Here is a 57,671-nt window from a genome sequence, read left to right on the forward strand (position 1 = left end):
CTCGCCCGATTGGAACTGGCCGGCATCAACGTGGGAGAGCGCTGGCAGGCGCTGGCACCCTACCTGCAACGTCGGGTCTGCGATACGGTACAGCCGTTCCTGAGCGTGCAGTACCTGTATGGCCTGGCCCGGGCGGGCAAGCCGGAGGCGGATAGGTTGCTGGCGGCGCTGCGCCAGTACAGCTTCGACGCACGGCCGGTATGGGGCGAAGTGACCCTGCCGTTGGCGAAGGGCTTATTGGCCCATGCACGCGGGGACTGGCAACAGTCGCTGGCGCAACTGACGATCGCCCTTCCCCGGCTGAATGAGATTGGTGGCAGCCACGCACAGCGCGATCTGTTTGCCCTGGTGGAGCTGGATGCACGCGTGAAGGCCGGGGATTGGTTGGGTGCGCAGCAGACACTGGAATTGCGGCGCCGGTATGACGGGTGGGATGTGCCGACGAATCGGAGTTTGATACGGGTGTATGAGGCGTTGAAGTTGCCGGAGCTGGCGGCAAAGGCACAGACGCGCCTATCACGTTTCACCTAAGCAGCAGGAGCCGGCTTGTCGGCGTTAGCGGTCTGTCAGTTGACACAGGTGCAAGCTGAGCCGCCGCCATCGCCGGCGAACCGGTTCCTACAGTGGAGAGTGGTTAGCCCCTGGCACTGAACACCCCTCTGGCGATCGCCCGCGCCACGCAATCCGCAGCCGCCGAGCCAATACAACCAATCTCTACCTGCCGCCGTGGGCCATCGCTCAACTCAACCGCCGCCGACGCCAAGGCAAATACAGTGTCCCCATCAAACGGCAAATGCGCCGGACGCACCGCACGGGCAATCCCGTCCTGAGCCATGATCGCCACGCGCTTGCACTCAGCCACAGTGAGCCGAGCGGTACTGGCGACCACCACCAGCGTCGTGTTGGCCCCGGCTTGCAGGCGGCCCATCGAATCCAGGCGTGACAACTCCGGCATCGGGTCGCTGCAGTCCATCTCGGCTTCAGGACGCTGTCCACCGAACTCCCCCGCCACTTCCCAGGGCCACGCCCAGAAGGTCTGGCCGTCGGGCATGTACACCGAGCCTATTGGGTTGGCGACCACCAATGCAGCGACGATCAAGCCATTTCCCAGATTCAGGGAAGCGGTACCCAGCCCACCTTTCAGCACCCCGGCCATGGCGCCACGACCGGCACCCACCGAGCCCAACTCAAAGTCCTCACCTGCATTGGCTAGCGCCTCGAAGCCCAAGCGTTGGTAAGGCGGTTCCAACCCCCAGTCTTTGTCGCCGCCGTTGGCCAGGTCATGCAACACCGCTGCGGGCACGATGGGAATAGCTGGAGCGCCGGGTTTGAGGTGCAGGCCCACTTGGTCGTGGGACAGTTTCGCCGCCACAGCATCCGCCGCACCCAGGCCGAAGACCGAGCCGCCGGCAAATACCAGGGCATGGAGCTGGCCGACCATGTTTTCCGGCTCAAGCGCAGCAGTTTCACGCCCGCCAGGGCCACCGCCGCGAATGTCGATGCTGGCAGTCCAGAACCCATTGGGGCGAATCACTGTGACGCCGGTGTCGACGTGCAGGTCCGTGGCGTGGCCGACCGTGAGGCCTGGGATATCGGTGAGGGCATTGCGCGGGCCGGGTCTAGGCATACAGAAATAGCTTCCTTGGGTTCAGGGTGTCGCGTGGGGAGAGCAAGTCGTGTGCCAAGCACAACCACCCAAGCCTTACGGCTCACTACCCGGTTGCCGATGAAAGCCCCTGCACAAAAACCAACACCCTGCCCTTCGGCCTGTTAAAAAAACACCAACACCCCCGTTTATCACCTAATAAGTCTATGTTTTTAAACACTTTTAACAGATGGCATAGCCCTTGCTCTCCAGCCTTCCCACCAGAGCTTGAATTCAACAAGCCGTCCTCTATCAAGGCCCAACACCTTAAACCACTGGAGTATTTCCCATCATGAATGCATCACGCGCCACAGGTCGCCGACCCAGTAAGGCCTTCGCCCACACGTTGTTGTTTATTGCCCTGTACGAAGCCGCCAGCTACAGCAGCCTGACTCTTGCCGCCGACGCGCCGGCCAGCGATAACCCCTTGGACACCGTTGTGGTGATCGGCAACCGTGGCCAGGCGCGCACCCTGGCCGAGAGCCCGTCACCCGTGGACGTGATCTCCTCCAAGCAACTGCTGGCCACCGGGCAAGGCGACCTCACCCGCGCTCTGAGCAAGGTACTGCCATCCCTCAATCAGCCAGCATCGTCAGGCTTCGGCTCAACGTCGGTGGTGCGCCCGATCAGTCTGCGTGGCCTCAATGGCGACCAGGTGCTGGTACTGGTCAACGGCAAGCGTCGCCACAACAGCGCGCTGCTCAATAACGGCACCTACCTCAACTCCGGCTCGCAACCGGTGGACTTGGACATGATCCCCACCGCTCTGGTGGATCATGTCGAAGTGCTGCGCGACGGCGCCTCGGCCCAGTATGGTTCGGATGCGATTGGTGGCGTGGTCAACATCGTGCTCAAGCAGACCGACCACGGCGGCAGCCTGTCCACCAGCTACGGCCAGAACTATCAAAACGGCGATGGCGAAACCGCGCGCCAAACCGGCAATGTCGGCCTGGCGCTGCCCAACGACGGCTTTATCAACCTCGCCCTGGACGTGAAAAAACAGAAAATCTCCGACCGCTCCGACAACGCGCCCTATACCGACTCGGCCGGCAACACCAGCCTGCAACACACCTACTACGGCACCGGCCTGCCCGAGGCACGCAACTTCAGTTTCGGCTACAACGCCGAGCTGCCGGTGGACGATGCCCTCACGCTCTACTCATTCTCCACCTACACCCGCCGCAACTCGGAAAAACCGCTGGCTTTCCACCAGCCCGCCAGTTTCGATGGCATTCGCACACCCTTCCCCGAAGGCATCGAAGACACCCTGCGTTTTATCGAAAATGACTTCCAGGTAGCGTTTGGCGGCAAGGGCGAACTCGCCGGCTGGGACTATGACCTGTCCAGCACCTATGGCCAGGACCACGCCGAAGCGACCCTGCGTCACACCTACAACCTGAGCTACGGCCCGGACTCGCCGACCTCGGTGGACACCGGTGTGAAAACTTTCAGCCAGTGGACCAACAACCTCGATCTGACCCGCGCATTTGACCTCGGCCTGCACAAACCCACGCAGATTTCCTGGGGCCTGGAGCAACGCTACGAGAACTACAAGATCGGCAAGGGTGACTTCGCCTCCTACGCCAGCGGCCCTTTCACCACCGGAGCCAGCGGTGGCCTGATCGCACCGGGCACCATCTCCGGTGCCGGTACCACCCCGCAGGATGCTGCGCAAAAAGGCCGCACCAGCCTCGCCGGGTATGGTGAGATCGGCCAGGACTTCACCGATAAATGGCACGTCGACCTGGCCGGTCGCTACGAGCACTACAACGATGGCTCGGGCACCACGACTAACGGCAAGTTCTCCACCCGCTACCAGCTCACCCCGATCCTGGCAGTACGCGGCACCTTCAGCACCGGTTTCCGTGCGCCTTCGCTGGCCCAGCAGATTTACAGCTCCACCTCGCAAACCAGCGTGAACGGCCAGCTGTTCGACTACCGTAACGTTGCGGTCAACTCCGATGTTGCCAAGGCACTCGGTGCCGAGACTCTCAAACCTGAGAAGTCCACCAACTTCAGCCTGGGCCTGACCCTGCAACCGACGGACGCCACCAGCATCACCCTTGATGCCTACCAGATTAAAATCAAGGACCGCATCGCGCAAACCGGCTACCTGGGCGGCACACCGCAAATCAGCGCAATCCTCGCAGCAGCGGGTCTCAACCCGAACCAGGCGGTGACCTATTTCACTAACGCCCTCGATACCACTACCCGTGGCGTCGACCTCGTCGGAGACTACCGCCAGAGCATCGGTGCCTACGGCAACCTGCGTTACACCTTGGGCTTCAACTGGAACACCACGCAGATCGACGACATCCACGCCTCCAGCGTGGCCCAACAAGCCCTCGGCCCAACCGGTGGTTATGACCGTCAGCGCCAGGGCAACCTCAAGTACGGTTTGCCGCAATCCAAATTGCTGCTGGGCACCACTTGGACCGTCGACAAGTTCGAGATCGGCCTCAACCTGACCCGCTACGGCGAGTACACCCAGTACGGCACCGCCGAATCCTTCGACCGCACGTTCTCGCCAGCGTGGATCACCGACCTGAACATCGACTACCACCTGACTCCGGCGATCACTCTGAATGCAGGCGCCAACAACCTGTTCAACAAGTACCCGGAACGCACTGACCTGGCCAGCAGCTCGGGCGGCTTTCCCTATGGCAACTTCTCGCCCTACGGCACTACCGGCGGCTACTGGTACACCGGCGTGACGTACAACTTTTAAGCCAGCCTGCGGAGCCGGTTCACCCGCTCCGCACCTGCCCCCGATGGGAGCCTGTTCATGACCCGCCGCACCGACAAACTCAAACTGGGGGCCTTCCTCGCCAACAGCGGCCACCACGTCGCCGCCTGGCGCCACCCGTTGGCCCAAGCCGATGCCAGCCTGGATTTCGAGCATTTCAAACACATTGCGCAGACCGCCGAGCGCGGCAAATTCGATGCATTGTTTATTGCCGATGTGGTCGCCTTGTGGGGCCACCATCACGATGCGCTGAGCCGTACGGCCCGCGCCGAACACTTCGAACCGCTGACGTTGATGTCGGCCCTGGCGGCCGTCACACACAAGATCGGCCTGATCGCCACCGCGACCACCACCTACAACGAGCCGTACCATATCGCGCGCAAATTCGCGTCCCTGGACCACCTGTCCAAGGGACGCGCCGCCTGGAACCTGGTGACCTCGGTAGTCTCGGATGAAGCGTGGAATTTCGGCCGCGAAAACCACGTCGACCATGGCGACCGCTACCAGCGTGCCGAAGAGTTCCATGACGTGGTCAAGGATCTGTGGGACAGCTGGGACGACGACGCCTTTACTCGCGACAAAGCCAGTGGCGAGTATTTCGACCCGGCTAAATTGCACACCCTCAACCATCGCGGCAAGCACTTTGCCGTACGCGGCCCGCTCAACGTGGCCCGCCCGCCCCAGGGCCACCCGGTACTGGTGCAGGCCGGGGCATCGGAGCCGGGCAAACAACTCGCCGCCCGGGTTGCCGAACTGATCTTCGCCCACTCGCATAACCTGGAAGGCGCCCAGGCGTTCTACCAGGACATCAAGGCACGCGCCGCTGCCCTCGGCCGCGACCCGGATCACGTCAAAATCCTACCCGGCGTCACACCGTTTATTGCCGATACCCGTGAACACGCCAAGGTGCTGTTCGAAGAGTTCCAGGCGCTGATCGACCCGGTGCTGGGCCTGCGCCTGCTGGCCGACACCTTGGGCGATGACATCGACCTCTCCGGCCATGACCTCGACGGCCCATTGCCGGAAACCCCCGTGGGCCAGCGCGGCAGTCGTCGGGATAAGGTGCTGGAATTGGCGCGCACGGAGAACCTGAGCATCCGCCAGCTGTACTTGCGCCTGGCCGGAGGCAACCCGGTGATAGGCACAGCCGAGGACGTTGCCGATCACTTTGAGGCATGGTTCCAGGCGCGGGCATGCGATGGCTTCAATGTGTTCTTCCCGTACTTCCCTGGCGCCATCGACGTGTTCGTCGATCAGGTGATTCCGTTGCTGCAGGCGCGTGGGCTGTTTCGCCAGGAATACGAGGGCGCCACCCTGCGCGAAAACCTCGGCCTGCCGCGCCCGGACAACCGCTTTACGGGAGAGAGGGCATGAAACGCAGCGCCTGGATGCTCGCCTTCGCCAGCTTGATCGCCCCCAAAGCCTTCGCCTTGAACATCTTGCTGAGCAATGACGACGGCTATCAGCATCCGAACATTCGCGCACTCTACACCGTGCTGAAAGCCCAGGGCCATAACGTGAAAATCGCCGCGCCCCAGAGTGATCAGAGCGCGCGAGGCGGTTCGTTCTTCTTCGGTCGCGAAGTGAGTGTTGGACACGATACCGACCCCGCTTACCCCGACAGCTACTACATCAGCACCACCGACAACGGCATATGCCAGAGCACCGAGTGCGCCGGCAAAGCAGTACAGATCGAAATCAGCGGCACGCCGGTGATGGCACTGCTGATGGGCCTGAACAAAGTCCTGCCACATCCCGACCTGGTGATCGTCGGCCCCAACCCTGGCAATAACCTCGGCGCGATCAATATGGCCTCCGGCACCTTCAATACCGCCAGCGTGGCGTTGCAGTCGGGCATTCCGGCATTGGCGGTGAGTACTGATCTGAAGGAGAAAGACCCGCAGCGCGCCGCCCAACTGGTAGCAAAACTGGTGCATGCCCTTGACCAGCATCGCCAACCCGATGGCGCGCTGCTACCGCCGGGCCTGGGCTTGAATATCAATCTGCCCAAGGATGCGCAGATAAAAGGCGTCAAACTGACCCGCGTCGGCAGCTATGTGGGTTTTGAGGCGCTGTACACCGATGATCTCAAGCAGTTCAACTTGCCCGGCAAACCCGGCATCGGCTTCCAATACAGCCCCGCCGCTACCGCTGCGCAACAGAACGATGAAGCGGTGTGGCTGAACAAAGGCTACCTGACCATCAGCCCGTTCAGTGGCCTGCCGGAATCCGTCAGCGCAGGGCCAGCACTGCAAAAGCAGTTGGCCCATGAGGTGAAACCATGAGTGCAGGCTTTTCCCTCGGGTTTCTGAGCCGGGTCTATAGCCCGAGTGCTGATCCCAAGGTCTACCGCGACACCCTGGAACTGTTCAAGGTTGCCGAAGCGCTGGGCTTTGACAGTGGCTGGTTAGCGCAGCACCACTTCGCCAGTGAAAATGGGCGCTTGCCGTCGCCGTTGGTATTGTTGGCGGCCGTCGCCCAGCAGACACGGCATATCAGCCTCGGCACCGGAATTATCGTATTACCCCAGGAGGCGCCGCTGCGCCTGGCGGAAGACGCCGCCGTGCTGGACTTGCTGTGCAACGGCCGACTGGAACTGGGGCTCGGTGCGGGTTTTGATCCTGAGACCTTCCTCGCCTTCGGCCGCGAGCATGAAACACGGCATCGTGACTACGAGCAGCACCTTCAACAGCTGCTCAATGCATTTGGCAACGCGCCGCTGACCGACAGCGGTTCCCGCCTCCTGCCACGCACCAACGGTTTGAGCCAGCGTGTGTGGGAAGCCACCTCGCGGGTGGAACTGGTAGCCGAACGTGGCCACGGCCTGATCATGGCACCCGATCCGCACTTGCCTGCCGAAGCCGGTGTTGAACGGGTAAACCGCTACCGCAACGCCTGGACCGGCGACAACGGCACGCCCGCCCGCGTCGCACGGGTGCAGGCGTTGCTCCCCGCACCGGACGACGCCACACGCCGCGATATCCAGGCCTATGTGCAACGCCAGCAAAACATCGGCGTACTCAACGACACGCTGGACGCTGACTTCGACACCACCCTCAAGCGCCTCGGCGTGTTGCACGGCCCGCTGGAGCAGATCATCGAGCAATTGCAGCAAGGCCCGCCATTGACAGCCCACGACCAACTGATCCTGCAAGTACAAACCACCAGCACGCCGCTGCGCGAGGCTATCCGTGCGCTGGAGGTCATCCGCCAACACATCGCACCAGCACTGGGCTGGCAGCCCACAGGAGCCCCCTCATGACTTTCAAATTGGGTTTCCTCAGCCACGCTTTTGGCGATGACCCGCAGCAGGTCTACCGCGACCTGATCGAACAATTCGAAGTGGCTGAAGCCCTTGGCTTCGACGGTGGCTGGATTGCCCAGCACCACTTGAGCAATGGCTTTGGTCGTCTTCCTTCACCCTTGGTGCTGCTGGCGGCCGTTGCCGAACGCACGCGGCATATCGAACTGGGCACCGGGGTGATTGTGTTGCCATTCGAAGACCCGATCCGCCTGGCCGAAGACGCCAGTGTGCTGGATGCTCTGAGCAGCGGGCGGGTGCAATTGGGCCTGGGCAGTGGTGGCGCCAACCTCGATAACTTCAGCGCTTTTGATCGCGACCCAAGCCGGCGCCAGGCGGATTTTGCCGAGCGCCAGCAACGTTTGCAGCGCCTTCTGGAAGGTAAACCGCTGACCGGCGAATTAACGTTGCAACCGCCTGCAATCGGTTTGGGCGAACGCCTCTGGCATTCCCACGGCAGCACTGACGGCGCGGTCTATACCGCCCGACAAGGCAATGGACTGCTGCTGGGCACCGCCACCCATGATCCGCTCACCGTGCAAAAGCCTTTGGCGGACGCCTACCTGCAAGCCTGGTCCCGCACTGACCGCGCACCGCGTATCGGCGTGGTGCGTGCGATTTTCCCCGCCATCGACCGTGCCAGCGCCCAGGCCGAACTGTCGGTGGATATCGAGCGGCATATCCCGCGCCTGCGACGTGAGGGCCTGATCGACGAAGCCTTGGATTTGCAGGAACACCTGCGCTTGATGAACGTGCACCACGGCCATCCCGATGAAGTGATCGAAAGCTTGCAACAGGACCCGTCGCTGCTGCCTTATGCTGACTACATGATTGCTGTGGTTCAGGCCGAAAGCTCGACCCAGGCACAAATACTCAAACGTTTGGAAATCCTGGCCCAGGATATCGCCCCGGCCTTGGGTTGGAAAAAACCATGAATAATGGAGCTTATGCATGCCCCTGGAGTTCAGTTGGTTGATGCCCCTGTGTACCCCTGACTGGGCGGCACGGCCGGGACAATGGGTTCAATTGGCCCAGGCCGTGGAATACGCCGGGCTCGATGGCCTTTGGATTCCCGGCGGCGCGTTATGTGCCGACAGCCTCGGCGTGGCGGCAGCCTTGTGCGCGCATACACGCAACGTGCAGTTGTCGGTGAGTGTGCCGCCGGAAGTGATGCTGCCAGCCGCGCTGGCCACTACCCTGCAAAGCCTGCAGTCGATCAGCGGCCACCGTGTACGGCTACATTTACCCAATAGCGAACACATTGCCTTTGGGGAGTGGCTCAACCGCGACCAACGCAGCGAACGCATTGGCGAATATCTGGAACTGCTGCAACACCTGCTGGCGTCCAACACCGAAGGGTTCGACTATCAGGGCCGTTATTTCCAACTGGAGAACGCCGGCTTCACCCGCCGCAAAATACCCGCCCCATCGTTGCTACTGGACGACACCCAGAGCCATGCGTTGGTGGCGGCACATGCGCGGACCTGCCTGTTAGCGCCTGGCCACCCATTACGACTGGCCCAGGAGATACAGCGCTGGCGGCAGATCCAACCTACGCTCGAGTTTGCCTGCACGTTTGGCTTGATCCTCGGCGACAGCGAAGACCTCGCCTGGGAGACCGCCGCCACTTTATTATCGGTTCCTCAATTGCCCGAGGAACCCCTGGCCACCCTGCCCCGAGCACGCCACCCGCTACGCCAGTGGGAAGTGCATCCCAACCTGCTGCAACGGGAAGCCGGCCAACCGCTGATCCTGGTGGGCACCCCGCAACAAGTCGCCACACGCCTGCAAGAACTGCACGGAATTGGCTTGAATCACCTGATTCTGGAGGGCGGGCCGTCAGTCAGCGAAGTGCTGCGCTTTGGCGAACAGGTTTTACCGTTGCTTTTCCAACAGGGTTTGCGCAAGGAGCGCCTGCACCATGACTGATGATGTACGCCCACCGATCCAACTGGACTGGTTTTTACCCACCAATGGCGATGGCCGTCACCTCACCAGCAGCGGCTTGCCAAAGGCCGGGTTGTTCCAGCAAGGCGAGCGTGCACCGACGCTGGACTACCTGCGCCAGATTGTGCGCGCCACCGAGCAGGCCGGTTTCGACGGCATCATGGTGCCCACCGCTGCCGGGTTTGAAGACCCATGGCTGATCACTGCGGTGCTGGCCCAAGAAGTGCGCCGCCTGAAATTCCTCCTGACGCTGCGACCGGGCACCGAGCTGCCAGCCTATACCGCCCACCGCGCGGCGACGTTGCAACTGCTCAGCGAGAACCGCCTGGCGTTGCATGTGGTGACCGGCTCCAGCCGTTTTGAACAGCGTTCCCTCGGGGATTTTCTCGAACACGATGAACGTTACGCACGCACCGCAGAATTTCTGCAGGTGTTCCAAGCCGTGTGGGCAGCCCAACCGCCTGCGCATCAGGGACGTTACTACCGCAGCAGCATTCAAACACCGATTGCGCCAGGCGCACGAGTACCGCCGATTTACTTTGGCGGCGCCTCCGAAGCCGCCGAGCGTGTCGGTGCGGCCCATGGGCAAACTTATCTGATGTGGTGCGAACCGCCAGCGATGATCGCCGAACGCATCCAACGCATGCGTGACCTGGCGGCCGCCCAAGGCCGTACGCTGCGCTTCGGTCTGCGTTTGCACGTGTTCGCCGCTGTCACTGACGACGCGGCCTGGGCCCACGTGGAACGGCTGCTGGAAGAAATCCCGACGGACACCATTGAGCATGCACAACGGCAGATGGCGGCGTATGAGTCGGTGGGGCAAAGCAGGCAGACGCAGTTGATGCAGGGCCGTGGGCGCGGCGCTCGGGAACTTGAGGTGTCAGCCAATCTTTGGGCCGGGGTAGGTTTGGTACGCGGCGGCGCAGGAACAGCGTTGGTCGGCAGTTATGCGCAGGTGGCAGAGCGAATCGAGGAGTACCACCAGTTGGGGGTGGACAGTTTTATTCTGTCGGGTTTTCCCCATTTGGAGGAAGCGATTCACCTGGGCGCGCAGTTGCTGCCTCAGCTGCGCCGTATAGGTAACCCACCCAGCCAGGTCAAACAAGGTTGAACGCAGATCAGGGTTTTGCTCGGCCTTTGAGCATGCCGTGATTGACCAGTAAGGTGCGCATGGCGTTGCGGGTAATACCCAGCAGTTGCGCGGTGCGTAACTGGTTGAAACCGCAGTAGGCAAAAGCCTCGCGCACCATCAACTCCTCAATATCGTGCAAGAGCGAATCACCTGGCACATCGAACAATCGCAAAAACTGTTCGCGAAGCACTTCCTGAGGAAGCTTTTGCACCCCGTTGGAACTTGCGCCTTGCAATGCACTAAGGCCTGCCGAGAACTTCAAGTGCTCGGGGCGAACCGGTCTGTCGCCGGCCACCAGTAAAGCCAAGTGAACAACGTTCTCGAGCTCTCGGATATTCCCCGGCCAGGGATAATCGAGCAGCGCCTGAGTAGCCGACTCCGAAAGCATAGGCTCATTGATTTTAAGGCGGGCGCTGTAGAGTTTCCTGAAGTGTTCCACCAACGGCAGAATGTCCAAGGGACGTGCCCTTAACGGCAAAACTTCTACTTGGGCGACGTTTATTCGATAAAACAGATCGAGCCGGAAATTGCCGGCTTCAATGGCCTGTTCCAAGTTGACGTTGGTCGCCGTCACCAATCGAATGTTGATCTTGATCGGTTTGCGCGAGCCGACCCGAACCACCTCCTGCTCCTGTAGAACACGCAGCAATTTAACTTGCAAAGGCAGCGGCAGATCACCGATCTCATCGAGAAACAGCGTCCCTCCATCCGCCTCCTCAAACCAGCCAGCTCGCCGGCCGACAGCGCCTGAGAAGGACCCGGCCTCGTGGCCAAAAAACTCGCTTTCAGCCAGGGTCTCACTGATCGCACCGCAGTTGACCGCAATAAAAGCGCCAGTGCGGCCACTGCTCGAATGGATGTAGCGCGCCACCAACTCCTTACCGGTGCCCGTCTCTCCATTGATCAACACTGGCACGTCACTGGGCGCCACCCGCTGCAGATACTCCAGCAACTGCCGAGACCGGGGGTCGGCAAATACCAGCGCTTTGGCTCGGATTGAAAGAGGATCTTTATCGCCCTGAGGCAATGTCAAAATCGGGCTGGGGTGTCCGCGCGGGATGTTCATAGACAATTTCCAATGGCGGCCATGAAGGAATTAACAGCACTTTACTGCTCGCGCCATATAACAAGAAATATTAAAAACACATGAGGATATAACCTTGCACCATAGCGACTGACACGTCAGGTACAACCAATCGCCTACTCGCATGAACGATCAAAAACGGCCATTGCTCTAGTTGCGGATATATCAGTTAAATTCTCGCTGACGCTCCCAACTCACCAATCTTTTCCAGTCGTGCCCGAACAATGTTGCGACTGATATTGAGCAGGCGCCCAGTCTGCAATTGGTTGCCATGGCAGTATCGGTAAGCAGCACGAAAGATCGTCTCTTCAATATGCTCGTAAAGGTCGGGAATATTCTGTTCGAATAACGCATTGAGGGCCGTTTCCAAGTCCACGGGACCGCTGAGGGCAGCTGGAGTATGGGTAGCCTCTTCCTGACGAATACCCGAGGATCGCATGTCCACCAGATGCAGATCCGGCGGCTGCACCAACTGGTTGCGGCACACCAGCAAGGCGTGATGAATGGCGTTTTCGAGCTCGCGGATATTGCCCGGCCAGCTATGTTCCAACAGCTTTCGCTCAGCATCGATGCTCAACGTGGCGCGATTGTACCCCAGTCGTTGGCAATGCTCTTCAAGAAAAAATTCCGCCAGGGGCAGGATATCGCCCGGCCGCTCGCGCAGAGGCGGCAGTCGAATGGTGGCGACGTGCAGACGGTAGAACAAGTCTTCGCGGAAGTTACCTGCCACGACGGCATCGGCAAGGTTAACGTTAGTGGCGGCCACCAGCCGCACATTGATCGGGATCGGTGTCCGCGAGCCCAGGCGCACCACTTCGCGCTCCTGCAAAACGCGTAGCAACTTCACCTGCATGTTCAACGGCAGATCACCGATCTCATCGAGAAACAGCGTGCCGCCGTTGGCGGCTTCAAACCAACCGGCCTTCTGGGTGGTAGCGCCGGTGAACGCGCCTTTCTCGTGGCCGAACAACTCGCTTTCCACAAGGGTCTCGGCAAACGCGCCGCAGTTCACCGCCACGAAAGGTTCACGTCCGCGACGGCTCAGATGATGGATATGCCGTGCGACCAACTCCTTGCCGGTCCCGGTCTCGCCAATGATCAAGGTATTGGCTTCGCTGGGTGCCAGACGCTCAATACGTGCCAGTAATTCCTGGGAGCGCGGGTCCTTGAAGACCAGCACGGTGGCACGCACCGACTTGGTCAATTCGCGAGGATTAGGATGAGTGATCAGCGACATGGTGCGTTCCTGGCAGTAAAAGCGCGTGCTCAATAGTGCATGAAGTTTTCTAGACCGTTTAATTATAAATTAATATTTATATATTCCCGTATCGCATATGCCAACAACATGACCTACCACTGCTGCTGGAGCAGCAACCGGCCAGCACCCACGTGCTCGTCCACCAGCAGCAGATCAGACAGGCCATTGCTACCTCAAACGCTGCAGCCCATGCAGCACGCGGTCTAGAGCGATTTTTCCAGCTGCTGGCATGCAATCTGCTCTCTCCCTCCCAACACGATCCCCTGTAGGAGCCGGCAAGCCCGCGCCTACTACAAAGGGTTTTGAATTCAGGTAGGGAGAAACCTCATGAGAAATTTCTGGCACAGAAGCCTCATCGCTCTGTTCGGCCTACTGGCAAGCAGCGCGGCGCTCGCCGAGTCGGCTGCCCCGGCCTCGGTAAAAATCGCTATCGTCGCCTACACCCAAGGTGGCAAGCCGGTGTTTGGGGGGATCGCCGGCCGCGTGATCGAAGACGGTTGGCTGGAGGCCCAACTGCGCGAGCGCGGGGTGAAACTCGAATGGATCGCCCTACCCCACGCCGGCGCCGGCCCGCAGATCAACGAAGGGTTCAGCAACAACAGCCTGGACTTCGCCGTACGCGGGGACCTGCCCTCAGTGATCGCCGGTGCCGGCGGTGTGCGGGGCAAGCTGATCGTGCCCGGCGGCAGTGGTAACAACATTTACCTGGTGGTGCCCGAAGGCTCCAGCGCCAAAACCATCGAAGACCTCAAGGGCAAACGCCTGGCCCTGCACCGTGGCCGGCCTTGGGAGTTCGCATTCAGCAACTTCCTCGCCAGCAAGGGCCTGAAGCTCGATGACTTCAAGATCGCCAACCTCAACCCGCAGGTCGGCGCGGCAGCGGTGTCTGCCGGTAAGGTCGATGCAGCCGTGTTGCTCAGCGAGGCCTATGCCCTGGAAGACAAAGGCGTGGGCAAGATCATCTGGTCGACCAAACAGGGCAGCAATGACTGGCGCCTGATCTCCGACCTATGGGGCACCGAGTCTTTCGTACAGCAGCATCCAGACATCACCCAATTGCTGGCGACCGCCTGGGTCAAGGCCGCGTGGTGGATTTCTCAACCGCAAAACCAGGATGCCTATTACCAGCTGTCCTCTCGCGCCGGTACCGCTGAAAGCGTGCTGCGCCGCGACGACCAAAACGACCCGGTGGCCTGGAAGGAACGCTGGGCACCGAAAAGCGATGCACAACTCAAGGCCCACTACCAGGCCCTCACCACCTACGCCCTGGCGAACCACCTGATTCGCGACACTTATGACATCGGCCCATCACTGGCTACCGGCTTTACCAACCAGGCTTTGATCGACCTGAAACTCACTGACTACTGGCCGGCCCTGCGTGGTCAGGTCAGCACCAATCCTTGATAGGGAAATTGATAATGAAACTGCCGCATTCTTTCGCCTTCGGTCTGAGCGTACTGGCCTTGTCCATGAGCGCGTTCGCCGCTGACGTATACGCCCCAAAACCGGACCCACTGCAAGGTGATGGCCGCGTCTCGGCGTTCTACACCTGGGAAAAAGCCATTCCGGCCATCCCGGGCAAGCTGTTGCGCAGCGAACCGCTGGACAAGACCATCAGCCTGGCAAACGCCGCCAGCGCCCAACGCATCCTCTACACCTCCACCGATGGCATCGATAATAAAACCCCAGTAGTGGTTTCCGGCGCGTTATTCCTGCCCAAGGGCACACCGCCGGCCGGCGGTTGGCCGGTCGCAAGCTGGGGCCATGGCACAGTTGGCGTCGCAGATGTGTGTGCACCGTCCTGGCAAGGTCGCTCCTACCGCGATGTGGCGTACCTCAACCGCTGGCTGGCAGAAGGGTTTGCGGTGGTCGCCACCGACTACCAAGGGCTCGGCGTACCCGGCGGTCACCCGTTGCTGAACAGCCGCATGGCCGCCTACGGCATCCTCGACGCCGCCAAGGCCGTAGTTGCAGGCGTACCGGGGTTGGCTGACAAGGTATTGATCGTCGGCCAGTCCCAAGGCGGGGCCGGCGCGTTTGCCGCTGCGGCCTATGCCGCCACTTACGCCCCGGACCTTGGCGTCAAGGGCAGCATCGGCACGGGCGTGATCTACACCCTCGACTACGCGAAAAACCCCAGCGAGGAAGTGCGCAATAAAGTCGACCCGACCCTGGCCTACGGCTTCTACACCTTGCTCGCAGCCCAGCAATACGACCCGAGCATCAACCCGGCGGACTTCTACACCGATAAGGCGCTGCCGATCTTCGAACAGGCTCGCACCAGCTGCCTGTTCGCTCTGGAAGGCGACGTGGAGGGCCTGGGCCTGAGCATTGCCAACACCAAGAAAGATTACAAAGGCAAACAGCTCGCGCCGTGGCTCGCGCAAGTCGCCTACCCCACCCTGAAAACGTCCAAACCGGTGTTCATCGGTACCGGTGCCGAAGACGTCACCCCAGCCGCCGCGACCCAGGTCAAGCTGATGCAGGACGCCTGCAACGCCGGTTCCGTAGTCGAAGGCCACCTGTACAAAGGCCTGGGCCACAGCGCGACGGTCAATGCCTCGCTCCAGGACTCGATCCCGTTCGCCCACAAAGTCATCAGCGACCAGCCGATCACCTCGATCTGCGCCCCAACCGCACAGTAAGCAGGAGGCTTGCATGAGTATCGAATTTTTTACTCGCCTGCCGCTGCACGGCGAAACCCAGTTCCTGCCGGGCGACCCACGTAACCGTGGCGACTGGCATCGGGGCGGTCCCGACAGCACCGGGGCGGTGTCCGGGTTCAGCGTGGGCGACCACTTCACTTACATCGACTACCTGGGCCAGATCGCCAAGGCCGCCGAGATCAATAAGTTCGGCGGTGTGTTGATGGTCAACGCGCCCAGCGGCGAAGAACCGTGGACGGTGTGCTCACTGCTGGCCCGCGAGACACGCACCCTGCAATTCGTCACCGCGTTCCAGCCCTACCACTACACCCCATGGGTGGCCGTGCAGCAGGCGGCGACCTACCAACGCGCCACCGGCAACCGCCTGGTATGGAACATCATCAACGGTGGCTCGGACGTGATCCAGCGCCAGGTCGGCGACTACAGCGACCACGATGCACGCTACGAGCGCGCCACCGAATTCATGGACGTGGTCAAGGGCTATTGGCACAACGAGTCATTTCACTACGATGGCAAGTTCTACAAGGCCGACGGTGGGGGCTTGCGCGCGCCGCTGAAAAAGGCGCAGTTGCCACTTATCTGCACGGCTGGCTCATCCATCGCTGCACGGGAGTTCGCCGCCAAGCACGCGGATTTCTACTTGATGCGTGCCGAGCACCCGGATGAAATCACCGCACTGATCGCAGACCTGCGCCAACGTGCGTTGAAATGGGGGCGCACCGATATTCGCTTTGGCCTGTCGATTGATGTGATCACCCGCGAAACCGAAGAACTGGCACGCACTGAAGCCAAGCGTTTCTTCGACGAAGGTATCGCCCGTGGCGCGGTCAAGGCCGTGGCCGCCCACGCCGGGCTGCGCACCGCACGCAAACTGAGCTACGAGCACGGTTTTGCCGAGAAAAACGAGGCGCAGGGTTTCGAAGACTTTTTTATCCACCCGAACGTGTGGTCAGGCTTGGGCTATATCGGCATCCCACCGGGCTGCGCGCTGGTTGGCAGTTATGAAAACGTGGTGGCGCGGATTCGCGAATACAACAACCTCGGCATCGACCTGTTCTTCCTCGCCGGCTATCCGCACCTGGAAGAAGCCTACCGACTCGGCGAGCATATCCTGCCGCACTTTCGCAGCGAGCGCTCGGTGTTGAGCCGTCCGCTGGAGCCGGTGCGCGAACTGCACTCGGCCAACGGCGGAGCCTGAAACCATGACCTTACTGCTGAGCCGTCGAGACTTTCTCGGCTACAGCGCGACCGCCGGCGGCGCTCTGCTGCTGGCGGGTTGCGGCCCGAATGACGCACCGGCTGCCGCCACCGGCAGCGACCAGCCACGCTACGGCGGCCGCCTGCGCTTGGGGATTCTCGACGGCAACCAGAGCGGCAATCTGGACGCGCATAAACCGGTGGGTAGCGGCATCGTTCGCGGCTTTGCGCTGTATAGCAAGTTGTGGGAGTGGGATGAGCAAATGCAGCCGCGCTTGGCACTGGCAGAGTTTGCCGAGCCCAACGCGGATGCCAGCACCTGGACCCTGCGCTTGCGTCCGGGCCTGGAGTTCCACAACGGCAAGACCATTGATGCCGACGACCTGATGTTCTCGATCCGCCGTCTCACCGATCCGCAACTGGCTTCGCCGTATGCGGCACTGTTGCACTGGGTAGACCGCGACAACCTGGTCAAACTCGACAACCGCACCGTGCGCCTGAACTTTCACGACGGCCGCAGCTATATGCCGCTGGCCGAAACCTGGGTCAACTTCGGCGGTATCGTGCCGGTGGATTACCACCCGGTCACCAATCCGGTGGGCGCCGGCCCCTACAAACTGAAAAGTTTCACCCCCGGCCAGCGCTCGCTGTTCACGCGTTTCGAGAATTACTACAAGGAGGGTAAGCCGTACGCCGACGAGCTGGAAATCATCGATTTCAAGGATCAGGTCTCACGCCTCGCCGCACTGCGCGCCGGGCAGATCGACATGGCCAACTCGATGCCCACCGAACAGCTGCCGATCCTGGAGAAGGACCCTAGGTTGAAGGTCATCAAATCGGTGACCGGCAACTGGCTGTCCTTCGATATGAATCTGGACAAGCCGCCCTTCAACGACCCGCGGGTGCGCGAGGCGTTTCGCTTGCTGGCCGACCGCGAAGAACTGGTACGTCGCGCACTGAATGGCCAGGGCCGAGTGGCCAATGATTTGTATGCGCCCAGTGACCCCACCTTCAACCACAGCCTTGGCCCGCGACCGTATGCCCCTCAGCGCGCAGCGCAATTGCTCAAGGACGCCGGCCAGGAAAACCTAGAGGTGGAACTGATCACCACCCCGGGCCCAGGCTTGAGTTCAGCATTAGTGCTGGCTGAGCAGGCCAAGCGCATCGGCGTCACCCTTAAGGTCAAGCAAGTAGACCTCGCCACTTTCCAGGGCCCGCTGAAAAACGATTGGACCCTGAGCACCGGGGGCAGCATCGGTGCACCGTTCCTCGCCAGTGCAATCCACACCGACGCACCCTTTGCGGTATCCAACAAGACCCACTTCAACGACGCGCAATTCAGCGAACTGCTCCTCGCCGCCATGGCCCAGCCCGACCTGGAAAAACGCAAGGTTCTGGTGCATCAGGTGCAGCAGATCCAGTACGAACGCGGCGGCATGTTGATCTGGGGGTATGCCGACCTTCTGGACAGCGTTTCCACGCGCGTCGGTGGGGCCCAGGCAGAAGAGTCGCTGTTCAGCACCTGGCGTTTTGAAAAGCTCTGGCTCAAAGACACGGCCTGACACCTCATTCCTCGTAGGAGCCCGGTTTGCCGGCGATGAGGCCTCAAGCCTTGCGCCGATCAACGGGACGCCTACGGGGCATCACATTGATAACAATTTTCGACAGGAGTCATTTCTGCCATGCACGCTATCGCCTTGCGTTTACCCCTGCTGCTGGCAGTCACCCTGCCGCTGCAGGCTTTTGCCACCGATACCCAACTGCAAACCGTGACCGTGCAGGCAAGTGCCAGCAAGTCGGATGACGACGCACTGCCCACCCGCCCGCCGACCTCAGTGTACGGTGGCACGGAAACCAAAGTGCTGGACACGCCGCGCTCCGTGGTGCAAATCAACGCCGAGCAATTGGCGAGCGGCGCGATCCATAGCGCCGACGACCTGGTCAAATATGCGCCCGGCATCACTCGGGGCGGCGGGCAAAACGCGGGTATCGCACCGCAGTTTCGTGGCCAGGGTTCGGAGATTTTCCAGGACGGCCAGCGTGGTTACGCCGTGCGCCACCCCGCCAACTTCAACGCCTATGAAGGTGCGGACATCGTTGCCGGCCCGTCCTCGGTGACCTACGGCTCGGTATCCGGCAGCGGCGGCTACGTCAACTACCTGAGCAAGAAACCCGACTTCAACGCGTTCAAGACCAAACTCAGCGGCGAACTGGGTTCGTGGGTTCCGGACGGCACCTCGCGCAGTTCCAACAAATTCAGCATCGACAACACCGGGCCTCTGAGTGACAACCTGGCCTACCGCGTGAGCATCACCAAGCAGCGCCAGGAGGACTTCTATGACAATGTCGAGAACAATTTTGACGCCTTCTATGGCGCGTTGGCCTGGCGCAACGAGAACGTGCGGGTCGACTGGAACGCCAGCTACGACAATTACTACGACTACAACATCACCCACGGCTGGAACCGCGCTACCCAGGACCTGGTGGACAACGGCAAATACTACGCCGGGCGCGCCACGCCGATTATCCAGAACGGCACTAGCCTGTGGTCGCCGGTGCTGGCTTCGGGCGCCGCTGATGCGCCAACACTCGGTTGGGTAAAACGCCAACGCAACACCCAGGGCCAATACAGTGTGGTCGACGGCAGCTTCCAGACCGCCTCACCGAATACCCAGGCCAACCCCGGCAGCCTGCGTGGCTGGGTGTATGACCCGACGCTGACGGGCAATGGCGAGCAGTCGCTGTCATCACAGACCGGGCAGCGCAAAGAGGACGAAAGCAGCTCGCGGCGCTTCACCACGCAACTGCGTATCGAGGCGGACCTGTCGCCGACTATCACCGTGGCCAACAGCACTTTTTATGAACGCTCCAAGGACATCACCGATGCCGTGGGCGCATTCCAAGTGCAATCGAAAGACAACATTTTCGATAACCGCTTCGAGTTCCGCTCGCGCAACGAGACCCAGCTGGGCCGCTGGACCCTGCGCGATGACAGCAACACCGGGCTGATCTACCGCCGCGAATTCAACCAGTCGATTGCTGCGAACAACAGCTTTGGCTCGACCATCAATGCCTATGACCTGACCCAGGACCCCTCCGGCAAAAACCCTGGTGACTTACTCGGCCTCGACGGCAGCAACCCTGCCGGCGGCAACGGCGCTTGGATCGGCCAACCCGGCGTGCCGCAATACTCCAACTACTACGGCTGGTTGAACCTGCCGCCAATGTACACAGCTGGGCACGGCCTGTACGCCGAATCCGTGGCGCCCTACACCGCTGAAAGCACATGGACCACCAAAACCCTGTTCAGCCAGCACAACCTCAAGTACGGCGAGTATTTCGGCTTGAATATTGGCGCCAGCCGCAGCTGGATCGAGGCAGAGATCGACAACCCGTTCGTACTCGCCGGTGGCAACCGGCGTAAGGACAGCGACAATTACCGGCTGTTTGCTTTCCAGGTCAGCCCGTATGTAAAACCGACTGAGAACACCACGCTGTACTACACCTTCGACCGCTCGTTGGCGGTCAACACCGGGTTCTTTTCCAACGGCCTTGGCTGGGGCAGCGGCAGTGGCGCCAACCAGCTCAACCCGCTGGCGTTCCAGAGCCTGAGCGTGCTGCATGAAGTCGGGGTAAAGGTCGAAGCAGTGCCCAACCAGCTGTTCATGACGCTGGCGGCGTTCAAGCAAGCCCGCGACCAGGCACCTGACAGCAATAACAACATCGCGCGACTGATGATCAAGGGTGTGGAAGCCACCGTGCGCTATCAACCGGACGACCACCTTCGCAGTGGTCTGAACCTGTCCAAACTCAACGCCTATAACGAGTTCACTTCCCAGGCCGGATTTGCCTCAGCGGGGTTCATTCCCGACAACGGCACAGTGTTCGGCGATAACAATAGCCTCAACCAGCGGCCGTCCGGGCGTTACGATGCGGTTCAGATTCCTGAATACACCGCCAGCGGGTATGTCGACTACCGCTTCGACTCAGGCTTTGGCGCCGAACTGTCAGGCTGGTGGACCAGCAGTTGGTACCTGAACCTCAGCAAGACCGTAAAGATCCCGAACGAATACAACCTCGATCTCGCCGTGTACTACCGCCAACCGCAATGGAGCACCACGTTACGGGTGCTCAACCTGACCAATGAACTGAACTTCGTCAGCGGACTGGCCGGTTCCACCAACACTTTTTTGCAACCCATGCCTGGCCGCACCTTGTTGGCCCAGGTCGACTATCAATTCTGATCCGCACCAGGAGCACGTTATGTCTATCGAATTTGTCGGCATGATTTTCCCTCGCCAGTGGTCCGAAACCCGTGGCGTTCGCAGCCCGGATTTCGACCTCGACTTTATCCGTCACCATGCCCGCGCCCATGAGCATGCAGGCTTCGACCGTGTGCTGATCGCCAGCGGCCCCGGCAGTGCCGACAGCCTGCAAATTGCCGCGTATGCGGCGGCGCACACTGAGCGATTGGGCTTCATGATCGCCCATCGCCCCGGCCTCACCGCGCCGACCGTCGCTGCCCGCTCGTTTGCCACGCTGGACCATACCACTGGCGGCGGGCGCATTCGCTTGCACGCGATTACCGGCATTACCGCCGAGCCACAGGAAGGCGACTTTCTGCTGGACAAGACCGAACGCTACAGGCGCACCGATGAATATCTGGAGATTGTGCGACGCACCTGGACGGCCGAAGAGCCGTTCGATTTCGAAGGTGAGTACTTCAACATCAAGGGTGCGTTTTCACCGGTCAAACCGTTGCAACAGGCGCATATTCCAATCTCGTTTGGCGGCTCTTCCGACATTGCCTATCAGATCGCGGTGAAGCATGCGGACCTGTATGCGCTGTGGGGCGAGCCGTTAAGCGGCGTGGCTGAGCAAATTGCCAAGCTGAAGGCGGCAGCATTAATAGCGGGTGTTGAAGCGCCACGGGTCAGTTTGTCGGTGCGGCTGATTTTGGGGGCAACAGAGGAATTAGCCTGGCAACGCGCCGAGCATATCCTGGAGCAGATCAAGGCCAATCCACAGTTTGCGGCGGGCAGTCCGTGGCAGAAGCGGATCAAGGGCACCGGCTCCGAACGTCTGTTAGCCGCGGCGGCGCTGGGTGATCGTCATGATCGCGCGCTGTGGATGCCGACGGCGACAGCAGTGGGCGCTTATGGCGATACCACCGCGCTGGTGGGTACGCCGGAAACGGTGGCGCAGGCGCTGTTGGATTATGTGGACCTGGGCGTTACCACGTTCTTGAATCGCGGTTATGACCCGCTGTACGACACCGTGGATTATGGGCGGTGGATTATCCCCGCAGTGCGTGAAGAGGCGTTGCGGCGCAAGGCGAAAATTGCTTAACGACGGCGGATGCCATCGCCGTCAAGGCGGCTCCTACAAGGGCTTTGTGTACCTGTAGGGGCCTGATTGCCGGCGATCACTGTGCAGCGGAGCCATTCACCCCAACGATGGCGAATGCTCCAGCAACGTGCGCGTATATGCCGCCTGTGGTTGATCCAAAACATCATCAACAGCCCCCTGCTCCACCACCCTTCCGACCTTCAACACCAGCACCCGATCGGCAATCGCGCGCACCACGCCCAGGTCGTGGGTGACGAATAACATCGTCAAACCTTCACGCTGTAGCTGACGCAGCAGGTCCAGGATCGACGCCTGTACCGATACGTCCAATGCCGAGGTGATTTCATCGCAGATCAGCAACCTGGGCTCGCACAACAGCGCACGGGCGATAGCCACTCGCTGGCGTTCACCACCTGACAGGCTGTGGGGATAGAGGCCGGCGACTGATTCCGGCAGTGACACACGCTTGAGCACGGCTTCCACTCGTTCCCGTGCTGGCGCCCCTTGCACGCCGAAGAAATGCGCCAGTGGCGCGCTCAGAGTCTGGTACACGGTTTGCCGTGGGTTCAACGCGCGATATGGATTCTGGAAGATGTATTGAATCTGGTGGCGCAGGCCTGCATCGCGCTGGCGGGCGTGCAACGGTAAATGCCGGCCGGCGTAGTCCAGTGCACCTTCGACATTCTCCCCAAGGCCAGCAATAGCCCGCGCCAGGCTGGTCTTGCCCGAGCCCGACTCCCCCACAATCGCCAGGCATTCACCCGGTTGCACCTGCAACGAGACATCGAACAACACCTGCCGGTCATAGGCGACGTTCAAGCCACTGACCGACAACAGTGGCAGCTCTACCCGCCCCTTCAAGGCAGCAATTGGCTCCAGCGCCTTGAGCTGTAACGCCTGATCGTGAGGCGCCAGGCAAGCCACCCCACGACCGGCCGCGTTCATCTGCAATACCGGCTCAACCACCGCGCACCCAGCCGTAAACCGCTCACAACGCGGCCCGAAACTGCACCCCTGGGGCCTACGCCCCGGCGCCGGTGCATGCCCGGCAATCGCCTTCAATTCGCGCCGTCCCGCCACATCCGGAATCGCCGCCAGCAACCCTCGGGTATAGGGATGGGACGGTCGACTGAACAACTCATCCCGCGTCGCCGTTTCAACGATGCGCCCGGCGTACATCACCATCACCCGGTCCACCAGGTCCTTGATCACCGCCAGGTCGTGGGACACATACACCGCCGCTACGCCCTGGCTTTTGCACAGCCGACGCAGCGTGGCGAGGATATGCGCCTGGGTGCTGACGTCCAGCGCAGTGGTCGGCTCGTCCAGCACGATCAGGCGCGGGCGTAGCACAAAAGCCAGCGCCAGCATCACCCGTTGCTGTTGGCCGCCGGATAGTTGATGGGAAAAACGCCGTAGAAACCCGTGATCGTCCGGCAATCCGACGTCACGCAGGGTCTCGATGATGCGCTGCTGTTGCGCCTCGCGGTCAAGCCCAGAAGGATGCGCCGCCAGGGTTTCACGCAACAGGTGGCCGATGCGCAGTGCCGGATTGAGCGCGGTGGCCGGGTCCTGGGCGACATAACCGATCAGGCTGCCACGGGCACGGCGCAAGGCTTCGCCTTCCAGGCTCAACAATGCCTGGTCACCTACGTGCGCCTGCCCGCCGACAATCCGTGCACCGCGCCGGGCATGTGCCAGCAACGCAGTCGCCAAGGTGGTCTTGCCCGAGCCCGACTCACCCACCAAACCGAGAATTTCCCCGGCAGCCAGGCCGAACGAGATGCCCGACACCACATCCACCTGCCCCGGCAATTCCACCCGCAGGTCGCGGACCTGCAACACCCCGGCGTCGATTTCGGTCATCGCATTCATGATTGTTTGTCTCCCAGCCTTGCGCTGCTGCGGCCGATGCCTTCAGCCAAAATATTGGTGCCGTAGGCAAACACACCGATCAGCAACGCCGGAGCCAATACGGCCCAGGGTTGCACCAGCAGGCCGGCCTGGTTTTCATTGATCATCAGCCCCCAGTCAGCGGTGGGTGGCGCCACGCCGTAGCCAAGAAAACTCAGGCCCGACAACATGCCCACGCCCCAGGTCAGCATGTTGCCGAAATGCACCAGCAGCGGTGTGAGGATGTTCGGCAGGATCTCCTTGAACAGAATTCGGCGTCGCGAATAGCCCATCATTTGCGCCGCTTCAACGAACTCCTGACCTGCAACTGCTACCGCACTCGCCCGCGCTAAACGTATAACGCCCGGTATAAAGGCGATGGAGACTGTCAGCACGATCAACCACGGTGCGCGCCCCAACATGGACACAATCAGCAGCACCAGAATCAGGTCGGGAAACGCCTGGGACACATCCGCCGACCAGGTAATAAACTGATCCAGGCGCCGACGCGACAACCCCGCCAGCAACCCCAATGTAGTGCCCGCCGCCAGTGCAATACTGGCGGCTGCGACCGACATCCACAGCACCGACAAACCACCACTGAGCAACCGCGACAGCACGTCATGCCCCAGGAAGTCATACCCCAGCCACGCATCACCTGCAGGCGCGCCGTAGACAGGACCGACCATGTCCGTCGACCCGTGAGGTGCCAACCAAGGCCCGAACAGCGCCACGCCCACCACCAGCAGAGTGATCAATGCCCCCTTACGTGTTTGTGGTTCGGCCAACCATCGACGGGCACTCATGCATCACCTCGGGAGCGGCGCCACCACGGGGTTATTCCCCTCCGGTTGCGTTGAATCAGGGTCACCCGCCGTGCGGTGCGCAGCTTGGGTGTAAGCAGCACGGTCAATAGGTCGGCCAGTAGGTTGATCAGCACCACCGCGAGGGTGATCACCAGCACAATCGCCTGGATCATCGGCAGGTCGCGCATCTGGATCGCGGCGTTCAGCGCGGTGCCGATACCGGGATAGCTGAAGATAACTTCCGCCAGCACGGCGCCTCCGATCAACGTACGCAAGGTCAGCGCCACACCCTGGATCGCCGGTACCAGCGCATTGGGCAACGTGTGGCACCAGACAATCCGCCGCTGCGCAATGCCGCGTAGCCTGGCGGCAATCACGTAATCGGACTCCTGCGCCTCGATCACAGCGGCCCTTACCATGCGCGTGAGGTACGGCAATGCAGTGAGGCTCAAGGCGATTATCGGCAATACCAGGGACTTGAGTTGGCGCAGCAGCGACAGGTCGGGATCCAGGATCGATACCGCAGGTAAGAAATCCATGTGCGGCATGGAAAACAGCAATACCAGGCCAATCGCCAACAGAAACCCCGGCGTGGCTTTTAGAAAGATCAGCAACGACAGGCTCCAACGATCCAGCCAGCTGTCGCGCCGCAATGCCAGGGCCACGCCAAGGGCCAGTGCGCCAGGTACTACCACGGTAATCACCCCGACCAGCAACGCCAGTGTGTAGCCAAAACGCCCCCACAGGATATGGCTGACCGGCGCGTTGGAGTCCAGGGAAATCCCGAGGTCCCCGCACAAGACGCTGCCGAGCCAGCGCAGGTATTGCCACAGGATTGGCTGGTCGAGCCCCAACTGGTGTTGCAGGGTAAGGATGCTTTCCAGCGGCGCGTCCGGGCCGAGGATCACCCGCGCGGGGTCGGATGGCAGGGCCTGGGTGGCGATGAACACCACCAGGCTGATAACCCAGGCCGTCAGCAGGCCGTAACCCAGGCGCCCGATAAACCATGACAACCAAGCAGGCGTGCGTGGAGGATTGGCAGGCTCAAGCATGCTTCAACCACAGTTCGTCAAAACGCCAGGAAGCGAAGGTGGTCTGCTCTGGCGCCAAACCGCCGACCTTGACCGAGGCGGCGTCCAGCACATCGTTGAAGCCCCAAATCAGCAATCCGCCGCGCTCGTGTTGAATCTGCTGGGCCTCGTGTACCAGGCCTTTACGCAACTCCAGCTCTGGCTGCGCAAGGGCCTCACGGTAGAGGTCATCAAAACGCGGGTCATGGAAGTTGCTGCGGTTGTAGATCGCCAACGGCGCGTCGTTGTGCAGTGCCGAGGCCAGGAAACCCCGGGCCGGCGTAGAACCCGGCGACACTTGCCACTGCTCACGCTGCGGGCCGTTGAACACAGCGCCATCCACTTGGGTCACGCGTATCTCGACACCGGCCTTTTTCGCTTGCTGGGCAAACACCAGCGCGGCGTTCACACCGGGCCCAGGCGTGGTGGTCAGTTCCACGCGCAAATCCGTCTGCCCGGCCTGACGCAGCAGCGAGCGGGCCTGCTCCAGATCATACGGCCGCTGGGCAATCGCATGGTTGTAGGTGGGATCGTGAGGTGAATACAGGTCATTGGCAATGCGACCGAAACCGTTAAGGCCCCGGTCCACCAGCTCTTGCCGATCCGCCAGCAAGCGAAACGCCTGGCGCACCCGCACATCATCGAAGGGCGGCTTGGCCAGGTTGAGATTGAAACCGGTAAACGAAGTGCTTGGCGACACGCACAACGACAAGCGTGAGTCGGCCTTGAGCAACGCACTGTGCTCGGCCTGCACACCGCTGGCCACATCGATCTGTCCGGCGCGCAACGCAGCAACACGGGAGACCTGGTCCTTGAACTCGATGATTTCCAGCTCATCGGCATAAGGCTGGCCGGGTTTGTAGTAATTCTCAAACCGCGTGTACAACGAGCGCTGGCCGGGTACGAAACGCTTGAGCCTATAAGGGCCGGCACCTACCGGATTGGTGATGGGGTCATAGTCGGTGGGGACGATGCCGCCAAAGCTGATCAGGGTTTCATCCAGAGGGAAGAAGCTCTGGCCTTGCTTGAAGCGGATTTCGATGGTGCGCTCATCCAGCTTGCGTAAGGCATTGCGATCAATGGCACCGACCAGGCCGGCAAACGGCGATGCCAGCTTGGGATCGGTAAGGCGCAACAACGAAAACAGCATGTCGTCAGCGCCGATGGTCTTGCCATGGTGAAACTCCAGGTCCGGCTTGATGCGGATGGTCCAGGCACTCGCATCGGCATTCGGTTCGGCGAACTCGGCCAGGGCCAGGCGTGTGCTGACATCGGTGTTCCATTCCCAGAACTTGCTGTACAGCGCCCAGCCACGAATGATCCCGCCGCCCACCGGTTTATGGGCATCCAGGTTGCCAGACTGATCGCCATCGATAATGCCAATGCGCAGGCGCCCACCGCTGACGGGCTTACCGCTCAGTACGGCGGCACCCTGAGTCGTCGTGCCGCTGTCGCAGCCGCCCAACAGCAAACCACCGCCGATGGCCAAGCTGTTGCCGAGAAACACCCGGCGAGAAAATCCATCACTCATGGTTCAAGCCTCTTGGCGCTGCGGCGACTTTTGGCTGACACCCAGACGCGGCGCTTCAAAGCCGTGGTCCAGGTCCAGCAGCGGGAACAGCAGGTCGGCCACGCGGTGCGCTTCATCGATCAGCGGGAAGCCAGACAGAATGAACGAGGAAGTGCCCTGGGCTTCGTATTCGCGGATGCGCTCGGCGACCTGTTCCGCGCTGCCCACCAAGTAGGTACCAGCGGCCGGCCCGAGGATATTGAAGCCGAACAGGCTCGGGCCAAGCCATACGTTAGGATAGATCTCCAGCTCACGCGCGGTCGGCAAACGCCCGGCGCGAATGGTCTCGACGTTACGCTGGGTCTGTGGGTCGTCGCTGTGGAAATCTTCCAGGCTCACACCGGCCGGCAACTGGCGCTCGATGGCGTTGCGCGCAGTTTGCAGCGAGGTGCGTTGCAGGAGTCTTTCGGCGTGGGCCCAGGCTTCTTCCTCGGTCTCGCGCACGATGATTTGCAGGCGTGTGCCGAAGGTCAGTTCGCGACCGATCTTCGCCGCTTCAGCGGCGACTTTGCGAAACTTGTCGCCGAGTTTTGGCGGAGTGTTGGCGAAGCTCAGATACACGTCGAGCAATTGCACCGAATGCTCGACGCCGGGCCCTGAGGTTCCGGCGCCCCACAACGGGATGCCCGGCTTCTGGTAAGGCGGATGCCAGCCGCCCAGTGGATGGTTGGCTGCGCCCGGCGAACGCGGCGCGAGCTTGATGTACTCACCGTCATAGCCTCGCGTGTCGCCGGCATAGAAGCCCTGGAACGCCCGCCAGTATTCCAGGCTGAAGGCGTACCGCTCGTCATGCGGGTAGTGCACCCCAAGTGTCGCCAGGCCCGCGTCATTGCCATTGACCACGTTGAACAGCAGACGGCCATTGGAGAACTGGTCGAAGGTCAGCGCCCACTTGGCCAACACCGCTGGCGATAACTCGCCCGGGTGCTGCGCCACCAGAAAACGCAGGCGCTGGGTGGCGTCGATCAACGACGCGGCCACCGCCAGGCTTTCATTGGGGCTGGAACCGAGCAGCGAACCGTAGTAGCCCAGGCGATCACTGGCCACGGCGAGCTGCTTGAGGTGCTGGAAATCAGTGTTCCAACGGCCTTCCGGCTCCCATGGGTACGGGCCATCGGGCGTGGTCAAGTACCAAAGAATTTTTACAGCCATAAAAAACATCCTTGAAATAGAGAACCCTGTGGGAGCTGGTAAGGCGTTAGCGGCGGTCGATGGCCGGGACCAGGCCCTGTGCCGTGGCTTGTTCGAACAGGCCGCTCATTTTCCATTGCTGGGTCAACACGCCCGGCCCGTAGGCCCGTGAGCCACCGAGCGCATCGGCAAGCAATTGCAGTTGTGCGCCCTCCTCCAGCAACAGGATGAATTCGGCGGTGGCGCGCAGGCCTTGCTTGCCCCACACGGTGGAGCCGCCATTGGCCTCCAGGATCGCCAGGTTGAAGGGGTTCTCGGCGATCTTGTCGAGGATAAAGTCCACTTCCTGTTGGCGACGGTCGATATACACCGGCAGCTCACGGGCCAACTGGTAGCGCTGCACCGGCACGTAATGGAATGGCAAGGTGCGGTGGGTCTGGGCCCAGGCGCCCAGGTACGGCGAGTGCACGTGGGACACGGTGGTCACATCCGGGTGTTGCTGGAACAGCTTGGTGTAGCGCCCCAGGCCGCCCTTGCCCTTGCCAAAAACCACGTTGCCGGCAAAGTCGGTAACCGTGGCTTGCAGCGGCTTGCGGTAGTTCCACGGGCCTGCGTAGTTCACCGATACCAACAGTTCCTGGCCAGGTACGCGCTCGATAAAGCCGACGGTCCCAGCGGCGGTGATGGTGTTTGTTTCACGGAACACGGTGAAGGCTTCTTCAGCTTCCAGCAGGACCTTGTCGATAAAGGTTTGCAGTTCCTGGCTGATCGGTTGTGTGTGGGCAATGGCAGTCATGGGGATTCTCCGGATTCAGGCGCGGCGCTTGGCCAACAGTTCATGGGCAGCTTGCAGGGGGCGCGGGTCGACCCAGTCGGCGATGGCAAAATCGCGCTCCAGGAAGCCGTGCAGGTAGAGGAAATCTTTCTGGATATCGAGGAATTCCAGGCGCTGGGCAGACAAATCCGGCGCCAGGGTGGTGTGGAAATCACCGCGATAAGCCTCGGCCACACCGGCACTGCCGGCACGAGTTTCTTCTTCTAGAATGGCGTTCAGGCTGTCGCGGTTGTTGGCCGCCCAATCGGCGGCGCTGAGGGTTTGCGCAAGAAAGCGCACCACCAGATCAAAGTGGTTGTCCAGCAGGCTCTGGTGAACGGTGATCGGACGCGGCGTGCCGTTGTTGATGCGGTAGCGCGGCTCAGCGATCAGGTCCAGGTCGATCCCCACCACCAGCCCCAGGCGGCGTGCGGCGTCGGCCGCCGAAGCGCCCTTGACGTAAACCGCATCCACCTCTCCACGCACCAGGTAATCCAGGCCGGACCACAAGCGCTGCAAACCTTGCTGCGGGTCAGGCGCTTGTTCCTGGTCCTGCAATGCCACTTCCACCAGCTCCACATCATCAAACCCCAGTTCGGCCAGGCTCAATGCGCCCTTATAACCATGCAGGCTCATGGCGCGAGCGATGCTGCCGGGACGGTTTTCACCCCAGGCTGGCAGGGCTAGGCGCTTGCCCCTCAGGTCTGCGGGACGGGTGATGCCGGAGTCCGGGCGGACCAAGATGGTCTGCCATTCCTCGACCCAGGTCAGACCGATCAAGCGGCTCGGCGCACCCGCAGCACGTGCGGCCAATGCAGGGACGTTGCCGCCTTCGCGAAACAGCCCCGGCAAATCGTGATCGTAGTGGTGCCGGCCCAACTGACGCGCCTCCTGCAAGGTGGACACCGGCAGGCCGTCGGGGGCGAACTCCTCGCTCAACCAGCCCAGCTTGTAGGCGATGCCGGACGCAGTCGGCACCGGGCAACGGGTAAACCAGATCTGCTCAAGCTCAGGCGTGGGCAGGACAGCGGAAAGGGTCATGGGCAGCTCCATTAAATTGGGCAAGTCAGTGAAGGGGGTATTGCAGAGGGCGTGCCAATCGCTCAAAGCCCCGGTTTACAAGGGCATCGAAACAAACATCCAAACGCGACTGCTGGCCTGCCAACAGCACTGCTGCTCTTCCAGCAGCCGTTTCACGACGCTGCTTCCCCAGCAGCAAACCGGCGCGCCCCTTCCCCCATACAGCAGGGTTTTGCTCGTTGGCGCAGAACTTGCTCAAGCCCTCCCAACACCAACCTCCCCGCAGGAGCCGGCTTGCCGGCGATGTTCGTCAACGATGACGCACAGCCATAGAGGAACGGGGCAAACCAAAGGATGAATGAATGACAACGTATGAACAGGCGCCCGCCCGCCACCTGCACAGCGAAACCGAGGCCATCGACGCCGCCAGAGAAATCGCCGTGGAGATCGCCAGCATTGCCGCCGACACCCAGCAAAATGGCCAACTGCCCTGGCGCCAGGCGCAATTGCTGTCCGAAAGCGGCATCACCGCCATCGGTGTACCTAAGGCCTTCGGCGGCCTGGGCGCATCGGTGCAGACCATCGTCGAAACCGTGCGCATCATTTCGATGGCCGACGGCGGCGTCGGGCAATTGCTGCAAATCCACAATGTGATGCTGCGCGGGATTTTCAACGGTTACCCGGACGCAGTACGCGATCGGCTGGTCAGCGATGTCCTGGCTGGCAAGCGTTTCGGCAATGCCCTGGCCGAGGTAGGCGGCAAGAACAAGTTCGCCCTCAAGACCCGCGTCGAACGCCGCGAGGACGGCGCCCTGGTACTCAATGGCAGCAAGTTTTACTCCACGGGCTCTTACCTGGCCGAATGGATCTCCCTCACGGCCGCCTCGGATGACGGCGGTGCCGGCGTACTGCTCAACCGCAACACGCCAGGCCTGACCCTGGTGGACGACTGGGACGCCTTCGGCCAGAACAACTCGGTGAGTGGCACGGTGAACTTCGACAATATCGTGCTGGATGAGGATTTTGTTTCACGCCGCAAGGGCCCAATGAAGCGTACCGGGTTGACCTTCCCGCAGATCCTTCACGCGGCCATTGATACGGGCATCGCGGCCGGCGCGTTGTCGGCGGCCGTCGACTACCTCAAGCACAACGCTCGGCCTTGGGTAGAAAGCGGCGTAGACCATGCCAATGAGGAGCCGCACATCATCAAACAGATTGGCGAATACGCCGTGGCCCTGCGCGCCGCTGAATCCCTGCTGCGCGATGCGGCACGGATATTTGACCACCATGAGCAAGACCTGGAAAACAAAGAGCTGCAAGACGAGCTGATCCTTTCGGTGGCCACTGCCCGTGCCCATTCGGACAGCGCCTCGCTGAAGATCTCCAGCGATATCTTCTCGCTGCTGGGGGCCAGTTCATCGCTGAGCAAATGGAACCTCGACCGCTTCTGGCGCAATGCCCGGGTGCACACCACCCACGACCCGATCCGCTGGCGCCTGCACCATGTGGGCAACTACTACCTCAATGGCGTGGACCCCGGCGAATACACCGCGATCCTCAACGCCAAGGAAACCCAAGGCGCTACACGCAAATAAATCACCGTAGGGTTTTGTGTGTGCCCTTACACGCCGTTTATGCCAATGAGCTTTTCATGATCGAACGACACCCTCTTCTACGCAGCCTGGCGATCTATAGGGAAATGCCCTGGCGATTCACCCTGGTGGCGGCGCTGTACGTGGCCATCAACCTAGGCCTGGTCTGGCAGCAATGGCTGATCGGCCATGCAGTCAATGACGTGAGCGCCGGGCGTGCCGTGGTACGCCTCGGCGACGGCAGCCTGGATGCCGGCCTTGGCTGGTACTGGCTGGGCCTGATGCTGGCCGTGGCCCTGGGCCGTGGCGTGCTGCAATACATCGCCAGCGTGTTGTCGCTGGTGATCAGCCAGGAACTGCTGACGCGCCTGCGCGAACGCATCCTGGCCCAGGTGCAAAGCCTGCACCTGGGCTATCACTGGCAGCACGGCATGGGTGAAATGATCACCCGCACCACCCGTGATGCCGACAAAGTGCGCGACGCATTGATCACTTTCTGGCGGCAGTTGGTAGAGACACCGCTGGTGGTGCTGGCCACGGTTGGCCTGCTGAGCTGGTACAACCCTCTGCTGGGGTTGGTGCCGCTGTTGCTGACGGTGACCGGCTTGGCGATTTTCGTGCGCCAGACCGAACAGCTGGTGAGCCTGGATCACGCGGTCGGCAGCGCCTATGACCGGGTCAACCAAGACCTGAGCGAAGGCATTGGCGGCGTGCGGGTGATCAAGTCGTTCGCCCTGGAGCAGCGGCGTATCCAGGGCTTTGCCGATCAGGTGGCGGTGTTTGCTGCGTTGGCGCGCCAAGCCCTGGCTTATTCCAGCTCACGTATTCCGCTGCCCCAGGCGGTAGTGGCGCTGGGTCACGTGTGGATCCTGGTATACGGCGCGCACCTGGTGGCGACCGGTCAACTGGGCATCGGCGAATTGGTCACTTCGCTGCTGATCGCCACCACCCTGGTGTTTCGTATCGAAGGCATTGGCCGGGTGATGCAGACCTTCGCCGATGCTCGCGCCAGTGCCGAACGCATCTGGCAACTGCTGGACGCTCCGGCCGCGATCCGCAGCGGTGCTGCCACCCTACCCGCCAGCTCGCTGGGACTGAAGCTGGAACAGGTCAGCGTGACCGCGCCCGGTGGTGGCCGCGACATTTTGCACGGCTGTTCGCTGACATTGCAGCCGGGTGAAATCGTCGCGCTGGTGGGCGCAACTGGTACCGGTAAGAGCCTGCTCGCCAGCTTACTGCCACGCCTGACCGATGTAACCGCCGGGCGCCTGTTGCTCGGTTCGGACAACGACGGCTGGCATGACATCCGTAACCTGCAACTGGGCCCGCTGCGTCAGCGAGTGCATGTGGTACCCCAGGAGAGTTTCCTGTTTGCCGGCAGCCTGGCGGCCAACCTGCGCCTGACCGCGCCTAATGCCACTGACGAAGAACTGCGCGAAGCGTTGCATCAAGCCGCTGCTGAAGATGTCCTGCAGCGCCTGCCCCTGGGCCTTGAAACCCCTCTCGGCGATAGGGGCGTGACCTTATCCGGCGGCCAGCGCCAACGCCTGTGCCTGGCCCGCGCGCTGCTCGGAAAACCCGACATCCTGTGCCTGGACGACGCCACCAGCGCCCTCGACGCCATCAGCGAGCGCCAGGTGCTGCACAACCTTGGACACCTGCGCGACACCACGGTGCTGGTGATCTCCAGCAAGCTCTCGACCATCCTGCTGGCTGACCGCGTGCTGATGCTGGATGACGGCAGGATCACCGCCCAAGGCACCCATGCTGAACTGCAATCAACCAATGCGCACTACCGCGACCTGCTGGGGATAGACCATGGCTAACCCGCTGCCAGGCAAAGCCTTGAGCGATATCGAAATCGAAGAAATGCTGGCGAAAAAGGCCCTCGATCGTGGCATGTTCAAACGCTTGCTGCCGTTACTGCGACCGATCCGTCGGCAGATTGCGGCTGTTATCGGCATTGAGATCCTACTGGTGTTCACCGTGTTCCTGCGGCCCTGGTTTGTGCGCGAGCTGCTGGACCGAGGACTGATCCGGCAAGCCGATCATTGGCTGCTGGATGAACGCCTGGTGCTATGGCTGGGCCTGGGCCTGGCGACAAGTTGGCTGGCGCGTTTCCTGCTGGCCGGGGTCTCGCAGTTTGTTGCCGGCGGCGCGGCGATCCGCGTGTTGAATGCCTTGCGCGTGCAGGTGTTTGCCCATGTGCAGAACCTGAGCGTGAGCTACTTCGACCAGACTCGTGCAGGGCGCATCATTTCCCGGGTCGACCGCGATGTCGACGCCCTCGAACCGCTGGTGATCCAAGGCCCGCCGGAACTGCTGGGCGCCGTGCTGCGCTGCGGCCTGGCCTCGGTAATGCTCTGGCGCATCGACCCACGGTTCTTCCTCAGCCTGGTAGCGACGGTGCCATTGCTGGTGCTCGCGACATGGAGCTTCAAGCGTATTTCCCAGCGCAACTGGGCTAAGGTCGCGGAGAACCGCAGCCGCTTTACTGCGCACTTGGTGGAAAGTGTCAGCGGTGCGCGCTTGCTGCAACAGTGCGCCCAGGAGGCGCCGAACCTGCAGCGCTATCGCGTGCTGCTGGATGATTTCAACCATGCGCTGATTCGCGGCAGTTTGCGCTCGTCGTGGTTTGCACCGTTTACCGCACTGCTCAGTTCAGCAGGCATCGCGCTGTTATTGCTGGTGGGTGCGTATGGGTTGGCGGCGGGTGAAGTCAGTGTCGGCCAGGTGGCAGAAAGCCTGTTCTACGTGTTTCTGTTCCTGGGGCCATTGCAGGAGCTGTCGGACCTGTTTGAACGCTACGCCACGGGTTCGGCGTCGGCCCAGCGGATCTTCCTGTTGCTTGACACGCGCCCGCAGATCGTCGACAGCGCTACCCCCCGCGCATTGGAGCGCGCCCGTGGAGAAGTGCAGTTTGACCAAGTGGAGTTCGGTTATGGTCAGGCGCCCGTAATCAAAGGCTTGAGCCTGCATATTCCAGCCGGAGAAGTGCTGGCGATCGTCGGCCCGTCCGGCCACGGCAAAAGTACCTTGGTGCAACTGCTGACACGCTTCTACGAAGTCCAAGCCGGCGCCGTGCGACTCGACGGCATCAATGTGCGCGACCTGGCGCAACACACCTTGCGTCGCCATGTGGGCGTGGTGTTGCAGGACAATGTACTGTTCAGCGGCAGCATCCTCGACAACCTGCGCCTGGCCGCGCCCCATGCCGATGATGCAACGCTGGTCGCCGCTGCCCGTGAACTGGGCGCCGATGAAGTTCTGGAACGCCTGCCCCATCAATACCACACTGAAGTAGGGCCGCTGGGGGATCATCTGAGCCATGGCCAGCGGCAACTGGTGTGCCTGGTGCGCGCGTACCTGGCGGACCCGGCGGTGCTGGTTCTGGATGAGGCGACGTCGGCGGTCGATATTCATACCGAACGGCGTATCCAACGGGCCTTGCGACGCCTGTGTGAGGGGCGCACGGCAATCATCATCGCCCACCGCCTGGCAACAATTCGGGATGCCGACCGGATTGCCGTGGTACGCCACGGCCAAGTGGTGGAACTGGGGCCACACCAGCAATTGATCGGACAGGTCGGGCCCTACGCAGCGCTGTACCACACCTACCTGCGCAGCGCCCATCAACCTGACGCCATCGCCCTGTAGAAGCCGGCTTGCCGGCCCCCTGAAAGCATATGTTGCGCGTCCAGCATTGGTTGCTGGGAGGCTGCTGCTACAGCAGCAGCCCTCTCCTTCTGAAGTGCGGTTGCCCCCGTAGCCACTGGCCGAAGCGCCCATGGCATGCACGTTGCACAGACCTTGCGCATCAGGTCTGCGCCCCTTGCACGACTCAAATCAGGAGCACCCATGAGCACTGAATTTTTCTGGCGCCTGCCGTTGGGCACCGACGGTCCGCAACTGACCACCGACAAACACAACCGTGGCAACCCCGACTACCGGCCTGGCAATATCGCCCCGGGGCGATTACCCAACGGCGAGCCGGATGACTTCACCTACATCGACTACATCGCCCAAGTGGCCAAGGCCGCCGAACTTGCAGGTTTTGAAGGTGCCCTGCTGCCCACTGGCCCCGAGCCCTGGATCGCCGCTGCAGCGCTGGCCCGCGAAACCCGGCGCATCAAGTTCCTGATCGCCTTCCAAGCCACCTGGACCCTGCCCGCCTACGCCGCGCAGCAAGCCGCGATTCTGCAGAACCTCAGCCGTGGCCGCCTGGAGTGGAACATCATCACCGGAGGTAACCCCGCGAGCCAGCGCGCCAATGGTGATTTCCTCGAACATGACCTGCGCTACAAGCGCACCGGCGAATTCCTGGACATCATCCAGGGCCTGTGGAAGAACGAAAAATTCTCCTACGACGGTGAGATCTACCAACTGGAAAACGGTGCCCTGCCCACCGGCCTGCGTCATGAGCGCAAGCCAGGAGTTTATTTCTCCGGATTCTCCGATGCTGCGTTGGGCGTTGCCGCCAAACACGCCGACGTGTACCTGAATTGGGCCGAGCCCATCGACAAGCTCAAGCCGCATATCGAGCGCGTACGCGAGTTGGCTGACAAACAAGGGCGCACGGTACGTTTCGGCCTGCGGGTCGACCTGTTCGCCCGTGAGACCGAAGAGCTGGCCTGGAAAGACCTGCGACGCCAATTCGACAAACTCGAAGGCAAGACCAGTACGGTTGCCAAAGGTTTTACCAGCGGTTCGGATTCAGTCGGCGGCGCGCGGCAGACCGCCTATCACCAGAACGTCGACCGCTTCGACGACCTGACCATCGGCCCCAACCTCTGGGCTGGTTTCGCCAAGGCCAAGCCGGGACCCACCGTCGGCCTGGTGGGCAGCCACGAAAACATCGCCGAGCGCCTGGTGGAATACCGCGACGCTGGCTTCTCGACCTTTATCCTTGCCGGCAACCCGCACCTTGAGGAAGCCTTGCGCATTGGCCAGGAAGTATTGCCGCTGGTGCACCAACGCCCGGCGATCCAACCTTTGAAAGCCAGCGCCTAAGCGCTGGGGGAGAACCTCTGATGACACAACCCCTCGACACTCTCTGGTATACCCGTTGTCCTGTGCCAACCGGGCTGGGCATCGCCGTACAAAAGGGCTGGTTGCAAGACACCGTCGGCGCCTTGGGCACCGAGGTGCAGTCCCTGCGCGAATCGAATGACAAGGCCGTGCGCGAGTCGCACTTCGACCACACCTTGCAGAACTCGGTGCGCCATGGCGGCAATATCCCGGCGATCTGGGCCCGCGCCCAAGGCCGCGAAACCCGGGTGATCGGCTTGTCCTGGGCGGATGAAGTGCAACTGATCCTGACCCGCCCGGACAGCGGCATCAAGACCGTCAAGGACCTCAACGGCCGCACCTTCGGCTTGCCGGACTGGGCCGGCGTTCAAATCGACTTCACCCGCGCCCAGGCCCTGCGCGGCCTGGAAAACGCGCTGTCGCTGGAAGGCTTAAAAGTCGGCGATGTGAAGCTTGTCAACTTCCGCTACGGCGGTACCTTCAGTGACAGCGCCGTGCGCAATGTAGCCGGCACGCCGGTTAATACCCAGGTCAGCGCGCGCAACCTGGAACTGATCGGCCTGCTGCGCGGCGAGGTGGATGCAATTTTCCTCAAGGGCGCCAGCGCCGCCCAGCACGCCCATGATTTCGGCCTGCATATCGTGATCGATACAGGCGCCCACCCCGACCCACTGATCCGCAGCAACAACGGCACCCCACGCACGCTGGCGGTAGACCTGAACCTGCTGGAGAACCATTTTGACGTGGCCACTGGCATCCTCGACGCGGTGCTGCGCGCCGAACAGTGGGCCCATACCCACCCGGAAGACACCCGCCGTTACCTGGCGCGGGAAACCAACAGCAGCGAGTATTGGGTGACAGCCGCCTATGGCCACGACGCGCACCTGCGCCTGCGTACCGAGCTGGATGAACAGGCGATTGATGCCCTGCAGGACTTCACCAACTTTTTGCACCGTTGGCGCTTTATTCCACAGCGCTTCGATGTGCGTCAATGGATCGATGCACGGCCGTTGAACACTGTGCTCAACGACAACGCCAACCCTGCAGGAGCTGGGTTGCCAGCGATGGCCTCCTAATGATTACTGCATCATTCACGGGCGCCATCGCCAGCAAGCCGGGCTCCTGCAATGTGCGAACATTTCATGGATTTGAACGAAGAATTTTATGAGCAAACCACTCGATACTCTCTGGTATACCCACAGCCCGGTCCCCACCGGGCTTGGCATCGCGGTGCAGTCCGGGCGACTGGCCGAAGCCTTCCTACCCTTTGGCACCAATATCCAATCGTTGCGCGAATCCACCGAGCGGGAAGTGCGCGAAGCCCACTATGACCATCACCTGCAGAATTCGGTGCGTCACGGTGGCAATATCCCGGCGATCTGGGCCTACGCCAGTGGCGTCGAAACCCGCGTACTGGGCTTGTCATGGAGCGACGAGGTGCAGTTGATCCTGACCACCGCAGAGAGCGGTGTTAAGAACGTACGCGACCTGAAAAACCGCCGTTTCGGTCTGCCCAAGTGGGCCAACGTACAGATCGACTTCACGCGTGCCCAGGCCCTGCGTGGCCTGGAAAACGCGCTCAAACTCGAAGGTTTGAACGTGTCGGACGTGGAGCTGGTGGACTACCCCTATGGCGGGACCTACAGCGATCACCAGACCTCCTATGTGTATGGCCCCGAAATCGGACTGGGGGTCAGCCGCTTCAGCCGGCGCAACAATGAACTGATCGGCCTGCTGCGCGGCGATATCGACGCGATCTTTCTCAAGGGCGCCCACGCTGTGCACTTAGCCAATGAGTTCGGTTTGCATGTCGTGGTAGACACCGGCTCGCACCCGGACCCGTTGATCCGCAGCAACAACGGCACGCCGCGCACCCTTACCGTGGATATCAACCTGCTGCAAGAGCATTTCGATGCCAGCGTGAAAATCGTCGATACCGTGCTGCGCACCGAACAATGGGCCTGGGCCAACCCGGATGAAACCCGGCGCTTTCTCGCCAAAGAACTCAATACCAGCGAATACTGGGTCACGGCCGCCTATGGTGAAGATGCGCACCGTCGACTGCGGACCACGCTGGACTCGCGCTCGATCGATGCGTTGCAGGATTTCACCGACTTCCTGTTCCGCTGGAACTTCATCCCGCGCCGCTTCGATGTGCGCGACTGGATCGACTTCAGCGTGCTGGAAAAAGTCATTGGTTCCACTTCGCGCGTCGCTGTTTAGCCCTACCCTACCTGTAGGAGCCCGGCTTGCTGGCAATGGCAGCCGTGAAAACGCCATCGCCGGCAAGCCGGGCTCCTACAATTAATGTGTGATCAGTGCCAGCTGTGTTGGCCTGGCAACACTTTCCCTGCTGCTCCAGCAGCACCCTGCGCGCACTTTCTGCTGAATCCTCCGCAGGTCGTTTTCACGCCTCTTGAAAGCGTTATAAAACTCAGCTTTATATATATTTTTTATAATTAAAATCAGTAGTTTACGATCATGTATCAACACTGAAATCCTCTTGGCACGATCTCTGCTCTACCCCCCTTAAGGACATATTTTCCGGGGGAGACTGCAATGCATAAAATCAATCCGATCACCAAGGGCCTTTGGCTCGCTTTGCTCGTCGCCGGCAGCACGCACGCCGCTGAAGACGACGCCAGCAAGACCGAGCCGTCACTCAAGACCGTGACCGTCACCGCGCAACACCGCGAGCAAACCCTTCAAGAGGTTCCGGTGGCGGTATCGGCGGTCCAGGGCACCAGCATCGTCGCCGATGGCGTACGTAACATGGGCGACATCACCACCTTCATTCCCAACGCCTCGGCCAAGAATCCCGACGGCGACGGTCGCCCGCGCTGGTACATCCGCGGGCTGGGCACTGGCGACACTGGTGCGGCCACGGTTTACCCCGTAGGCATTTATGCCGATGACGTGTACCTGAATGCACCGATTGCCGGTGGCGGCCCGCTGTGGGACCTGGAGCGCATCGAGATCCTGCGCGGGCCACAGGGCACGCTCTACGGCAAGAACACCACGGCCGGCGCGGTAAATATCATCTCGAAGAAACCGACGTTCGACACCGACGGTTTCGGCACCATCGGCTTTGGCAGCAAGAACGAACGCATCCTCAGCGGCGCCCTCGGCGGTGCCCTGGTGGATGAGAAACTCGCCGCGCGGATCTCGCTGTACTCCGAAGAGCGCGACGGTTTCCAGAAGAACCTGGTGGACGATCACACCTACGGTGACGTGAACAAAAAGGCCGTGCGCCTGCAGTTCTTCGCCCAGCTCAACGACGACCTGGACGCGCTGTGGAAGATCCACAGCCGCCAGTTCAAGGGCGATGGCGCCAACGGTGCGCTGACCCTGGGCCGCTATTACAACGTGGGCTACCAGCGGCCGGCCGGGCGCGATATCGAGCTCAATGTGAAAGACGATTCCAAGCTCAATCACGACGGTACTTCGCTGACCCTCAACTGGCACCTGGGCGACTACACCCTCACGTCCATCAGCGCCTATGACTATATTCGCGGCCAGTCCAGCAGTGACGGCGACTACACGCCGTACGAGGTCAACGGGACCTCCACCGCAGACAACAAATACGCTCAGTATTCCCAGGAAATCCGCCTGGCCTCGCCCCAGCAGGAAACCCTGCGCTGGCTGGCCGGTGCGCACTATTTCCACGAAGATCTGGATAGCACCGCCGGGCGTTTTATCCAGCCCGGCCCGACCCCCAACGGCACAGGTTCGAACCAGATTGGGGGCGCCACGGATTTTCGTGACCTGAGCTACGACCATAAGACTGACAGCTACGCGCTATTCGGCAACCTGACCTACGACTTCACCGACAACTTCAGCGTGACCGGTGGCCTGCGCTGGACCCAGGAAAAGAAAGACATCGACCTCAGCCTGACCCAGTTGACCCGCGCCACCGCCAACGGCCCATTGATCCCGCTAGCCGCCGCCGGCAGCAACGGCAATCGCCAGGAGGATAAAACCTGGGAAGCCTGGACCTACGACCTGACCCCGGAATACCGCATCAACGACAACGTGCGCGTGTTTTTCCGCTACGCCCATGGCTTCCGTTCCGGCGGTTTCAACACCGGGTTGTCCACCAGCCTGTCGCAACTGACCACGGTAGACCCGGAACAACTCGACGCCTATGAGTTCGGCGTGAAGTCCGAGTGGTTCAACCATCGCCTGACCGCCAACGCGAATATCTTCTACTACGACTATTCGGACATTCAGGTGAACCTGCTGACGGTTAACAACGGAGTACTGACAACCGCCTTGACCAACGGCGCCAAGGGTAAGGTCAAAGGTGCCGAGCTGGAACTGGAAGGCCAACCCACCGACTACTTGCACCTGCGCGCAGCGATCTCGTTCCTGGACAGCGAATACACCGATTTCAAAAACACCAACCCCACCACCGGCGCAGTCACCGGCGACTATAGCGGCAACAGCTTCGTGCGCTCGCCGCGTAATGTGGTGTCCTTGGGCGGCGACTACACCATCCCACTGGAAATCGGCGGCAAGCTGGTGGCGGGGGCGGATGTGAGTTTCCGCGACAAGGAATACTTCCTCGCCGACCGCCAGAGTAGCGCCGACAAGGACCTGAGCCAGCCTCACTACACCTTGGCCAACAGTCGCCTGACCTGGTACAGCACCGACGAAAAACTCAGCGTCACCGGCTTCGTCAACAACCTCACCGACCGCCGCTACCAAGTCCATGGCCGGCCGAACGGTGGTTTGGGCCAGTACGTGATCACCTACGGCGACCCTCGCACCGTAGGCCTTAGCGTGACCAGCCGCTTCTAACCCAACCACACCTCCACTCCCTGTAGGAGCCGGCAAGCCGGGCTCCTACATTCTGAAAGGACCTTTTTATGTTCCAACGCACTCCGTTGGCCGGCGCCATTGCGCTGGTCATGGGCAGCCTTGCCGTGCCTGTATTTGCGGCAGACGATACGCAGCCAACTGCAAAAAACGATCGCCTGGACACCGTAGTGGTACTAGGCACCCGCCGCAGCGACTTGACCGCCCTGCAAAGCGCAGCACCCGTCGACGTACTGTCTGGCGAGCAATTGCAGCAAACCGGCGCCACCGATCTGTCCGGCGCCCTCACCGCCTTGTCGCCGTCGTTCAACTTCCCACAATCACCTCAAGGAGCCTTCGGCGGCTCCATCGCCCAGGGCGCTTCGCTGCGTGGCTTGGCGTCGGACCAAGTGCTGGTGCTGGTCAACGGCAAGCGCCGTCACAGCAGCGCGAATATCACCCGTCAGAGCCTGGTGAATGGGCGTGGCGCGGCGGCGGTGGACTTGAGCCTGATTCCGTTGAGTGCGATCCAGCGCGTAGAGATCCTGCGCGACGGCGCCGCAGCCCAATATGGCTCCGACGCCATCGCGGGGGTAATCAACATTGTGCTCAAGGAAAACGACGACGGCGGCAATCTGGGCTATCGCTTTGGCGGCTATGACAAAGGCGATGGCCTGCAGCGTAAGCTCAACGGCTGGAAGGGTTTCACGCTGCCCAACGACGGCTTCCTGACCTTGAGCTTCGACGCCGGCAGCCAGGACCCGGCCAGCGACACGAACCCCGACAACCGGATCTTTTACCCCGGAGATACCAGTGTTAACACGCCCCGCGAGCAGAATAACCGCTACCGCACCTGGCGTTGGGGTGCAGGCAATGTCTCGGACCAGTACAACTTCGTGGCCAACAGCGAGGTCGGCATCGGCGAGAGCCTGACCGCCTACGGCTTCGCCACCTACTCCCACAAGAACACCGACGCCGAAGGTTTCTTCGACCCGCCTACCACCTTGCGTAACAACTACGGCAGTAACGCGTTGGCGCGCTACCCGGACGGCCGCTTGCCGATCACCCGCTACGGCCTGGAGGATTATGCGGTGACCGGCGGGCTGCGCTGGGAGAACGAGCGTCTGGGCAAATTCGACCTGGCGCTCAACCATGGTAATAACACCCTTAAATCCACCGACCGCAATGCGATCAACCCCAGCTACGGCACCAATAGCCCATCGAAGATCTACACCGGAGAGCGCGAAAACGACCAGACCAACTTGACCCTGGACTGGGTGCGCGACTTTCCCACCGACCTGTTGTTCAAGCCGCTGACACTCTCCGCCGGGCTGGCCTGGCGCAAGGAAAACTATCAACTGAGCGCGGGTGAAGCGGCGGGCTGGCAGAACGGCCCGCTGTTCAACACGGCCGACCCGATCACCGGGCGCCGAATTCCAGGTTATTACTCAGGCATCACCCAGGTAGATGCTGCCTCGCTGGATCGCAAGGTACTGGGCGCCTACATTGACGTCGAGGGCCAGGTTACCGAGAAATTCCAGGCCGGCGTGGCGGTGCGTACTGAGCACTATTCGGACTTTGGCGACACCACCAACGGCAAACTGTCCCTGCGCTACGACTTCACTCCACAGATCGCCGCACGGGCCACTGCGAGCACCGGGTATCGCGCGCCTTCGTTGGTGCAGAGCGGCATGTCCTCGTTCAGTGTGCAGGTGGTAGAGCAACCACCGGGCAGCGGCAACTTCGTCGAGGTGCAACAACGTACGTTGCGCGCCAACAGCCCGGAAGCCCAGGCACTTGGCGGCAAGGCGCTCAAGCCGGAGGAGTCGACCAACTATTCCCTGGGCCTGGTCTGGCGCCCACTGGAAAATGCCTCGGTCACGGTGGACGCGTACCGCATCAACATCGACAACCGCATCACCCTTTCCGACCAGTTGCCCGCCAGCGTGGTCACGCCGATCTTCGCCGGTACACCCTACGCCAATATCCAGAGCGCGGCGTTCTACACCAACGTCGCCGACACCCGCACCGACGGTATCGAGTTGACCGGCAATTACCAGTGGGACCTGCAGCAGTGGGGTCGCCTGAACCTGAGCGGCGGCTTTGCCAAGACCGACACCACCATCACTGGCTTGCGCGATGTGGGCAATATCAAGGGTTCGCAGATTGTCGGGCGCAACACACAGGGCCTGATCGAGGAAGGCACGCCGGACACCAAGCTGACCCTGAGCGCCAACTGGCTGTATGAAAACTGGGGCCTGACCGTGGCCCAGCGCCGCTATGGCGAATGGAAAAGTCTCAATGCCACCAATCCCAGCCTGGATCAAACCTACAGCCCGCAATGGGTGACCGATCTCGACCTGTCGTATACCTTCCACAAGGGCGTAAAAGTCTCGGTGGGTGCGATCAATCTGTTCGATACCCACCCTGACAAATCCGATGGTGCGCAGTTGTATGGGGTACCGAAATACTCCATCACCAGCCCGGAAGGCGCACAGGGGGCGTTTTATTACACCAGCGTGAGCTACGACTTCTGAGGCGGCTGCTGAATGGCTGCTGCCCCAGCAGCACCCCATCACCAATTGCCCGTTTGCCATGAGCTGATCTTACGGGCCTCATCGCCGGCAAGCCGGGCTCCTACAGATGGGTTGGGTTGTGGCACATGTTTTGCGATGGACACGTTGTACTTCGCTGAAAAAGACTTGCCATGCGCACCCATCGATTGTTCACCGCTCTCACCTGGCTGATCTCGCCCCTGGCTTTGCTCGCCGTCTGGACGTGGGTGGCCCATCTCGGGATTTTCCCGCGCAACCTGCTAGTACCACCGGCCCAGGTGCTGCACACCTTCGAAGAACTGCTGGCCAGCGGCGAATTGCTCGAACACCTGGGTAATAGCTTGTCGCGGCTCGGCCTGGGCTTTGGCATTGGTTCACTGTGTGGCTTGGCCTTCGGCGTGCTGATGGCCTTGTCCAAGAACGTCGAGGTGTACTGCGGGCCGCTGTTCCACACCCTGCGCCAGATCCCCAGCATCGCGTTGATACCGATGTTCGTGCTGCTGTTCGGCATTGATGAAACCTTCAAGATCATTATCGTCGCCAAAACCGCGTTCTTCCCGGTGGCACTCGCCGCAGGAGAAGGGGTACGCGGCATTCCGCGCAGTTACTTCGAAGTGGCCGACGTGTACCGCTTGCGCTGGCCGACCTTTGTGCGCCTGGTGGCTCTGCCCGCCGCCGCGCCGCCGATCATCACCGGCTTTCGCATCAGCTTGACCCGTGCATGGGTGGTGCTGGTGGCCACTGAGTTGCTGGCGGCCGACAGTGGGCTGGGGCAGATGATCGAGATGGCCCGGCAGATGCTGCGCATCGATGTGGTGATGGTCGGTGTAGTGGTGACCGGGGTGATTGGGTTTGCCCTCGACTATGCCTTTCGCCGTATCGAACAGCGCCTGTTTCGCTGGCAGACCCGCTAGGAGCCTCACATGCTGCCCTTACTGAAAAAATCCCGAGGACTGCTGCTGCCACTGCTGCTGGTGCTCGCCTGGGAATACGCCTCACGCCAGGACGCTGCCGGGGCCTATGCCTTCGTGCCGTTATCGGCAATCGGCTCGGCGTTGTTGGAAATGCTCGGCAACGGCGAACTACTGGTCAACCTGCTGGCAAGCCTGGCGCGCACCAGCAGTGGCTTGCTACTGGGCATTGTGTTCGGCGTGATGCTGGGGGTGCTGATGGCACTGTCCAGCGTATCCAACCGTTTGATCGGCCCGCTGTTCCACTCGATTCGTCAGGTGCCGATGCTTGGCTGGATCCCGCTGATTGCGATGTGGTTCGGCAACGGCGAGTTCTCCAAAGTGCTGATCGTCACCCTTGCCGCGTTCTACCCGATGGTACTGAACACCTACCAGGGTTTCAGCCACGTGGAGCGCCGTTACCGGGAAGTTGGCCAGGTGCTGGTGCTCACCCCTGTTCAGCAATTCACCCAGGTGCTGCTGCCGGCGACGTTGCCGAGTATCGCCACCGGCGTGCTGCACGCGCTGGCATTCGCCTGGGTCACCGCGATAGGCAGTGAATTGTTCCTGTCCTCCGGAGCGGGCCTGGGCAATCTGATGATGAACGCAGAGGCCGGCTCGCGCATGGAAGTGATCGTGCTCAGCGTGCTGTGCATCGGCTTGCTCGGCTACCTGATGACCCTGTTATTCACCCTGCTGAGCCGCCACCTGTTGCGCTGGCGCAACCTCCGTTGAAAGGCCCTGATATGAACGCAATCGCTTCCCCGCTATACCTGCAAACCGGTGCACTGCAGATTCGCGGCCTGAACAAGACATACCAGATCGAAGGCCGTTCACTGTCGGTGTTGCACGACATCCAGCTCGACGTGCACCCTGGCGAGTTTGTCAGCATTGTCGGCGCCAGCGGCTGCGGAAAATCCACTTTGCTGCGACTCATTGTCGGCCTGGAAGCCGAATACGGAGGCGATATTTTGCTGGACGGCAAGCGTATCGCCGCCACCAGCCTGGAACGCGGCATCGTGTTCCAGGACCATCGCCTGTTCCCCTGGATGACCGTCAGCCAGAACATCGCCCTGGCCCTGAAAAACCACAAGCTGCCCCAGGTGGAGAAAGACCGTCAGGTAGCTGAACACATCACGCTGGTAAACCTTGAAGGATTTGAAAATGCCTACCCCCATCAGCTCTCCGGCGGCATGGCGCAGCGCGCCGCGATCGCCAGGGCGCTGATCAACAAACCCAAGGTGTTGCTACTGGATGAACCGCTGGGCGCCCTCGATGCCTTGACCCGCGTGCACCTGCAGCGCGAGCTGCAACGCATCTGGGTACAGCAGCGTTGCACGGTGATTATGGTCACCCATGACATTGAAGAGGCGTTATACCTGGGGGATCGAGTGATCGTGATGGACGCGCATCCGGGCCGGATCAAACATGAAATCCGGGTAGACCTGCCCCATCCGAGGGACCGGACATCATCAGTGCTACAGGGGTACAAGGAGCAGTTGCTGGAAGAATTGGTAGGGCATTGAACCTATCGCTCACAGGCCGCACCTTCCGATCCCGTACGTCTGAGAATGCGAGCATAACCTTAGCTGTCGATGTTCTTATTCCTAGCGCCCGGCGATGGGTAGATTGTTACCCACGTATCTCCTGGAGGATGTGGCGAATGGCTGAGTCAGTGGTGTGGATTGCCGGAGTGGGCGCGGTCGCGGGGCTTGGCGCTGCATTGGCGCGACGCTTTGCCCGTGAGGGTTACCGCGTGGCGGTCAGCGGCCGGAGCCTGGACAAGTTGCAGGCCGTGGTCGCTGATATAGAAGCCACTGGGGGCAAGGCGAATGCGCTTGTCGCCGACTCAGGCATCGAGGCCGAAGTGCTTGCGGCCATCGCCCAGGTGAATCAGCTCGGCACGCTCAAGGCGGCGATTTTCAATGTGGGCAACTCGGTGTCCGCACCGGCCCTGGAACTGAGTGCGCAACTGTTCGAGCAAACCTGGCGCGCTTCCACACTGGGCGGCTTTCTGTTCGCCCGCGAGGCCACCCGCGCGCTGCTTGCCAATGGCGGCGGCAGCCTGTTGTTTACCGGCGCCACCGCGTCATTGCGTGGCAAGCCGCCGTACACCGCGTTTGCGGCAGGCAAGGCCGGGCTGCGCTCGGTGGCGCAGTCGTTTGCCCGGGAATTCGGGCCGAAAAATGTGCATGTCGCCCATGTGGTCATCGACGGTTCCATCGATGGCGAACGCGTGCAAAGCCGCACACCGGATTACATGGCCAAGCTGGGTGAAGACGGCGCGTTGAAGCTCGACGATATCGCCGACGCGTATTGGTACCTGCACACCCAACCGCGCAGCGCCTGGACCCAGGAGCTGGACCTGCGGCCGTTCAAGGAACCGTTCTGACCTGGAGGTTTTTTATGGGAACCCATCAGACTCAACTCGCCCCCACATCCGTGCTCGGCGTGCTCAATTATCTGCAGGACACCGGCCAGCGCCCGGTGAATTACACCTACCCGCCACCAGACGGCGAGGCCCTGCGCAGCGGCGTGCTGGACCCGACCCAGGTGACCATTCATAACGCCCGGTTGCTCGACGAACCGGCGAATATCAACCGCCAAGGCTTCGAAAAGGTCGATCACACCAGTGCCGTTGCGAACCTGGAGGATGACGAACAAGTGCGCCTGCACTACTACCCGGAAACCGAAGCCTTGCTCAAACAGCAGACCGGCGCGGTGAAGGTGGTGATTTTCGACCATACCATTCGCGTCGATGACCCTGGCCGTGAGGCGCGTGGCCTGCGCGAGCCGGTACGCTACGTGCACAACGACCAGACCGAACGCTCGGCGATTCGCCGTGTGAGCGACCACCTCGGCCCGGACGAAGCCGAACAGCGCCTGCTCAAGCGCTTTGCGATCATCAATGTGTGGCGCCCTATCGGCGCGACAGTCCTGAGCACGCCCCTTGCCTTGTGCGATGCGCGCAGCATGGTCGATAGCGATTTATTGCCCAGCGACCTGGTGTATCGCGACAAGGTTGGCGAAACGTTTTCGGTCAAGGCCAACCCGGCGCACCGCTGGTATTACTACCCGCAGTTGCGACCAGACGAGGCCTTGCTGTTGAAGATCCACGATTCGCGGCGGGATGTAGCCAGGCTGAGTGCACACACCGCGTTTGATGACCCCACCACGCCAAAGGACGCGCCGCCACGGCGCAGTATCGAATTGCGCGCACTGGTGTTCTTCGACGCGTAAATCAAGGCTTCACCCAGCAACGGATCGCGGCTAACCTTGGTCACCGGCCAAGCCTGCGATCCGCGCTTGCCGAACAAAATGATTTCGGAAGCCGCTGCCACCATGGATATTTCTTCAACTCCTCCCCCGCCCACCAGCAGTAAGGAAAACGCCGGTGGGCGCGTTCAGGTTATCGACCGTTCGATCGTACTGTTGCGCACCTTGTCGGGCCTCAAGCATGGCGCCAGCGCGCTGGACCTGGCGCGACTGACCGGTATCGACCGCACCACCATTCACCGCTTGCTCAAGACCCTCACCCACTGGAGCCTGATCGAGTCCCAGGCCGGCACCTACCGCATCGGCCCGGAGTGCCTGATCTATTCGGCGGCGTACCTGAACCGGCTGAACCTGCGCAAGATCGCCCTGCCCTACGCGATTGAACTGCAACGGGTGATCGGCGAACGCCAGGCGATTGTGTCGCTGTCGGTGCCGGTGGGTGACCAGGTAGTGTTGATCGAGCGCATGTGGACGCCGACCACGCCGCTCAACGTGATTGTCGACCTCGCCGACCAATTCCCCATCGACGGCAGCCCCAGCGGACGCGCGGTGCTCGCCACTTACACCGAAGCGGCAGCACAGGCGATCCTCGGCGAAGCGCGGCATGCCAAGGTACGGCCGGCGTTGGAGTTGATCCGCAGCCAGCAGGACTTTGCGTTTGGCCATGGCGAGTTCAAGCCAGGGTTGTCGTCGGTGGCGTTTCCGATTCGCGTGGAAGCCGGCCAAGCCATCGGCGCGGTCGTGGTTGCCGGGCTGGAGATGGAAGACGAAACCCACCCTGCCTCGTCCCTGGCCAGCCATGTGCGCCGCGCCTGTGAAGGTATCGCGGCGCAGTTGGGCAACCTTTAGGGCTTGAGGCCCAGTGCGGCGAGCAGGCGATTTTTCTGCACCTTGCCGTAGTGCGAGCGCGGCAGTTCGTTAATGAAGTAGACATGGCGCGGCACCTTGTAGCGCGACAAGCCGGCGCGGCAGTGGTCCATCAATTGCTGCGCCGACAGGTCTTGCGAGCCGTCCACTACCACGGCTGCGCAGACTTGCTCACCCCATTCCAGATCCGCCAAGCCAAACACGTGGGCGTCCTGCACACCGGGGTGGCTCAGCAGGTTCTGTTCGACTTCACCGGGCTGCACGGACTTGCCGCCGCTGCGGATGATGTCCTTGCAACGCCCCAGCACACGCAGCAGCCCATCGGCGCCAACGCGTCCGAGGTCACCGCTGCGCAGCCAGCCGTTGTCCAGAGTCGTACTGCTGAGTGCTTCCAGCTGCCAGTAGCCGCTCATCAATTGCGGGCCGCCGAGCAGGATTTCGCCGACGCCATTTGCGTCCGGTTGATCGATGCGGATCGCGGCGCTGAACAACGGTCGGCCGACCACGCCTTCGCCGCTGTCGCCGGCCGCCCGCACCGCCGCCATTTGCGCGGGCGAGAGGTAGCAACTCCAGGGCGCCTCGGTCATGCCATAGAGCACGCCGATGCGTTCACTGAACAGGCTGCACGAGCCTTCCAGCACTTCGCCGGTCAACGCGGCAGCGCCGACATCGAGGCTCTTGAATGCCGGCAGATCGGCCGCTGCAGTGCCGGTTTCGCGCAACAGGCGCAGTAATTGCGTCGGCACCAGGGAGCTGAACGCCACCCGGTACTCCGTGAGCTGAGCGATGAAGGCCTTGCCGTCGAGGCGCCCGCCCAACACCACTTGGCCGCCGCTGAGCAAATGGGCAAACACCGCCACCGCTGCAATCGGCCATAACGGGCGGACGTTGAGCAGTACATCTCCAACCACGGCGCCCCGCCCCATGACGATGTTCTGCAACACCGCACACAGGCTGGCATGCTGGTGCATCACGGCCTTGGGCGTGCCGGTGGTGCCGCCGGTGTAGTTGAGCGAGGCCAGCGCCTGGGGTGATTGCGCCGGGCGTGGAAGGATGTCGACGGGCTTGGAGTCGGTCACGGCTTGCAGCGGCAGGCAACGGATGCCCAAACCTTGCGCCACACCGGCGTATTGCTCGGAAAACAGCAGCAAGACAGCGCCCGCGTCCTGTAGCTGAGCAAGCAATTCTTCAAGCGCCAGGGCCGGGTCCAACGGCACGCGCACTCGCCCGGTGGCCATGCAGCCGTAGTCGGCCAGCAGGTAGTCGATACTGGCGTCGGCCAGTAACGCCACCCGCGCACCGAGCGGGATTTGCAATTGATCCAAGGCTTGGCCGACGCCGCTGAGGGCGCGGTCCAATTCGGCAAACGTCAGGGTGCGTGCACTCGCCGGTTCGTGCAGTGCGATGTGGTCCGGCCATTTAAAGGCCGCCTGGCTGAGCAGCGTGCTGATGTCCATGCTTACCACCCGCTCAACACAATGCGCCCGCTGACCTGGCGCGATTCCAGCAGTGCGTGGGCCTCGGCCACCTGGTGAAACGGCAGCACACGGTCAATCAACGGCTTGACCTGCCCGCCCTTGATCAGTGCCAGCGCCAGGCGCACCTCTTCCAATGTGGCACTGCCCGAGCCCTGCACCCGTAGGCGACGGCCAATCAACAGGCCGGGGTTGACCGGCACGCTGGCAGGCGCGACGTTACCCAATACCACCACGCGACCACCGAGGGCCATGCTACGCAGGGTGTCTTCGAGGATGCTGCCAAGGTTTTCCATGGCCACGTCCACACCGCGTTTGCCCGTGAGTTTCCACACCTCGGCGCTGTAGCTGCCGCTGCTGACGATGACGTCGTCGGCACCCAGGCGATGGAGAAAATCACGCTTATCTGCACTGCCGGTCACGGCGATGACCCGTGCGCCGAAGGCTTTGGCCAATTGAATCTGGTGCGCGCCCAGGCCGCCGCTGGCGCCGTTGATCAACACACTTTCGCCGGGCCTCAGCGCCGCCTCGCCGTGCAGGGCGCGAACGCTGGTGCCGATGGGGCATGAGGCCAAGGCGGCCTGGATGTAATCGAGCCCGTCGGGCAGTTCGATGGCGGAAATTGCCGGCACTCGCAGGTATTCGGCGTAGGCGCCTTCGGTATCCACTGATGGCAAGCCGAGGGCGCGGCACAAATCCTGGCGGCCGCGCAGGCAGTCACGGCACTGGCCACAAAAACGACGTTGATAAACCACAACCCTGGCACCGACCGCCAGGTGATGCACGCCGGCGCCGACCTCAACCACTTCCCCCGCCACTTCATGGCCCAGCACCACGCCCGTATGAACCCCCGGCAAGTGCCCGGCACGATGCAGCAGATCGTGATGGCAAACCCCGGCAGCGGCGACTTTAACCAACACTTCACCCGCGCCTGCCTGTGGGGTCGGCACTTCCTCGACCTGCAATTGCTCCGGCCCGCCGAAGGCTTTTAGAACTATGGCTTTCATTTTATATAACCGTTTTTGACCCGATAAGATTATGTTCATATAACAAACATCTTGTTTGCATTGTGCACATCCTTTAAGTTTTCCTCACTTTGGCGCTGACCTCAAGAGGCAATCGCGTCTTTCTTTCACACCGGATAAAAAGCACCCTATGACAGTCGAGTATCAAAACATTGGCGAAGGAATCCTGGTGGTCACCCTCAACCGCCAGGAGCGCCTCAACGCGCTGGACAGCCAGGCCAAGCACGAGTTGGCCGAGGTCTGGCAACGCGCCGAAGCCGACACCGCCGTGCGCGCCATCGTGCTGCGCGGCGCCGGTGAGCGGGCGTTTTGCGCCGGTTCCGACCTCAAGGAGATCGAGGCCACCGGCGAGACCGTCAGCAGCGAAGTCCTGGCCCGTGCCCTGCCCGGCGTCGGCAACGATTTGATCAAGCCGGTGATTGCCGCGTTGCACGGCCACACGCTGGGCCTGGGCATCAGCCTGGCGATTCATTGCGATTTCCGTATTGCGCGGCACGACACGCGCTTTCACTTCCCCGAAGTGCAGCACGGCATGTTGTCCGGCTTCAGTGCGATCACCCTGCCCAGCCTGATAGGCGAAGCAACGGCCCTGGACATCATGCTCAGCGCGCGCAAATTCGACGCCCAAGAGGCTCTGGCTATCGGCCTGGTCAACCAGGTGGTGGACGACGCCTACGCCAGCGCGCTGGAACTGGCCGCACGCCTGGCCAGCCATGCCGGCAAGGCGGTGGCGTGGACCAAGACGTTGCTGCTGGCCGAACGCAAGGCCCGTCTCCTACGACAGATGGCACTGGTCGACCAGGCCCGCCACGACGTGATGCTGGGGCGTTGACCTCAACCCATAACTAGAAACAGCCAACACATAAGCCTCCCCAGTACTGTCAGGAACTCCCACCACCAGGAATGGAAAGCGGCACCTAAACATTGGAGCCTCACCATGTCTCGCCCTTACACTCGCTTTCGTCCCAGGCTCAGCCTGCTGACCGCCGGCATCCTCGGGCTGTGCGCCCAACCGACAGCCCACGCTGAAGAGAACCCGTCACGACCGTCGGCGGCCAGTGACACCGCCCTGCAAACCGTGGTGGTCACCGGTGCCCGGGACAGCGGTCGCACCGTGGCCAAGAGCCTGGCGCCGATCGATGTGATCAGCGCCGACGACCTCGCCCGCTCCGGTAAACAGAACCTGCGCGACGCCCTGGCCGCCAGTGTGCCGTCCTATACCAATGCTGCAGGGTTTACCGGCGGCACCGGGTTGTCGGTCAAGTCCGCGACTTTGCGCGGCCTGGGCGGTAACCATGTGCTGGTGCTGGTCAACGGCAAGCGCCGCCACAATACGTCGCTGATCTTTGTGCAGACCGCCGCCACCTCAAGCGGCCAGTCGCCCGCCGACCTCGACCTGATCCCCATCGCCGCGGTGGACCACGTGGAAGTGCTGCGCGACGGCGCGGCGGCGCAATACGGTTCGGACGCGATTGCCGGGGTGATCAACATCATCCTCAAGACCAACAGCTCCGGCGGCAGCGGCAGCGCCCTCTATGGGCAGTACGCCAACCGTGTGGGCGGCAAGGGTAATTTCGGTGCGAGGGGCCAGGGTCAGATCAACCAGGGCTTCGAGCTGCCCAATGACGGCTTTTTCAGCCTCAGCGCCGATATCGGCCTCCAGGAAAGCTCCAACGTGGCCGGCGCCGTGCCGGACCGCACCAGCATCTATTTCCGCCAGAACGGCCAGCCCGACCCGCGCGAAACCAGCGAAAGCCGCTACCGCCAGCAACTGGGACAGCCCCGTTCGCAAACCTATAACTTCGGTTACAACGCCGAACTGCCGCTGAACGAGGACTACACGCTGTACTCGTTCTCCACCCTCAGCCACCGCAACTCCACCAGTTGGGGCACCTACCGCACCGCCAACTCCCCGCAGAACATTGTCTCGGTGTACCCGGACGGTTTCTCGCCGCGTTTCGTGGTCGAAGAAGACGACTTCCAAAGCGTGTTCGGCGTGCGCAACGACGACCTGCTGGGCTGGGCTTGGGACCTGAGCAGCAGCTACGGCTACAACAACGCCAACACCCGCAACGAACGTTCGCTGAACCCGTCCCTGGGACCAAACAGCCCTCAGGATATGGACGGCGGCAACCTGATCGCCAGCCAATGGACCAATAACCTCGACCTGACCCGTGCGTTCGATACCGGGCTGTTTGCCAAGCCGCTGAACGTGTCGACCGGCCTTGAGTTCCGCCGTGACGGTTTCGAAATCCAGGCCGGCGAATACGCCTCCTACGCCGATGGCGGCTACGTCTTCCCCGCTGGCAGCCCGCTCGCCGGCCAACGCCCCAACCCCGGCGCGCCTGGGCTGGTGGGCTTCACCCCCGCCGACGCGCACAACTACTCACGCACCAACACCGCAGGCTACGTCGACTTCAGCCAAAGCCTCACTGATAAGTGGGACGTGAGCCTGGCCGGGCGTTTCGAGCACTACAGTGATTTCGGCGACACCGGCAGTGGCAAGTTCTCCACGCGTTACGCGTTCACCCCGCAATTCGCCGTGCGCGGCACCGTGAGCAACGGCTTCCGCGCGCCGTCCCTGCAACAGCAGTTCTATTCGTCGTCGCTGACCGCCTGGCGCACCAGCCCGCTCACCGGGCAACTGGAGCAGGCCACCACGCGCTACGTCACCGTCAACGACGCCGCCGGCCAGGCCCTGGGCGCCAAGGAGCTCAAGCCTGAACGCTCGATGAACTACAGCCTCGGCTTTGTCGCCACACCGACCGAGAACCTGGACATTACGGTCGACCTGTACCAGATCGACATCAAGGATCGCATCCTGCAGACCAGTAACCTGCAAGGCACGGCGGTCTCCAACGTGCTGGCCGCCCAGGGCCTGAACCCGAACCAGATCGTCTCGTACTTCGGCAACCTGGCCGATACCCGCACCCGTGGCATCGACCTGGTGGCCGACTACCGCTATGACCTGGGCCGCTACGGCAAGACCAAATGGACCTTGCTCAGCAATCAGAGCCTGCAAACCATCGAGAAGATCAAGGAGCCCGCAGCACTGGCCGGCACCGGCGTCAGCGTGATGGGCCGTGACCGCCAGGGCAACCTGACCTCGGCCTACCCAAAAAACACCACGTCGCTGAATGCCGCCTGGCAACTGGGGGATTTTGAGGTAAATCTCAAGGAAACCCGCTATTCCAAGGTCACCGGGCGTAACCAGATTTCCGCCAGTCGCGATGAAAAAATTCGCCCGGCATTCATCACCGACCTGAGCGTGGGTTACTGGTTGAGCGACGCGGTGAAAGTCACCGTGGGCGGCGAAAACATTTTCGACCGGCGCCCGCAGCAACTGAATGATGAGGCCAAGCGCTTCTACTTCTTCCCCACCGACAACCCCACCTACAGTTGGTACTCGCCCTACGGCCTGGAAGGCGCCTACTACTTCGCCAAAGTCGATGTGAGCTGGTGATGACTCAGTTCGAACGCCCGCAGGCGACCTTCGACCAGCGTCTGTACCGCAAACTGGCGTGGCGGATCATGCCGTTCCTGTTTCTGTGCTTCGTGCTCAACTGGCTGGACCGCGTCAACATCAGCTTCGCGCATTTGCAGTTCAAGACTGACCTGAACATCAGCGACGCCACGTTCGGCATCATCGTCGGGGTGTTTTCCATCGGCTACTTGCTGTTCGAGATCCCCAGCAACCTGCTGCTGGAAAAGATCGGCGCGAAGAAAACCATGATGCGCATCATGGTGCTGTGGGGGCTGGTGACCATCGCCACGGCGTTTGCCCAGACCCCGGCGCAGTTTTATGTGCTGCGGGTATTGCTGGGCGCCGCCGAGGCCGGGTTCTTTCCGGGGGTGATCCTGTACCTCACCTACTGGTTTCCGGCCAGCCATCGGGCGCGCATCACCTCGCGCTTCATCATGGCGATTGCGGTGTGCGGGATTATCGGCGGGCCGCTGTCGACCAGCATCATGGGGCACTTCGCCGGTGTCGGCGGCTTTACCGGCTGGCAATGGCTGTTTGTGATTACCGGCATTCCGCCGGTGCTCGCCGGGTTGTTCGCCTGGTATTGGCTGGACGACAAACCGGCATCAGCCAAGTGGCTGAGCGCGGATGAAAAACGCGCCATCGAACAGGCCCTGGCCCACGAACGCCAGCAGCGCAAGCCTGGTGGGCATACGCGTTTTATTGAAGCGCTGAAAGATCGCAAGGTGTGGTTTATCACCCTGGCGTACTGCCTGACCATCATGTGCACCGGCAACGTCACCAATATCTGGGCGCCGTCGATCATTCGCGATTCGGGTATCAGCAACCTGGGGCAACTGGGGTTGTTGTCGGCCCTGCCCTATGTCGTCGGTGTGTGCCTGATGTTGTGGGCTTGCCGCCACTCGGATGTACGACAGGAGCGCCGTTGGCACTTCGCCCTGGGTGGCCTGACAGCCGCGCTGGCCATGCTGATCCTGCCCAATTTCCTCTTCAGCCCCTACTCGGCGATTGCCGTGCTGACCCTGATGACCAGCGGTTACCTGGTGGCCACCGCGATTTTCTGGACCATCCCGACTTACTACCTGTCTGACCACGCCAAGGCCGCGGGCCTGGCGCTGGTCAATTGCTGCGGGCAGATCAGCAGCCTGCTGACGCCGATCATGATCGGCGCGATCAAGACCTCCACCGGCAGCATCAGCCTGGCGCTTTATATCGTGGCGGCGCTGGTGGCCTGCGGCACTTTGATCCTGTTGCTCGGCGTCCCGCGCAGTGCTCTGCGCGACGCTTCCTGACCTCTTTGATGGACCTTTCCATGACCGATTACCTTGCCCTCGCCCACCAACTCGCCGCGCAGATCCAACCCGGTGCCGCCGACCGCGACGCCGGCAGAATCCTGCCTTATGCGCAGCTCGACCTGATCCGCGAATCTGGCCTGGGCGCCGCCCGGGTCCCCACTGAGCTGGGCGGCGGCGACGTCAGCCAACTGCAGGTGGCACAGATTTTCATCACCCTGGCCAAGGCCGATCCGAGCGTGGCCCAGGCGCTGTTTCCGCATTTCGCCACGGTCGAGCACCTGCGCCTGATCGCCAACCCCGAACAGCAGCGTGAGTACCTCGGTGCCTTTGCCGAGCACCAGTTGTCATCTGGCGCGATTGCCGAACGCAGCGGCACCTTTCGCGGTGAAATCCACACGCGCCTGGAACGTCGCGGCGATCAACTGGTGCTCAATGGCAGCAAGTTCTACAGCACCGGTTGCCTGTTTGCCGACCTGCTGAAGATCCAGGCCGTGGACGAGGCCGGCAATGCGGTCTACGTGATGCTGCCCGCCGATACTGCGGGCATTACGCTGCTGGATGACTGGGACGGCATGGGCCAGCGCGTCACCGCCAGCGGCAGTACCCTGCTGGAAAATGTGCCGGTACGCCCCGAGCAAGTGATCCCGCTGGCGCAGTGGTACCAGCGCCGTAACTATGTGGGCGCCAGTGCCCAGTTG

Annotated in this window: 44 protein-coding genes (2 of these 44 cut by a window edge); 32 read left to right on the forward strand and 12 right to left on the reverse strand. The window is 61.7% G+C overall.

Going from position 1 to position 57,671, the window contains the following annotated elements:
* Nucleotides 1–531: the final stretch of a tetratricopeptide repeat protein gene (locus BFP99_RS04720; RefSeq protein WP_065946734.1), read on the forward strand. Its footprint begins 810 nt before the window's first position; 531 of the gene's 1,341 nt are visible here — the last part of the coding sequence; its start codon lies off the left edge, out of view; the stop codon is at nucleotides 529–531.
* A 103-nt stretch (nucleotides 532–634) separates the two neighbouring features.
* Here the strand turns inward: BFP99_RS04720 and BFP99_RS04725 are convergent, their stop codons facing one another.
* Nucleotides 635–1,627 (reverse strand): P1 family peptidase, encoded by a 993-nt coding sequence (locus BFP99_RS04725; protein WP_065946735.1) that lies wholly within the window; start codon nucleotides 1,625–1,627, stop codon nucleotides 635–637.
* Between the two features lie 310 nt (nucleotides 1,628–1,937).
* Between BFP99_RS04725 and BFP99_RS04730 the strand changes: the two genes are divergently transcribed.
* Genes BFP99_RS04730 through BFP99_RS04760 form a run of 7 tightly spaced genes read left to right on the forward strand, consistent with a single transcriptional unit; the run spans nucleotide 1,938 to nucleotide 10,750 of the window.
* Nucleotides 1,938–4,373, forward strand: coding sequence for a TonB-dependent receptor plug domain-containing protein (locus tag BFP99_RS04730; protein ID WP_065946736.1), 2,436 nt, complete (start codon nucleotides 1,938–1,940; stop codon nucleotides 4,371–4,373).
* Nucleotides 4,374–4,430: 57 nt separating this feature from the next.
* Nucleotides 4,431–5,765, forward strand: coding sequence for an LLM class flavin-dependent oxidoreductase (locus BFP99_RS04735; protein WP_065927619.1), 1,335 nt, complete (start codon nucleotides 4,431–4,433; stop codon nucleotides 5,763–5,765).
* Complete coding sequence (locus BFP99_RS04740; RefSeq protein ID WP_065946737.1) at nucleotides 5,762–6,676, forward strand: 5'/3'-nucleotidase SurE; 915 nt, start codon at nucleotides 5,762–5,764, stop codon at nucleotides 6,674–6,676. The genes BFP99_RS04735 and BFP99_RS04740 overlap by 4 nt, the downstream gene beginning before the upstream one ends.
* Nucleotides 6,673–7,653 (forward strand): LLM class flavin-dependent oxidoreductase, encoded by a 981-nt coding sequence (locus tag BFP99_RS04745; RefSeq protein WP_065946738.1) that lies wholly within the window; start codon nucleotides 6,673–6,675, stop codon nucleotides 7,651–7,653. Before BFP99_RS04740 ends, BFP99_RS04745 begins: the two co-directional genes overlap by 4 nt.
* Nucleotides 7,650–8,627, forward strand: a complete 978-nt coding sequence (locus tag BFP99_RS04750; RefSeq protein ID WP_065946739.1) for an LLM class flavin-dependent oxidoreductase — start codon at nucleotides 7,650–7,652, stop codon at nucleotides 8,625–8,627. Before BFP99_RS04745 ends, BFP99_RS04750 begins: the two co-directional genes overlap by 4 nt.
* A 16-nt stretch (nucleotides 8,628–8,643) precedes the next feature.
* A complete protein-coding gene (locus BFP99_RS04755; protein ID WP_065946740.1) occupies nucleotides 8,644–9,621 on the forward strand; it encodes an LLM class flavin-dependent oxidoreductase in 978 nt (325 codons plus the stop codon).
* Nucleotides 9,614–10,750, forward strand: coding sequence for an LLM class flavin-dependent oxidoreductase (locus BFP99_RS04760; protein WP_065927624.1), 1,137 nt, complete (start codon nucleotides 9,614–9,616; stop codon nucleotides 10,748–10,750). The genes BFP99_RS04755 and BFP99_RS04760 overlap by 8 nt, the downstream gene beginning before the upstream one ends.
* 7 nt (nucleotides 10,751–10,757) lie before the next feature.
* Here BFP99_RS04760 and BFP99_RS04765 read toward each other — a convergent pair whose 3' ends face one another.
* A complete protein-coding gene (locus BFP99_RS04765) occupies nucleotides 10,758–11,837 on the reverse strand; it encodes a sigma-54 interaction domain-containing protein (protein ID WP_065946741.1) in 1,080 nt (359 codons plus the stop codon).
* A gap of 187 nt (nucleotides 11,838–12,024) precedes the next feature.
* Nucleotides 12,025–13,092, reverse strand: coding sequence for a sigma-54 interaction domain-containing protein (locus BFP99_RS04770; protein ID WP_065927626.1), 1,068 nt, complete (start codon nucleotides 13,090–13,092; stop codon nucleotides 12,025–12,027).
* Nucleotides 13,093–13,440: 348 nt separating this feature from the next.
* Between BFP99_RS04770 and BFP99_RS04775 the strand changes: the two genes are divergently transcribed.
* The 6 genes from BFP99_RS04775 (at nucleotide 13,441) to BFP99_RS04800 (ending at nucleotide 22,325) form a co-directional block, all read left to right on the forward strand.
* Nucleotides 13,441–14,517: an ABC transporter substrate-binding protein gene (locus BFP99_RS04775; protein WP_065927627.1), complete on the forward strand. Its 1,077-nt coding sequence runs from the start codon at nucleotides 13,441–13,443 to the stop codon at nucleotides 14,515–14,517.
* A 14-nt stretch (nucleotides 14,518–14,531) separates the two neighbouring features.
* Nucleotides 14,532–15,758, forward strand: coding sequence for an alpha/beta hydrolase family protein (locus BFP99_RS04780; RefSeq protein WP_065927628.1), 1,227 nt, complete (start codon nucleotides 14,532–14,534; stop codon nucleotides 15,756–15,758).
* A gap of 13 nt (nucleotides 15,759–15,771) precedes the next feature.
* Complete coding sequence (locus BFP99_RS04785) at nucleotides 15,772–16,977, forward strand: LLM class flavin-dependent oxidoreductase (protein ID WP_065946742.1); 1,206 nt, start codon at nucleotides 15,772–15,774, stop codon at nucleotides 16,975–16,977.
* A 4-nt stretch (nucleotides 16,978–16,981) separates the two neighbouring features.
* A complete protein-coding gene (locus tag BFP99_RS04790; RefSeq protein WP_065927630.1) occupies nucleotides 16,982–18,538 on the forward strand; it encodes an ABC transporter substrate-binding protein in 1,557 nt (518 codons plus the stop codon).
* 120 nt (nucleotides 18,539–18,658) lie between these two features.
* A complete protein-coding gene (locus BFP99_RS04795) occupies nucleotides 18,659–21,220 on the forward strand; it encodes a TonB-dependent receptor plug domain-containing protein (protein ID WP_065927631.1) in 2,562 nt (853 codons plus the stop codon).
* 19 nt (nucleotides 21,221–21,239) lie between these two features.
* Nucleotides 21,240–22,325 carry an LLM class flavin-dependent oxidoreductase gene (locus BFP99_RS04800; RefSeq protein WP_065946743.1) on the forward strand — a complete coding sequence of 362 codons (1,086 nt, stop codon included), beginning with the start codon at nucleotides 21,240–21,242 and terminating at the stop codon, nucleotides 22,323–22,325.
* A gap of 96 nt (nucleotides 22,326–22,421) precedes the next feature.
* On the opposite strand, the gene BFP99_RS04805 is transcribed toward BFP99_RS04800, so the two are convergent.
* From BFP99_RS04805 to BFP99_RS04835, 7 genes are read right to left on the reverse strand one after another with little or no spacing between them, the layout of a single operon-like run.
* The gene (locus BFP99_RS04805) at nucleotides 22,422–24,200 is read right to left on the reverse strand and encodes a dipeptide ABC transporter ATP-binding protein (protein ID WP_065927633.1); all 1,779 of its coding nucleotides are present in this window, start codon (nucleotides 24,198–24,200) and stop codon (nucleotides 22,422–22,424) included.
* Entirely contained in the window at nucleotides 24,197–25,024 is an 828-nt protein-coding gene (locus BFP99_RS04810; RefSeq protein WP_065946744.1) for an ABC transporter permease, read from the reverse strand. Before BFP99_RS04810 ends, BFP99_RS04805 begins: the two co-directional genes overlap by 4 nt.
* Nucleotides 25,021–26,076: an ABC transporter permease gene (locus tag BFP99_RS04815; protein ID WP_065927635.1), complete on the reverse strand. Its 1,056-nt coding sequence runs from the start codon at nucleotides 26,074–26,076 to the stop codon at nucleotides 25,021–25,023. The genes BFP99_RS04810 and BFP99_RS04815 overlap by 4 nt, the downstream gene beginning before the upstream one ends.
* Nucleotides 26,069–27,625 carry an ABC transporter substrate-binding protein gene (locus tag BFP99_RS04820; protein ID WP_065927636.1) on the reverse strand — a complete coding sequence of 519 codons (1,557 nt, stop codon included), beginning with the start codon at nucleotides 27,623–27,625 and terminating at the stop codon, nucleotides 26,069–26,071. The genes BFP99_RS04815 and BFP99_RS04820 overlap by 8 nt, the downstream gene beginning before the upstream one ends.
* A gap of 3 nt (nucleotides 27,626–27,628) precedes the next feature.
* Nucleotides 27,629–28,816 carry an LLM class flavin-dependent oxidoreductase gene (locus BFP99_RS04825; protein WP_065927637.1) on the reverse strand — a complete coding sequence of 396 codons (1,188 nt, stop codon included), beginning with the start codon at nucleotides 28,814–28,816 and terminating at the stop codon, nucleotides 27,629–27,631.
* 46 nt (nucleotides 28,817–28,862) lie between these two features.
* A complete protein-coding gene (locus tag BFP99_RS04830) occupies nucleotides 28,863–29,591 on the reverse strand; it encodes a class II aldolase/adducin family protein (RefSeq protein WP_065946745.1) in 729 nt (242 codons plus the stop codon).
* A gap of 15 nt (nucleotides 29,592–29,606) precedes the next feature.
* Nucleotides 29,607–30,650, reverse strand: a complete 1,044-nt coding sequence (locus BFP99_RS04835) for an ABC transporter substrate-binding protein (protein ID WP_065946746.1) — start codon at nucleotides 30,648–30,650, stop codon at nucleotides 29,607–29,609.
* 341 nt (nucleotides 30,651–30,991) lie between these two features.
* Here BFP99_RS04835 and BFP99_RS04840 point away from each other — a divergent pair, with 341 nt between their 5' ends.
* The 14 genes from BFP99_RS04840 (at nucleotide 30,992) to BFP99_RS04905 (ending at nucleotide 49,676) form a co-directional block, all read left to right on the forward strand.
* On the forward strand, nucleotides 30,992–32,224 hold the full coding sequence (locus tag BFP99_RS04840) for an acyl-CoA dehydrogenase family protein (protein WP_065946747.1): 1,233 nt from the start codon (nucleotides 30,992–30,994) through the stop codon (nucleotides 32,222–32,224).
* A gap of 56 nt (nucleotides 32,225–32,280) precedes the next feature.
* Nucleotides 32,281–34,047 carry an ABC transporter ATP-binding protein gene (locus BFP99_RS04845; protein ID WP_065946748.1) on the forward strand — a complete coding sequence of 589 codons (1,767 nt, stop codon included), beginning with the start codon at nucleotides 32,281–32,283 and terminating at the stop codon, nucleotides 34,045–34,047.
* Nucleotides 34,040–35,878 carry an ABC transporter ATP-binding protein gene (locus tag BFP99_RS04850; protein WP_065946749.1) on the forward strand — a complete coding sequence of 613 codons (1,839 nt, stop codon included), beginning with the start codon at nucleotides 34,040–34,042 and terminating at the stop codon, nucleotides 35,876–35,878. Before BFP99_RS04845 ends, BFP99_RS04850 begins: the two co-directional genes overlap by 8 nt.
* Nucleotides 35,879–36,079: 201 nt before the next feature.
* A complete protein-coding gene (locus tag BFP99_RS04855; RefSeq protein WP_065941391.1) occupies nucleotides 36,080–37,231 on the forward strand; it encodes an LLM class flavin-dependent oxidoreductase in 1,152 nt (383 codons plus the stop codon).
* Nucleotides 37,232–37,251: 20 nt separating this feature from the next.
* A complete protein-coding gene (locus BFP99_RS04860; RefSeq protein WP_065946750.1) occupies nucleotides 37,252–38,325 on the forward strand; it encodes an ABC transporter substrate-binding protein in 1,074 nt (357 codons plus the stop codon).
* A gap of 88 nt (nucleotides 38,326–38,413) precedes the next feature.
* On the forward strand, nucleotides 38,414–39,472 hold the full coding sequence (locus BFP99_RS04865; RefSeq protein WP_065927645.1) for an ABC transporter substrate-binding protein: 1,059 nt from the start codon (nucleotides 38,414–38,416) through the stop codon (nucleotides 39,470–39,472).
* A 336-nt stretch (nucleotides 39,473–39,808) separates the two neighbouring features.
* Nucleotides 39,809–42,049: a TonB-dependent receptor gene (locus BFP99_RS04870; protein ID WP_065946751.1), complete on the forward strand. Its 2,241-nt coding sequence runs from the start codon at nucleotides 39,809–39,811 to the stop codon at nucleotides 42,047–42,049.
* Nucleotides 42,050–42,117: 68 nt separating this feature from the next.
* On the forward strand, nucleotides 42,118–44,583 hold the full coding sequence (locus BFP99_RS04875; protein WP_065927647.1) for a TonB-dependent receptor plug domain-containing protein: 2,466 nt from the start codon (nucleotides 42,118–42,120) through the stop codon (nucleotides 44,581–44,583).
* Between the two features lie 170 nt (nucleotides 44,584–44,753).
* On the forward strand, nucleotides 44,754–45,515 hold the full coding sequence (locus BFP99_RS04880) for an ABC transporter permease (RefSeq protein ID WP_065927648.1): 762 nt from the start codon (nucleotides 44,754–44,756) through the stop codon (nucleotides 45,513–45,515).
* Between the two features lie 9 nt (nucleotides 45,516–45,524).
* Nucleotides 45,525–46,286 (forward strand): ABC transporter permease, encoded by a 762-nt coding sequence (locus BFP99_RS04885; RefSeq protein WP_065927649.1) that lies wholly within the window; start codon nucleotides 45,525–45,527, stop codon nucleotides 46,284–46,286.
* Between the two features lie 11 nt (nucleotides 46,287–46,297).
* The gene (locus BFP99_RS04890) at nucleotides 46,298–47,077 is read left to right on the forward strand and encodes an ABC transporter ATP-binding protein (protein ID WP_065927650.1); all 780 of its coding nucleotides are present in this window, start codon (nucleotides 46,298–46,300) and stop codon (nucleotides 47,075–47,077) included.
* Between the two features lie 137 nt (nucleotides 47,078–47,214).
* Nucleotides 47,215–47,943: an SDR family NAD(P)-dependent oxidoreductase gene (locus BFP99_RS04895; protein ID WP_065946752.1), complete on the forward strand. Its 729-nt coding sequence runs from the start codon at nucleotides 47,215–47,217 to the stop codon at nucleotides 47,941–47,943.
* A 14-nt stretch (nucleotides 47,944–47,957) separates the two neighbouring features.
* Complete coding sequence (locus tag BFP99_RS04900; RefSeq protein WP_065927652.1) at nucleotides 47,958–48,791, forward strand: CmcJ/NvfI family oxidoreductase; 834 nt, start codon at nucleotides 47,958–47,960, stop codon at nucleotides 48,789–48,791.
* A gap of 102 nt (nucleotides 48,792–48,893) precedes the next feature.
* Nucleotides 48,894–49,676 carry an IclR family transcriptional regulator gene (locus tag BFP99_RS04905; protein ID WP_065927795.1) on the forward strand — a complete coding sequence of 261 codons (783 nt, stop codon included), beginning with the start codon at nucleotides 48,894–48,896 and terminating at the stop codon, nucleotides 49,674–49,676.
* Here BFP99_RS04905 and BFP99_RS04910 read toward each other — a convergent pair.
* Both BFP99_RS04910 and BFP99_RS04915 read right to left on the reverse strand, forming a co-directional pair.
* Entirely contained in the window at nucleotides 49,673–51,151 is a 1,479-nt protein-coding gene (locus BFP99_RS04910; protein ID WP_065927653.1) for a class I adenylate-forming enzyme family protein, read from the reverse strand. The two genes, BFP99_RS04905 and BFP99_RS04910, sit on opposite strands and share 4 nt — an antisense overlap.
* A 2-nt stretch (nucleotides 51,152–51,153) precedes the next feature.
* A complete protein-coding gene (locus BFP99_RS04915; RefSeq protein ID WP_065946753.1) occupies nucleotides 51,154–52,176 on the reverse strand; it encodes an alcohol dehydrogenase catalytic domain-containing protein in 1,023 nt (340 codons plus the stop codon).
* Nucleotides 52,177–52,324: 148 nt separating this feature from the next.
* On the opposite strand from BFP99_RS04915, the gene BFP99_RS04920 reads away from it, so the two are divergent.
* From BFP99_RS04920 to BFP99_RS04935, 4 genes are all read left to right on the forward strand, one after another.
* Nucleotides 52,325–53,026, forward strand: a complete 702-nt coding sequence (locus BFP99_RS04920; RefSeq protein WP_065946754.1) for an enoyl-CoA hydratase/isomerase family protein — start codon at nucleotides 52,325–52,327, stop codon at nucleotides 53,024–53,026.
* A 105-nt stretch (nucleotides 53,027–53,131) separates the two neighbouring features.
* Nucleotides 53,132–55,657, forward strand: coding sequence for a TonB-dependent receptor plug domain-containing protein (locus BFP99_RS04925; protein WP_065946755.1), 2,526 nt, complete (start codon nucleotides 53,132–53,134; stop codon nucleotides 55,655–55,657).
* Nucleotides 55,657–56,970, forward strand: coding sequence for an MFS transporter (locus BFP99_RS04930; RefSeq protein WP_065946756.1), 1,314 nt, complete (start codon nucleotides 55,657–55,659; stop codon nucleotides 56,968–56,970). The genes BFP99_RS04925 and BFP99_RS04930 overlap by 1 nt, the downstream gene beginning before the upstream one ends.
* A 20-nt stretch (nucleotides 56,971–56,990) precedes the next feature.
* A protein-coding gene (locus BFP99_RS04935; RefSeq protein WP_065946757.1) for an acyl-CoA dehydrogenase family protein crosses the window boundary here: on the forward strand, nucleotides 56,991–57,671 show its 5' portion. Its footprint extends 504 nt past the window's final position; only the first 681 of its 1,185 coding nucleotides appear in the window; it begins with the start codon at nucleotides 56,991–56,993; its stop codon lies beyond the right edge, outside the window.

Source organism: Pseudomonas sp. 1 R 17 (assembly GCF_900067035.1).
Classification (GTDB): Bacteria; Pseudomonadota; Gammaproteobacteria; order Pseudomonadales; family Pseudomonadaceae; genus Aquipseudomonas; species Aquipseudomonas marginalis.

Excerpts from the sequence above, each read along its gene's own strand:
- BFP99_RS04845 (WP_065946748.1), top strand. The coding sequence starts at position 32,281 with ATGATCGAACGACACCCTCTTCTACGCAGCCTGGCGATCTATAGGGAA.
- BFP99_RS04905 (WP_065927795.1), top strand. The coding sequence starts at position 48,894 with ATGGATATTTCTTCAACTCCTCCCCCGCCCACCAGCAGTAAGGAAAAC.
- BFP99_RS04765 (WP_065946741.1), bottom strand. The coding sequence starts at position 11,837 with ATGAACATCCCGCGCGGACACCCCAGCCCGATTTTGACATTGCCTCAG.
- BFP99_RS04855 (WP_065941391.1), top strand. The coding sequence starts at position 36,080 with ATGAGCACTGAATTTTTCTGGCGCCTGCCGTTGGGCACCGACGGTCCG.
- BFP99_RS04750 (WP_065946739.1), top strand. The coding sequence starts at position 7,650 with ATGACTTTCAAATTGGGTTTCCTCAGCCACGCTTTTGGCGATGACCCG.
- BFP99_RS04730 (WP_065946736.1), top strand. The coding sequence starts at position 1,938 with ATGAATGCATCACGCGCCACAGGTCGCCGACCCAGTAAGGCCTTCGCC.
- BFP99_RS04830 (WP_065946745.1), bottom strand. The coding sequence starts at position 29,591 with ATGACTGCCATTGCCCACACACAACCGATCAGCCAGGAACTGCAAACC.
- BFP99_RS04755 (WP_065946740.1), top strand. The coding sequence starts at position 8,644 with ATGCCCCTGGAGTTCAGTTGGTTGATGCCCCTGTGTACCCCTGACTGG.
- BFP99_RS04740 (WP_065946737.1), top strand. The coding sequence starts at position 5,762 with ATGAAACGCAGCGCCTGGATGCTCGCCTTCGCCAGCTTGATCGCCCCC.
- BFP99_RS04930 (WP_065946756.1), top strand. The coding sequence starts at position 55,657 with ATGACTCAGTTCGAACGCCCGCAGGCGACCTTCGACCAGCGTCTGTAC.
- BFP99_RS04885 (WP_065927649.1), top strand. The coding sequence starts at position 45,525 with ATGCTGCCCTTACTGAAAAAATCCCGAGGACTGCTGCTGCCACTGCTG.
- BFP99_RS04920 (WP_065946754.1), top strand. The coding sequence starts at position 52,325 with ATGACAGTCGAGTATCAAAACATTGGCGAAGGAATCCTGGTGGTCACC.
- BFP99_RS04825 (WP_065927637.1), bottom strand. The coding sequence starts at position 28,816 with ATGGCTGTAAAAATTCTTTGGTACTTGACCACGCCCGATGGCCCGTAC.
- BFP99_RS04860 (WP_065946750.1), top strand. The coding sequence starts at position 37,252 with ATGACACAACCCCTCGACACTCTCTGGTATACCCGTTGTCCTGTGCCA.
- BFP99_RS04785 (WP_065946742.1), top strand. The coding sequence starts at position 15,772 with ATGAGTATCGAATTTTTTACTCGCCTGCCGCTGCACGGCGAAACCCAG.
- BFP99_RS04890 (WP_065927650.1), top strand. The coding sequence starts at position 46,298 with ATGAACGCAATCGCTTCCCCGCTATACCTGCAAACCGGTGCACTGCAG.
- BFP99_RS04850 (WP_065946749.1), top strand. The coding sequence starts at position 34,040 with ATGGCTAACCCGCTGCCAGGCAAAGCCTTGAGCGATATCGAAATCGAA.
- BFP99_RS04745 (WP_065946738.1), top strand. The coding sequence starts at position 6,673 with ATGAGTGCAGGCTTTTCCCTCGGGTTTCTGAGCCGGGTCTATAGCCCG.
- BFP99_RS04880 (WP_065927648.1), top strand. The coding sequence starts at position 44,754 with ATGCGCACCCATCGATTGTTCACCGCTCTCACCTGGCTGATCTCGCCC.
- BFP99_RS04780 (WP_065927628.1), top strand. The coding sequence starts at position 14,532 with ATGAAACTGCCGCATTCTTTCGCCTTCGGTCTGAGCGTACTGGCCTTG.
- BFP99_RS04795 (WP_065927631.1), top strand. The coding sequence starts at position 18,659 with ATGCACGCTATCGCCTTGCGTTTACCCCTGCTGCTGGCAGTCACCCTG.
- BFP99_RS04770 (WP_065927626.1), bottom strand. The coding sequence starts at position 13,092 with ATGTCGCTGATCACTCATCCTAATCCTCGCGAATTGACCAAGTCGGTG.
- BFP99_RS04725 (WP_065946735.1), bottom strand. The coding sequence starts at position 1,627 with ATGCCTAGACCCGGCCCGCGCAATGCCCTCACCGATATCCCAGGCCTC.
- BFP99_RS04800 (WP_065946743.1), top strand. The coding sequence starts at position 21,240 with ATGTCTATCGAATTTGTCGGCATGATTTTCCCTCGCCAGTGGTCCGAA.
- BFP99_RS04900 (WP_065927652.1), top strand. The coding sequence starts at position 47,958 with ATGGGAACCCATCAGACTCAACTCGCCCCCACATCCGTGCTCGGCGTG.
- BFP99_RS04925 (WP_065946755.1), top strand. The coding sequence starts at position 53,132 with ATGTCTCGCCCTTACACTCGCTTTCGTCCCAGGCTCAGCCTGCTGACC.
- BFP99_RS04815 (WP_065927635.1), bottom strand. The coding sequence starts at position 26,076 with ATGCTTGAGCCTGCCAATCCTCCACGCACGCCTGCTTGGTTGTCATGG.
- BFP99_RS04810 (WP_065946744.1), bottom strand. The coding sequence starts at position 25,024 with ATGAGTGCCCGTCGATGGTTGGCCGAACCACAAACACGTAAGGGGGCA.
- BFP99_RS04790 (WP_065927630.1), top strand. The coding sequence starts at position 16,982 with ATGACCTTACTGCTGAGCCGTCGAGACTTTCTCGGCTACAGCGCGACC.
- BFP99_RS04805 (WP_065927633.1), bottom strand. The coding sequence starts at position 24,200 with ATGAATGCGATGACCGAAATCGACGCCGGGGTGTTGCAGGTCCGCGAC.
- BFP99_RS04840 (WP_065946747.1), top strand. The coding sequence starts at position 30,992 with ATGACAACGTATGAACAGGCGCCCGCCCGCCACCTGCACAGCGAAACC.
- BFP99_RS04735 (WP_065927619.1), top strand. The coding sequence starts at position 4,431 with ATGACCCGCCGCACCGACAAACTCAAACTGGGGGCCTTCCTCGCCAAC.
- BFP99_RS04915 (WP_065946753.1), bottom strand. The coding sequence starts at position 52,176 with ATGAAAGCCATAGTTCTAAAAGCCTTCGGCGGGCCGGAGCAATTGCAG.
- BFP99_RS04895 (WP_065946752.1), top strand. The coding sequence starts at position 47,215 with ATGGCTGAGTCAGTGGTGTGGATTGCCGGAGTGGGCGCGGTCGCGGGG.
- BFP99_RS04775 (WP_065927627.1), top strand. The coding sequence starts at position 13,441 with ATGAGAAATTTCTGGCACAGAAGCCTCATCGCTCTGTTCGGCCTACTG.
- BFP99_RS04820 (WP_065927636.1), bottom strand. The coding sequence starts at position 27,625 with ATGAGTGATGGATTTTCTCGCCGGGTGTTTCTCGGCAACAGCTTGGCC.
- BFP99_RS04760 (WP_065927624.1), top strand. The coding sequence starts at position 9,614 with ATGACTGATGATGTACGCCCACCGATCCAACTGGACTGGTTTTTACCC.
- BFP99_RS04910 (WP_065927653.1), bottom strand. The coding sequence starts at position 51,151 with ATGGACATCAGCACGCTGCTCAGCCAGGCGGCCTTTAAATGGCCGGAC.
- BFP99_RS04835 (WP_065946746.1), bottom strand. The coding sequence starts at position 30,650 with ATGACCCTTTCCGCTGTCCTGCCCACGCCTGAGCTTGAGCAGATCTGG.
- BFP99_RS04875 (WP_065927647.1), top strand. The coding sequence starts at position 42,118 with ATGTTCCAACGCACTCCGTTGGCCGGCGCCATTGCGCTGGTCATGGGC.
- BFP99_RS04870 (WP_065946751.1), top strand. The coding sequence starts at position 39,809 with ATGCATAAAATCAATCCGATCACCAAGGGCCTTTGGCTCGCTTTGCTC.
- BFP99_RS04865 (WP_065927645.1), top strand. The coding sequence starts at position 38,414 with ATGAGCAAACCACTCGATACTCTCTGGTATACCCACAGCCCGGTCCCC.